The organism is Brevundimonas kwangchunensis (assembly GCF_039523815.1).
GTDB lineage: Bacteria > Pseudomonadota > Alphaproteobacteria > Caulobacterales > Caulobacteraceae > Brevundimonas > Brevundimonas kwangchunensis.
The window spans coordinates 133255-187312 of sequence record NZ_BAAAGA010000006.1 but is presented as its reverse complement, the minus strand read 5'-3'; the positions used below and the strand labels follow the sequence as shown (position 1 = coordinate 187312).

Annotated in this window: 54 protein-coding genes and 1 pseudogene (1 of these 55 cut by a window edge); 21 read left to right on the top strand and 34 right to left on the bottom strand. The window is 67.2% G+C overall.

The window, feature by feature from the left end; all coding sequences use genetic code 11:
- From ileS to tipF, 6 genes and pseudogenes are all read right to left on the bottom strand, one after another.
- Nucleotides 1-2260: pseudogene (gene ileS / locus ABDZ95_RS13410) on the bottom strand (isoleucine--tRNA ligase); its annotated part reaches 504 nt to the left of the window's first position; the annotation flags it as partial.
- Between the two features lie 172 nt (nucleotides 2261-2432).
- Complete coding sequence (locus ABDZ95_RS13405) at nucleotides 2433-3071, bottom strand: hypothetical protein (protein ID WP_343794459.1); 639 nt, start codon at nucleotides 3069-3071, stop codon at nucleotides 2433-2435.
- Between the two features lie 77 nt (nucleotides 3072-3148).
- On the bottom strand, nucleotides 3149-4081 hold the full coding sequence (locus ABDZ95_RS13400) for a bifunctional riboflavin kinase/FAD synthetase (RefSeq protein ID WP_425542998.1): 933 nt from the start codon (nucleotides 4079-4081) through the stop codon (nucleotides 3149-3151).
- Complete coding sequence (locus ABDZ95_RS13395; RefSeq protein ID WP_425542995.1) at nucleotides 4081-4542, bottom strand: MaoC family dehydratase; 462 nt, start codon at nucleotides 4540-4542, stop codon at nucleotides 4081-4083. Before ABDZ95_RS13395 ends, ABDZ95_RS13400 begins: the two co-directional genes overlap by 1 nt.
- A 39-nt stretch (nucleotides 4543-4581) precedes the next feature.
- Nucleotides 4582-5451: a TIGR01459 family HAD-type hydrolase gene (locus ABDZ95_RS13390; RefSeq protein WP_343794457.1), complete on the bottom strand. Its 870-nt coding sequence runs from the start codon at nucleotides 5449-5451 to the stop codon at nucleotides 4582-4584.
- A gap of 38 nt (nucleotides 5452-5489) precedes the next feature.
- Complete coding sequence (gene tipF, locus ABDZ95_RS13385) at nucleotides 5490-6758, bottom strand: flagella assembly cyclic-di-GMP phosphodiesterase TipF (RefSeq protein ID WP_343794456.1); 1269 nt, start codon at nucleotides 6756-6758, stop codon at nucleotides 5490-5492.
- A 108-nt stretch (nucleotides 6759-6866) separates the two neighbouring features.
- Between tipF and ABDZ95_RS13380 the strand changes: the two genes are divergently transcribed.
- Together ABDZ95_RS13380 and ABDZ95_RS13375 are read left to right on the top strand one after the other, a co-directional pair.
- Nucleotides 6867-7637: an SDR family NAD(P)-dependent oxidoreductase gene (locus ABDZ95_RS13380; protein ID WP_343794455.1), complete on the top strand. Its 771-nt coding sequence runs from the start codon at nucleotides 6867-6869 to the stop codon at nucleotides 7635-7637.
- 64 nt (nucleotides 7638-7701) lie between these two features.
- Nucleotides 7702-8562 (top strand): lysophospholipid acyltransferase family protein, encoded by an 861-nt coding sequence (locus tag ABDZ95_RS13375; RefSeq protein WP_343794467.1) that lies wholly within the window; start codon nucleotides 7702-7704, stop codon nucleotides 8560-8562.
- Here the strand turns inward: ABDZ95_RS13375 and ABDZ95_RS13370 are convergent.
- From ABDZ95_RS13370 to ABDZ95_RS13350, 5 genes are all read right to left on the bottom strand, one after another.
- Nucleotides 8529-9044, bottom strand: coding sequence for a response regulator (locus ABDZ95_RS13370; protein ID WP_343794454.1), 516 nt, complete (start codon nucleotides 9042-9044; stop codon nucleotides 8529-8531). The two genes, ABDZ95_RS13375 and ABDZ95_RS13370, sit on opposite strands and share 34 nt — an antisense overlap.
- 126 nt (nucleotides 9045-9170) lie before the next feature.
- Nucleotides 9171-10004 carry a M23 family metallopeptidase gene (locus ABDZ95_RS13365; RefSeq protein WP_343794453.1) on the bottom strand — a complete coding sequence of 278 codons (834 nt, stop codon included), beginning with the start codon at nucleotides 10002-10004 and terminating at the stop codon, nucleotides 9171-9173.
- Nucleotides 10001-10201, bottom strand: a complete 201-nt coding sequence (locus ABDZ95_RS13360; RefSeq protein ID WP_343794452.1) for a DUF2093 domain-containing protein — start codon at nucleotides 10199-10201, stop codon at nucleotides 10001-10003. Before ABDZ95_RS13360 ends, ABDZ95_RS13365 begins: the two co-directional genes overlap by 4 nt.
- A gap of 48 nt (nucleotides 10202-10249) precedes the next feature.
- On the bottom strand, nucleotides 10250-11722 hold the full coding sequence (gene xseA / locus ABDZ95_RS13355; RefSeq protein WP_343794451.1) for an exodeoxyribonuclease VII large subunit: 1473 nt from the start codon (nucleotides 11720-11722) through the stop codon (nucleotides 10250-10252).
- A 146-nt stretch (nucleotides 11723-11868) separates the two neighbouring features.
- On the bottom strand, nucleotides 11869-14496 hold the full coding sequence (locus tag ABDZ95_RS13350) for a TonB-dependent receptor plug domain-containing protein (protein WP_343794450.1): 2628 nt from the start codon (nucleotides 14494-14496) through the stop codon (nucleotides 11869-11871).
- A 93-nt stretch (nucleotides 14497-14589) separates the two neighbouring features.
- Between ABDZ95_RS13350 and ABDZ95_RS13345 the strand changes: the two genes are divergently transcribed.
- From ABDZ95_RS13345 to purD, 3 genes are read left to right on the top strand one after another with little or no spacing between them, the layout of a single operon-like run.
- Nucleotides 14590-14748, top strand: a complete 159-nt coding sequence (locus tag ABDZ95_RS13345; protein ID WP_343794449.1) for a hypothetical protein — start codon at nucleotides 14590-14592, stop codon at nucleotides 14746-14748.
- A 19-nt stretch (nucleotides 14749-14767) separates the two neighbouring features.
- A complete protein-coding gene (locus tag ABDZ95_RS13340) occupies nucleotides 14768-15217 on the top strand; it encodes a hypothetical protein (RefSeq protein WP_343794448.1) in 450 nt (149 codons plus the stop codon).
- A gap of 46 nt (nucleotides 15218-15263) precedes the next feature.
- Nucleotides 15264-16544: a phosphoribosylamine--glycine ligase gene (gene purD / locus ABDZ95_RS13335; RefSeq protein WP_343794447.1), complete on the top strand. Its 1281-nt coding sequence runs from the start codon at nucleotides 15264-15266 to the stop codon at nucleotides 16542-16544.
- A 23-nt stretch (nucleotides 16545-16567) separates the two neighbouring features.
- Here purD and ABDZ95_RS13330 read toward each other — a convergent pair whose 3' ends face one another.
- Nucleotides 16568-17287, bottom strand: coding sequence for a murein L,D-transpeptidase catalytic domain-containing protein (locus ABDZ95_RS13330; protein ID WP_343794446.1), 720 nt, complete (start codon nucleotides 17285-17287; stop codon nucleotides 16568-16570).
- Between the two features lie 144 nt (nucleotides 17288-17431).
- On the opposite strand from ABDZ95_RS13330, the gene ABDZ95_RS13325 reads away from it, so the two are divergent.
- Entirely contained in the window at nucleotides 17432-18730 is a 1299-nt protein-coding gene (locus tag ABDZ95_RS13325) for a metal-dependent hydrolase family protein (RefSeq protein ID WP_343794466.1), read from the top strand.
- Nucleotides 18731-18781: 51 nt separating this feature from the next.
- Here the strand turns inward: ABDZ95_RS13325 and lpxK are convergent, their stop codons facing one another.
- The 4 genes from lpxK to ABDZ95_RS13305 are packed head-to-tail and all read right to left on the bottom strand — an operon-like array spanning nucleotide 18782 to nucleotide 23656.
- Complete coding sequence (gene lpxK, locus ABDZ95_RS13320) at nucleotides 18782-19843, bottom strand: tetraacyldisaccharide 4'-kinase (RefSeq protein ID WP_343794445.1); 1062 nt, start codon at nucleotides 19841-19843, stop codon at nucleotides 18782-18784.
- Nucleotides 19840-21096, bottom strand: a complete 1257-nt coding sequence (locus tag ABDZ95_RS13315) for a 3-deoxy-D-manno-octulosonic acid transferase (RefSeq protein ID WP_425542997.1) — start codon at nucleotides 21094-21096, stop codon at nucleotides 19840-19842. Before ABDZ95_RS13315 ends, lpxK begins: the two co-directional genes overlap by 4 nt.
- 35 nt (nucleotides 21097-21131) lie before the next feature.
- Nucleotides 21132-21821, bottom strand: a complete 690-nt coding sequence (locus tag ABDZ95_RS13310; RefSeq protein WP_343794443.1) for a lysophospholipid acyltransferase family protein — start codon at nucleotides 21819-21821, stop codon at nucleotides 21132-21134.
- Nucleotides 21818-23656: an ABC transporter ATP-binding protein gene (locus ABDZ95_RS13305; protein ID WP_343794442.1), complete on the bottom strand. Its 1839-nt coding sequence runs from the start codon at nucleotides 23654-23656 to the stop codon at nucleotides 21818-21820. Before ABDZ95_RS13305 ends, ABDZ95_RS13310 begins: the two co-directional genes overlap by 4 nt.
- A 113-nt stretch (nucleotides 23657-23769) precedes the next feature.
- On the opposite strand from ABDZ95_RS13305, the gene ABDZ95_RS13300 reads away from it, so the two are divergent.
- A complete protein-coding gene (locus ABDZ95_RS13300; RefSeq protein WP_343794441.1) occupies nucleotides 23770-24108 on the top strand; it encodes a GIY-YIG nuclease family protein in 339 nt (112 codons plus the stop codon).
- Nucleotides 24109-24114: 6 nt separating this feature from the next.
- Here ABDZ95_RS13300 and ABDZ95_RS13295 read toward each other — a convergent pair whose 3' ends face one another.
- The 3 genes from ABDZ95_RS13295 to ABDZ95_RS13285 form a co-directional block, all read right to left on the bottom strand.
- Nucleotides 24115-24498 carry a hypothetical protein gene (locus ABDZ95_RS13295; protein ID WP_343794440.1) on the bottom strand — a complete coding sequence of 128 codons (384 nt, stop codon included), beginning with the start codon at nucleotides 24496-24498 and terminating at the stop codon, nucleotides 24115-24117.
- Nucleotides 24499-24733: 235 nt separating this feature from the next.
- Nucleotides 24734-24949 (bottom strand): type II toxin-antitoxin system RelE/ParE family toxin, encoded by a 216-nt coding sequence (locus ABDZ95_RS13290; protein WP_343794439.1) that lies wholly within the window; start codon nucleotides 24947-24949, stop codon nucleotides 24734-24736.
- Between the two features lie 37 nt (nucleotides 24950-24986).
- On the bottom strand, nucleotides 24987-25256 hold the full coding sequence (locus ABDZ95_RS13285; protein ID WP_343794465.1) for a type II toxin-antitoxin system ParD family antitoxin: 270 nt from the start codon (nucleotides 25254-25256) through the stop codon (nucleotides 24987-24989).
- Nucleotides 25257-25488: 232 nt separating this feature from the next.
- Between ABDZ95_RS13285 and ABDZ95_RS13280 the strand changes: the two genes are divergently transcribed.
- Both ABDZ95_RS13280 and ABDZ95_RS13275 read left to right on the top strand, forming a co-directional pair.
- Nucleotides 25489-25803 carry a hypothetical protein gene (locus tag ABDZ95_RS13280; RefSeq protein ID WP_343794438.1) on the top strand — a complete coding sequence of 105 codons (315 nt, stop codon included), beginning with the start codon at nucleotides 25489-25491 and terminating at the stop codon, nucleotides 25801-25803.
- Nucleotides 25804-25834: 31 nt separating this feature from the next.
- The gene (locus ABDZ95_RS13275; protein WP_343794464.1) at nucleotides 25835-26500 is read left to right on the top strand and encodes a fused DSP-PTPase phosphatase/NAD kinase-like protein; all 666 of its coding nucleotides are present in this window, start codon (nucleotides 25835-25837) and stop codon (nucleotides 26498-26500) included.
- Here ABDZ95_RS13275 and ABDZ95_RS13270 read toward each other — a convergent pair whose 3' ends face one another.
- The 8 genes from ABDZ95_RS13270 to ABDZ95_RS13235 form a co-directional block, all read right to left on the bottom strand.
- Nucleotides 26501-26683 carry a hypothetical protein gene (locus ABDZ95_RS13270; RefSeq protein WP_343794437.1) on the bottom strand — a complete coding sequence of 61 codons (183 nt, stop codon included), beginning with the start codon at nucleotides 26681-26683 and terminating at the stop codon, nucleotides 26501-26503. It lies immediately after the preceding gene.
- Nucleotides 26684-26754: 71 nt separating this feature from the next.
- Nucleotides 26755-26991 (bottom strand): DUF4170 domain-containing protein, encoded by a 237-nt coding sequence (locus ABDZ95_RS13265; RefSeq protein ID WP_343794436.1) that lies wholly within the window; start codon nucleotides 26989-26991, stop codon nucleotides 26755-26757.
- 21 nt (nucleotides 26992-27012) lie between these two features.
- Nucleotides 27013-27810, bottom strand: coding sequence for a 3'(2'),5'-bisphosphate nucleotidase CysQ (locus ABDZ95_RS13260; protein ID WP_343794435.1), 798 nt, complete (start codon nucleotides 27808-27810; stop codon nucleotides 27013-27015).
- Complete coding sequence (locus tag ABDZ95_RS13255) at nucleotides 27807-29159, bottom strand: TldD/PmbA family protein (RefSeq protein ID WP_343794434.1); 1353 nt, start codon at nucleotides 29157-29159, stop codon at nucleotides 27807-27809. Before ABDZ95_RS13255 ends, ABDZ95_RS13260 begins: the two co-directional genes overlap by 4 nt.
- A gap of 43 nt (nucleotides 29160-29202) precedes the next feature.
- A complete protein-coding gene (locus ABDZ95_RS13250; protein ID WP_343794433.1) occupies nucleotides 29203-29622 on the bottom strand; it encodes an MAPEG family protein in 420 nt (139 codons plus the stop codon).
- A gap of 11 nt (nucleotides 29623-29633) precedes the next feature.
- A complete protein-coding gene (locus tag ABDZ95_RS13245; RefSeq protein ID WP_343794432.1) occupies nucleotides 29634-31454 on the bottom strand; it encodes a M14 family metallopeptidase in 1821 nt (606 codons plus the stop codon).
- A gap of 41 nt (nucleotides 31455-31495) precedes the next feature.
- Nucleotides 31496-32122, bottom strand: a complete 627-nt coding sequence (locus ABDZ95_RS13240; protein WP_343794431.1) for a hypothetical protein — start codon at nucleotides 32120-32122, stop codon at nucleotides 31496-31498.
- Nucleotides 32123-32151: 29 nt separating this feature from the next.
- Nucleotides 32152-33681 (bottom strand): UbiD family decarboxylase, encoded by a 1530-nt coding sequence (locus tag ABDZ95_RS13235; protein ID WP_343794430.1) that lies wholly within the window; start codon nucleotides 33679-33681, stop codon nucleotides 32152-32154.
- Nucleotides 33682-33846: 165 nt separating this feature from the next.
- On the opposite strand from ABDZ95_RS13235, the gene ABDZ95_RS13230 reads away from it, so the two are divergent.
- Both ABDZ95_RS13230 and ABDZ95_RS13225 read left to right on the top strand, forming a co-directional pair.
- On the top strand, nucleotides 33847-34092 hold the full coding sequence (locus tag ABDZ95_RS13230) for a hypothetical protein (RefSeq protein WP_343794429.1): 246 nt from the start codon (nucleotides 33847-33849) through the stop codon (nucleotides 34090-34092).
- Between the two features lie 7 nt (nucleotides 34093-34099).
- On the top strand, nucleotides 34100-34546 hold the full coding sequence (locus tag ABDZ95_RS13225; RefSeq protein WP_343794428.1) for a retroviral-like aspartic protease family protein: 447 nt from the start codon (nucleotides 34100-34102) through the stop codon (nucleotides 34544-34546).
- On the opposite strand, the gene ABDZ95_RS13220 is transcribed toward ABDZ95_RS13225, so the two are convergent.
- From ABDZ95_RS13220 to ABDZ95_RS13205, 4 genes are read right to left on the bottom strand one after another with little or no spacing between them, the layout of a single operon-like run.
- Complete coding sequence (locus tag ABDZ95_RS13220) at nucleotides 34529-35173, bottom strand: Pr6Pr family membrane protein (protein ID WP_343794427.1); 645 nt, start codon at nucleotides 35171-35173, stop codon at nucleotides 34529-34531. The genes ABDZ95_RS13225 and ABDZ95_RS13220 overlap by 18 nt on opposite strands.
- Nucleotides 35174-35422: a helix-turn-helix domain-containing protein gene (locus ABDZ95_RS13215; protein ID WP_343794426.1), complete on the bottom strand. Its 249-nt coding sequence runs from the start codon at nucleotides 35420-35422 to the stop codon at nucleotides 35174-35176.
- Between the two features lie 42 nt (nucleotides 35423-35464).
- The gene (locus ABDZ95_RS13210; RefSeq protein WP_343794425.1) at nucleotides 35465-36316 is read right to left on the bottom strand and encodes an aldo/keto reductase; all 852 of its coding nucleotides are present in this window, start codon (nucleotides 36314-36316) and stop codon (nucleotides 35465-35467) included.
- A gap of 27 nt (nucleotides 36317-36343) precedes the next feature.
- Entirely contained in the window at nucleotides 36344-37222 is an 879-nt protein-coding gene (locus ABDZ95_RS13205; RefSeq protein ID WP_343794424.1) for an alpha/beta hydrolase family protein, read from the bottom strand.
- Between the two features lie 117 nt (nucleotides 37223-37339).
- Between ABDZ95_RS13205 and ABDZ95_RS13200 the strand changes: the two genes are divergently transcribed.
- From ABDZ95_RS13200 to ABDZ95_RS13185, 4 genes are all read left to right on the top strand, one after another.
- Nucleotides 37340-37579, top strand: coding sequence for a DUF3297 family protein (locus tag ABDZ95_RS13200; protein ID WP_343794423.1), 240 nt, complete (start codon nucleotides 37340-37342; stop codon nucleotides 37577-37579).
- A gap of 104 nt (nucleotides 37580-37683) precedes the next feature.
- Nucleotides 37684-39117: a M20/M25/M40 family metallo-hydrolase gene (locus ABDZ95_RS13195; protein ID WP_343794422.1), complete on the top strand. Its 1434-nt coding sequence runs from the start codon at nucleotides 37684-37686 to the stop codon at nucleotides 39115-39117.
- Between the two features lie 231 nt (nucleotides 39118-39348).
- Nucleotides 39349-40464, top strand: a complete 1116-nt coding sequence (locus ABDZ95_RS13190; protein ID WP_343794421.1) for a sensor histidine kinase — start codon at nucleotides 39349-39351, stop codon at nucleotides 40462-40464.
- A 1-nt stretch (nucleotide 40465) separates the two neighbouring features.
- Entirely contained in the window at nucleotides 40466-41218 is a 753-nt protein-coding gene (locus tag ABDZ95_RS13185; protein WP_343794420.1) for a LytR/AlgR family response regulator transcription factor, read from the top strand.
- On the opposite strand, the gene ABDZ95_RS13180 is transcribed toward ABDZ95_RS13185, so the two are convergent.
- Nucleotides 41191-42102 (bottom strand): MBL fold metallo-hydrolase, encoded by a 912-nt coding sequence (locus ABDZ95_RS13180; protein ID WP_343794419.1) that lies wholly within the window; start codon nucleotides 42100-42102, stop codon nucleotides 41191-41193. The two genes, ABDZ95_RS13185 and ABDZ95_RS13180, sit on opposite strands and share 28 nt — an antisense overlap.
- Nucleotides 42099-42503, bottom strand: a complete 405-nt coding sequence (locus ABDZ95_RS13175; RefSeq protein WP_343794418.1) for a helix-turn-helix domain-containing protein — start codon at nucleotides 42501-42503, stop codon at nucleotides 42099-42101. Before ABDZ95_RS13175 ends, ABDZ95_RS13180 begins: the two co-directional genes overlap by 4 nt.
- A gap of 219 nt (nucleotides 42504-42722) precedes the next feature.
- Here ABDZ95_RS13175 and ABDZ95_RS13170 point away from each other — a divergent pair, with 219 nt between their 5' ends.
- The 4 genes from ABDZ95_RS13170 (at nucleotide 42723) to ABDZ95_RS13155 (ending at nucleotide 48772) form a co-directional block, all read left to right on the top strand.
- Nucleotides 42723-43508 (top strand): LytR/AlgR family response regulator transcription factor, encoded by a 786-nt coding sequence (locus tag ABDZ95_RS13170; protein ID WP_343794417.1) that lies wholly within the window; start codon nucleotides 42723-42725, stop codon nucleotides 43506-43508.
- A 371-nt stretch (nucleotides 43509-43879) separates the two neighbouring features.
- Complete coding sequence (locus ABDZ95_RS13165; RefSeq protein WP_343794416.1) at nucleotides 43880-47269, top strand: TonB-dependent receptor domain-containing protein; 3390 nt, start codon at nucleotides 43880-43882, stop codon at nucleotides 47267-47269.
- Between the two features lie 84 nt (nucleotides 47270-47353).
- Entirely contained in the window at nucleotides 47354-47581 is a 228-nt protein-coding gene (locus tag ABDZ95_RS13160) for a hypothetical protein (RefSeq protein WP_343794415.1), read from the top strand.
- A 57-nt stretch (nucleotides 47582-47638) separates the two neighbouring features.
- Nucleotides 47639-48772 (top strand): sensor histidine kinase, encoded by a 1134-nt coding sequence (locus ABDZ95_RS13155; RefSeq protein ID WP_343794414.1) that lies wholly within the window; start codon nucleotides 47639-47641, stop codon nucleotides 48770-48772.
- Between the two features lie 9 nt (nucleotides 48773-48781).
- Here ABDZ95_RS13155 and ABDZ95_RS13150 read toward each other — a convergent pair whose 3' ends face one another.
- Entirely contained in the window at nucleotides 48782-49531 is a 750-nt protein-coding gene (locus ABDZ95_RS13150) for a hypothetical protein (protein WP_343794413.1), read from the bottom strand.
- Nucleotides 49532-49947: 416 nt separating this feature from the next.
- Here ABDZ95_RS13150 and ABDZ95_RS13145 point away from each other — a divergent pair, with 416 nt between their 5' ends.
- Both ABDZ95_RS13145 and ABDZ95_RS13140 read left to right on the top strand, forming a co-directional pair.
- On the top strand, nucleotides 49948-53013 hold the full coding sequence (locus ABDZ95_RS13145) for a TonB-dependent receptor plug domain-containing protein (protein WP_343794412.1): 3066 nt from the start codon (nucleotides 49948-49950) through the stop codon (nucleotides 53011-53013).
- 120 nt (nucleotides 53014-53133) lie between these two features.
- A complete protein-coding gene (locus ABDZ95_RS13140) occupies nucleotides 53134-53430 on the top strand; it encodes a hypothetical protein (protein WP_343794411.1) in 297 nt (98 codons plus the stop codon).
- Nucleotides 53431-54058 lie beyond the last annotated feature (628 nt).

The window sequence follows — 54058 nt, the reverse complement described above, 5'->3', positions numbered from 1 at the left end:
CGAGCTCCCACAGGCGGTGCAGGATGAATTGCTCCAGTGGTGGCATCTCGCCTCGGTCGAGGCGTTCGGCTTCGTCGAAGTCGGCAAGCGCGCCCAGCAGGTAGCGCACGGTGTTGCGCAGCTTGCGATAGGCCTCGACCGTGGTCTGCAGGATCTGCTTCCCGATCCGCTGGTCCTCGGCATAGTCCACCAGAGCGACCCACAGGCGCAGGATGTCGGCGCCCGACTCCTTGATGACGGTGGCCGGGTCGGTCGTGTTGCCCAGCGACTTGGACATCTTGCGACCCTGCTCGTCCTGGGTGAAGCCGTGGGTCAGGACGGCATCATAGGGGGCGCGGCCGCGGGTGCCGGAGCCTTCGAGCAGGTTGGACTGGAACCAGCCGCGGTGCTGGTCCGAGCCTTCCAGATACAGGTCCGCGGGCCAGTGCGATGGGCGGTCGCCGGTATAGCCGTGAGCCGGATCGCGGGCTTCCAGCGTGAAGGCGTGGGTGCAGCCGCTGTCGAACCAGACGTCGAGGATGTCCTCGATCTTCTCGAAGCGCGAGGCGTCGTGCTGCCCCAGGAACTCGGCGTCCGAGGTCTCGAACCAGGCGTCGGCGCCGCCGGCGGAGACAGCCGCGAGGATGCGGGCGTCGACCTCGGCGTCGACCAGCGGCTGGCCGGTCTGCTTGTCGACGAACATGGCGAGGGGCGTGCCCCAGGCGCGCTGGCGGCTGATCAGCCAGTCGGGGCGGCTCTCGACCATCGAGCGGATGCGGTTCTTGCCGCCTGCCGGGTGGAAGGCGGTGGCGTCGATGGCGGCCAGCGCCTTCTCGCGAAGGGTCTCGTCGTCCTTCAGCGGCTGGTCCATGCGGATGAACCACTGCGGGGTGTTGCGGAAGATGACGGGGGCCTTGGAGCGCCAGCTGTGCGGGTAGGAGTGCTCCAGCCGGCCCCGGGCCAGCAGGGCGCCGGTCTCGATCAGCTTTTCGGTGACGACCTTGTTGGCCGGGCCGAACTTGCCGATCTTGTCCTTCTTGCCCTCGGTCTCGATGACCTTGAGGCCAGCGAACAGTGGGACGTGTTCGTAGTAGGCGCCGTCCGGATCGACCGTGTCCGGCACCTCGTGATGGCCGTGGGCCTTCCAGACCTCGAAGTCATCCGCGCCGTGTCCGGGGGCGGTGTGGACGAAGCCGGTGCCAGCGTCGTCGGTGACGTGGTCGCCGGCCAGCAGCGGCACGGAGAAGCCGTAGCCGGGCGACAGCGGCGCCAGCGGGTGGGCGCACTCGAGGCCGGACGGGTTCAGGTCGTCGATGCGCGTCCAGGTCGCGATCTTCGCGGCCTTGAAGACCTCCTCTGCCAGCTTGTCGGCGACGATCAGGCGGTCGCCGGCCTTGGCCCAGGGCTCGAACTCGAGGCCTTCCTCCATCGCCGTGACCTCGTAGAGGCCATAGGCGATCTCCGGGCCGTAGCTGATGGCGCGGTTGGCCGGGATGGTCCACGGCGTGGTGGTCCAGATGACGATCGACGGATTGGCGTGACGGAAAGCCAGCAGGTCGTCCGGATGGTCGTCCGTGGCGCCGGTGACGGGGAACTTGACCCAGACCATCGGGCTGACTTGGTCGTGGTACTCGATCTCGGCGTCGGCCAAGGCGGTGCGCTCGACCGGCGACCACATCACCGGCTTGGAGCCGCGGTAGAGCTGGCCCGAGTTCTTGAACTTGTGGAACTCGGCGACGATGGCCGCCTCGGTCGTGAAGTCCATAGTGGCGTAGCGGTTGTCGAAGTCGCCGACGATGCCGAGGCGCTTGAACTGCTCGCGCTGCACGTCGATCCAGCCGGCGGCGTATTCGCGGCAGGCGGCGCGGAACTCGGCCTTGGAGACCTCGTCCTTGCGGCGGCCCCTGGCGCGGAACTGTTCCTCGATCTTCCACTCGATCGGCAGGCCGTGGCAGTCCCAGCCGGGGACGTAATCGACGTCGTGGCCCAGCAGGAAGCGGCTGCGGACGACGAAGTCCTTCAGCGTCTTGTTCAGGGCGTGGCCGATGTGGATGTCGCCGTTGGCGTAGGGCGGGCCGTCGTGCAGGACGTAGAGGGGTGCGCCCTCGGCCTGACGCTGCTTGCGCAGGGCGGCGTAGAGGTCGCCCCACTGCTCGAGGATCACCGGCTCCTTCTGCGGTAGGCCGCCACGCATGGGGAAGGCCGTCTCGGGCAGGAAGACGGTTTCGCGGTAGTCGCGGCCAGCAGGCGTGTCTTCAGCGGAATTGGGGGCGTCAGCCATGTCGTCGGTCTCGTCGTGTGTGATCGTTCGCGTCTGTCTCGATCCCGGCGAGCGCGGGGGCGGCCCCTGCGGCGCTACGCCGGGCGGCTAATCGAAATCGGGCGAAACACGCGGACGGTCATGGTGCTGGCGGTCTAGCAGACCGGACGGGGCGGACGCCAGCCTGCGCGGTCTAGTGGCCGCTGTTTCCCTTGGGGGCGACAGCTTGCGGGTTCTCGCAGGAGATCACCTGCTTCGGCACATCGCCGTTCATGTGAGAAACCCAGCACTCGTCGAAGACCGAGCAGTAGCAGGCGGTAGCCTGAGCCCTGAACCGCGAGCGTTCGACATTGTCCCAGGCTGCCAGTTCGGCCTCGGCGCCCTGCCGTGGCCACCGCATTATGGGACGCTCGTCTCCCGCCGACAGGACGGCGGGAGCCAGTGGGGCGTTCTGAAGAGGAAGACGAGGCAGGTCGGGCCCTGCGGCCAGCGCGTAGTCCGACCAGGTGTCGTAGGTCTTGCCGTCGACCTCAAGTCGAGCCCACGCGACGCGAGCAGGGCCGGTGCCGACGTTCCTGACCTCGAAGTGGAGCACCTTCTCACCATCGGCGTTGTTGCCATGGGTGTACTGAAGGATCGGCGTCGACTGGGCGCGGACGAGGCGCTGGTTCTGCTCGACCAGCCCTTCCATCGTGTGGCCGGTGTGCAGGGCGACGTAGAGGGAGCCGAACGAGACGATCAGCACGGCCACGGCCATGGCGACGTCGAACCATCTGCGGGCCTTGCCGTGATGCTCGACGACGTGGTGTGGCGCTTCAGGCGGCTCGATCATCCCATCCCCCGATGTGTGGTCGGGGAGCATTCTGGCGAGCAGAGCGGGGCTTCAAAGCGGTTTGCGACGAACCGCGTCTATGCTGCGGCGAGCACCTTTCGGGCCGCGACGGAGTCGGCGTCGATCTGGACTTTGAGGGCGTCCAGACCGTCGAAGGCCATTTCTCCGCGCAGGAAAGCGACCAGTTCGGTCTTGATCGTCTGGCCGTAGAGATCGCCCGAGAAGTCGAGCAGCCAGACCTCCAGCAGCGGATCGTCGGTCGGATACATCGGCCGGACGCCGAGGTTGGCGACGCCGTCGATGATGCGGCCATCCGGCAGGCGCGTGCGCGTCGCATAGACCCCGTAGGCCGGGCGCATGTAGTCGCCCATGGCGACATTGGCCGTCGGCACGCCGATGGTGCGGCCGCGCTTGTCGCCATGGATCACCTCGCCGGCGATGGCGAAGGGGCGGCCGAGGATGGCGGCGGCGCGCTTCATGTCGCCGGCTTTCAAGGCCTCGCGCACGGCCGATGAGGACAGCTTCAGCCCGTCGGCGTCATCGATCCGCTCGACGACCGAGACGGTGAAGCCGGCGCTCTCACCATAGGCTCGCAGAGCTTCGGGAGAGCCGGTGCGGCCCTTGCCGAAGGTGAAGTCGAAGCCGACAGCGGCGTGTCTGATGCCCAGACCGGCGCCCAGCACGTCGCTGGCGAACTGTTCGTCTGTCATACCCGCCATCTCGCCGTCGAAGGGCAGGAGGTAGAGGCGGTCGACGCCGAGCCCCCCAAGCGCGCAGGCCATCTGGTCGGGCGTCATCAGGCGGAAAGGCGCCGCATCTGGCTGGAACCAGCGGCGCGGGTGCGGATCAAAGCTGACCACGGCCAAAGGGACGCCCAGCCTGTGGGCGGCCTCGCGTGCGCCTGCGATGACGGCCTGATGTCCGCGGTGGACGCCGTCAAAGGCGCCGATGGCGACCGCCGCGCCCTTCAGCGCGTCCGGCAGGCCGCGCCAGTCGCGGACGAGCTGGATCAACGGGCCGACGGCTTGCGGCGGCGCGGGACGCGCACGGTGGCGATGCCGTCCATGATCAGCTTGCCGTCGACGAAGCCCTCGCAGTTCAGCTCGACCCGGGCGCTCTCCGCGTCGACCGAGACGACCGTGACGCGGATGGTGACCACGTCGTCGATGCGGACTGGCAGATGGAACTGCAGTTGCTGCGAAATATAGATGGCGCCGGCGCCGGGCAGGATGGTGCCGACGACGGCCGAACCGAATGAGGCCGAGAGCAGGCCATGGGCGATGCGGCCGCGATAGGCGGTCTTCGACGCGAAGGCCTCATCCATGTGTACGGGATTGAAGTCGTCAGACGCCTCTGCGAACAGCTGGATCCGCTGTTCGGTCGCCGTGATGACCTTCTCGGCGGTCATGCCGACGTGGAGTTCCTCCAGGATGTAGCCGCCGGAGGGATGCTTATCGACCAATTCAACCATGACGGCGGTGTTACATCCGGTGCGACGGAATGACCATCCTCACCAGGCGAGATCGAGCGTGGCGTAGCGGGCATATGTCGTTTCCGCCTTCAGCAGATCGGCCGCGCGGGCGGGATCGATCCGGCCGTCTTCGCCGCGCGCCTTGTCGCCGTGGATGCCCTGGGCGATGAACAGGCAGTCGAGGTTCTGCCTGTTGGCGCCCAGCACGTCGGTGACGACGCCATCGCCGATGCAGAGCACGCGGGACCGGTCGACCGGCTTGCCCAGCAGGGCCTCCGCCTCCTTCAACGCCAGATCGTAGATCGGGCCGAACGGCTTGCCGGCCATGGTCACGCGACCGCCGAGGGTCTCGTACAGGTCGGCCAGCGAGCCGCCGCAATAGATCAGCTTGTCGCCGCGCTGAACCACCCGATCGGGGTTGGCGCAGATCAGCTCCAGATCGCGGGCAGCGCCTTCGGCCAGACGCTCGCGATAGTCCTCGGGCGTTTCGACATTGTCGTCCACCGGGCCGGTGACGGAGATGAAGGCGGCGTCGGCGGCGCCCTTGGCCACATCGAGCCCCAGCCCGTCGTACAGAGGCCAGTCGCGATCCGGTCCGATGATCCAGGCCGGCCCCGGCGCACGTTTGGCCAGTTCGGCGCGGGTCGCGTCGCCCGAGGTCACAAAGGCGCGCCAGCTCTCGCGGGGCACGTTCAGGCCGTCCAGTTGCGCCACCACATCATGCGACGGGCGCGGCGAGTTGGAGATCAGGACTACATGACCGGCCTCGCGGTTGAAACGGGCCAGCGCCTCGCAGGCGTCCGGCCAGCTTTCGCGTCCGTTGTGGATCACGCCCCAGACGTCGCAGAGCAGGATATCGTAATCCCCGGCGATCTCGCCGAGGCCGGGAAGGGCGAGGGGGAGGGTCATACCCGGGAGATAGCGGGTTCGGCGCCCGGATTGAAGGACTAGCCGAACCGGCGCTTCTGTTCAGCGCTGCGCAGCGTAGAGCGCAGGAAGTCGGCGGGCGGGTCGGTTTCGGCCAGCACGTCTTCCTTGATGGCGCGGGGCTCGCCGAACAGGTGGCCCTGGCCCATCGAAACGTCGAGTTCGAGGATATCGACGATCTGGCGCTCGGTCTCGCACTTCTCGGCGATCAGCTCGATGCCGTAGCGGCGCGTCAGGCCGGCGAAGTCGGCGGCGGAGATGTCGCGCAGCGATGGCAGGGCCGAGGCGCCGTCCATGTCGAGCAGTTGTTCGATCAGCAGGTCGGCCGAGACCTTGATGAACTTGACGTCCGAACGCTGCAGGTCGGCGAAGTCGAGATCCAGCGTCTGAACCTTGTCGATCGAGAAGCGGAAGCCGAGGTCGGCCAGCTTGGCCATGTTGCGGGCCTCGACAGCGCCGCGGGCGTCGAAGGTGGCCTGTCCCAGCTCGAAGATCAGGGCCTGGTTCAGGTCGCGGTTCTCGGAAAGGAAGTCGAGGAACTGCGGGAAGAAGGTCTCGTCGCCCAGCGAGGTCAGGGCGACGTTGCAGAAGACGCCGACCTTGCGATCCTGACGGGCCAGACGGCGCACGATCTGGGCGCAGCGGAACAGCAGCAGGTTGTCGATGGCCGGGACCAGACCCTCGCCCTCGGCGACGGACAGGTATTCGGCCGGCATCATCACCCGGTCGTCGGCGGCGCGCAGGCGGGTGAAGCTCTCGTAGAAGATGGTCCGGCGCTGGGGCAACGAGACGACCGGCTGCAGGTAGAGGTCGACGCGGTTCTCGGCCAGGGCTTCATGAATGGTGGCCAGCAGAACATTGGACTGCTGCTGATGACGGGCCTCGAAGGCGCTGGCGGGCGCCGGTCGCGCCATGCGCTCGTCGATCGACTCGCTCATCTGCTGGATCAAGGTTTCCAGCATCCGCACCTCGCCGGTCAGGGCCTCGGTCGAGGTGAGTGCGCCGCTCTCGATCGCCTGGGCCAGTTCGGTCAGGGCGCCTTGGGTCGACTCCATCGCATCGGCCAGCAGGCGGTGAGCCTCGCGGACCTGATCGATCTCCTTCTTGAGCGCGGCGCGCTGGGCGCGACCGACGAACATGGCGTGGGCGGCGGCCAGCAGCCCGGCCGTGCCGATGCCGGCCGCGACACCGCCACCGGCGCCGAGACCGGCGCGCCAGATGAAGGCGCCGGCGGTCATCGCCAGGAACAGGTAGCCGAAGAAGAGAAAGCCGTTGGTAAGGGCGCGCATGGAAACGGTTGAACCGCCTTCCCGGATGGAATCGCCCGAGTATCGGGGTATCAGGACAATACGAATAGGGTCTGCAAGCAGATTCCCCCAGCCATTCGAGGTTAATGCATGGAATTGTTCGATCTGACCGGGAAGGTCGCCATCATCACCGGCTCCTCGAAGGGCATCGGCAAGGCGATCGCCGAGCGGATGGCCGAGCACGGCGCCCGCGTGGTCATCTCGTCCCGCAAGGCCGGCCCTTGTGACGAGGTCGCCCAGGCGATCAATGCGAAATACGGCGAAGGTCGCGCCATCGCCGTCCCGGCCAACATCGCCTCGAAGGAAGAGCTGCAGCGTCTGGTCGACGAGACCAACGCCGCCTTCGGCCAGATCGACATCCTGGTCTGCAACGCCGCGTCCAACCCTTACGCCGGGCCGATGGGCGGCATCTCGGACGAGCAGTTCGAGAAAATCTTCCACAACAACGTGCTGGCCAACCACTGGCTGATCCAGATGGTCGCGCCGCAGATGGTCGAGCGGAAGGACGGCGCGATCCTGGTCATCTCGTCGGTCGGCGGACTGCGCGGCAACGCCCTGATCGGCGCCTACAACGTCTCCAAGGCGGCGGACATGCAGCTGGTGCGCAATCTGGCCGTGGAGTTCGGATCGTCGAACGTGCGGGTCAACTGCATCGCGCCGGGCCTCATCCAGACCGACTTCGCCCGCTACCTCTGGGAAAACGAGGAGGTGCTGAAGGTGACTGTCGAGCCGAACCCCATGAAGCGCATCGGCCAGCCGGACGAGATCGCCGGCACGGCCGTCTATCTATGCTCGAAGGCCGCGGCCTATGTGACCGGCCAGACCCTGGTCGTGGACGGCGGGCTGACGATTGCCTGGTGACGGCCACAAGGCGGGCTTCGTCCGCGACCTCGCCTGGCGGCTGGAGGCGGCGGCGTTCGCCGGGATGACAGCCTTCCTGCGCCTGCTGGGCGCAGAGGGCGCGTCGAACCTCGGCGGCTGGCTGCTGAAGACGCTGGGGCCGAGGACCGGCACGCACAAGACGGTGACGCGGAACATCCGCATCGCCTTTCCCGAGCTTTCAGCGACCGAGCGTGAGGCTCTGGCGCTCGACGCCTGGGAGCGTGTGGGCCGCACCTTCGCCGAGACGCCCGTCGCGGATCGGATCACGATCGACAATGGGCGGATCGAGGTCACCGGCATGGAACGCCTGCACGCCATCCGCGACAGCGGTAGGCCTGTGGTGTTCGTCTCGGGCCACATCGCCAATTTCGAACTGATGGCCGCGGTGATCCTGGCCTCTGGCGTGCCGTGCCAGATCACCTATCGGGCGGCCAACAATCCCTATGTCGATGAGCAGATCCGCACGGCGCGAGCGCGCTACGGCGTGAAGCTGTTCGCGCCCAAAGGGGGAGATGGCGCGCGGGAGCTGTTGGCCGGCATGCAGCGTGGCGAGTCCGTCGCCCTGATGAACGATCAGAAGTTCTCGGAGGGGCCAGAGGTGCAGTTCTTCGGACAGCCGGTGAACGCCGCGCCGGGGCCGAGCCGTCTGGCGCTGCGCTTCGGGACGGTGGTCGTGCCGATGTCGGTGGTGCGCCTGCCGGGCGTGCGCTTCCGCGTGACCGCGCATGAGCCGATCGAGCTGAAGCAGACGGGCGACCGCTCGGCCGACATCGCCGCGGGCGTTCAGGCGATCACGAGCTTCGTTGAGGATCGGGTGCGCGAGCATCCCGCAGACTGGTTCTGGGTCCACAAGCGGTGGCCCGACAAGGTCTATGCGGCGCTGGAGCCCTTGGAGTCGGCCTGATCGGTCGAGCGGCGGCGCGGACCCTTGTAGTCCTCGGCCTGCAGGCGACGACGGTCCGGGCCGAAATAGCCGTCGGTCTTCACGAACGGGCGCGGCTTGAAGATCACGGCCTGGATACGGCTGAGAATGGTCTTGGCCGTGATCGGCTTGACCACGAACTCGGTCACGCCGGCGTCGCGCGCGCCGTACACCCGGTTCTTCTCGGAGTGGCCGGTCATCATGATGATCGGCAGATAAGGATCGACGCTGTCCGGGCTGTTGCGCACCAGACGAGTGAACTCGATGCCGTCGATCGGGAACATGTTGAAATCGACGATGGCCAGATCGACCTGATGCTCGCGCAGCATCTTCAGCGCGGCGCCCCCGTCCGAGGCTTCCAGAACCTTGGCTATACCGGCCGATTGCAGGACTGCGGAGGTGATCGCCCGCATGTGCTGGTTGTCGTCGACCAGAAGGATCTGGAGGGCTGCGAGGGAGGCCATTGGGTAGGGTCGAAGTCCGGCTATCGAATCACGAAGGTAGGGGGGGACGGACGCGGCGTCCATCGAAGAAGTGCGACGAATTTTCGCGTAAACGGTTACTCTGTCAGGGTTTTCCGAAATACACGCTCAGGTTCGGACAAGCAGCGACGGATCGAGGTTGCGATCCCGCCATTTCATGCGCCAGCAAAGATGGGGGCCTGTCGCGCGGCCGGTCATGCCGACGCGGCCGATCAGGTCGCCGCGCATGAGGTCCTGCCCCTGACGCACGTCCAGCCGGGATTGATGCAGATAGGCCGTGATCAGGCCTTGTCCGTGATCGATCAGAACCAGCCCGCCCTCGAAATGCAGATTGGGCTGGGCGAGGACGACGCGGCCGGCGGCGGGCGCCCGGATGGGCGAGCCGGCGGGGACGGCGAGATCAATGCCGTAGTGCGGCCGGGCCGGCGTGCCGTTCAGGATGCGCTGGGCGCCCCAGCGGCTTGAAACACGGAAGTTCTCGACCGGCCAGACGAAGCCGTCGCGGAAGCCGTCACCGTCGATACGGCTGGCGAAGCCCTCGGTCTTCAACGCGACCTCGTGCTGGATGCGGGCCTGAAGGACCGGGTCAGCGGGGACCTCGACCGTGGACGGCGGCAGGCCGTCGATGCGCGACATCGGGAAGGTCCCCGGCGCGATCTCGAGCGTACGCCAGGCCGAGCGACGGCCGTCCTGCACGCGGATCTCGACACTGCCAGGCGCCTCGCGATCTAGGCCGACGATGAACAGACCGGCGGCCGAGGCGGTGGTCAGACCTTCGCCGTCGACGAAGACGAGGGCGCGCGGCCAGGTCCGGCCGATGATGTGGCCGCCCTGGACGAAGCGGCCGGACAGGTCGAGGTCGCCTTCGGACTGCGCGCGAGCCCGGCCGGCGGCGAGGAAGGCGCCCGCGCCGAGCAGCAGGGCGCGGCGGTCGGCGATCACGGCTGCTGGGCCAGTCGCTGGAAGGCCTCGGCGGGACCGGCGTAGGCCTCCTGCAGACTGGACGACCAGTAGCGCAGGGTCTCCAGCGGGATCGGCTTTCCGGTGACGGCGCAGGTGACGAAACGGCCGGGCTTCAGGACAGCGTACTCGCCGTCGCCATAGTGAAGGGCGGCCTGTTCGGGAGCTTCAGTAACCATGGCGCGAGCCTAGCGTGGCGACGTGCGGGCCGCCACGGGTTTCCCGCGTCAGAAGAGGTTCCCCTGATCCGGGGCGGCGGGCTTTGGACGGGGCGGAGGGGTGGGCTTCGGCTTCGGCGCAGGCGGCGGTGCGCCCTCGCCGTCGATCCGGGCGCCCTTCGAGCCGTCGGCGAAGACCAGCCGGACGGCCTGCCCGTCATGCAGGGCGGCGGCCGAGGCGATCATGGCGCCGTCCTCGTTCTCAATGCGGGCGAAGCCGGGCTTGGGTCGCTTCGGATCCAGCGTGGCCAGCGCGCGCGACAGGGCGGCGAGGCGGGTCTGGTCGCGATCCAGCTGACGCGGCAGGGTCGGGGAGAAGCGCGCGGCGACGGCCGACAGCCGATCCTGACGACGCTCCAGCGATCGATCCAGCAGGCCGCGTGACAGGCGGGCCGAGAGGGCGGCGTATTGGCGCTCGTGTACGGCGACATTCCGGTGCAGGGCCGAGCCCAGCTTGCTGCCGGCGAGGTCGAGGCGTTGCTGGGGCAATGCCAGCAGGTCCTCCGGACGCGCGGGCAGGCCACGCGCAGCTGCGCGCAGACGGGTGCGGCGGTCCTCGAGGATGCGGCCGCCGGCGCGGGCGAGGCGGCGCGCGTAGTCGGCGACGGCGTACTGCAGGTCCGCCAGCACCGGTGTGGCGATCTCGGCGGCGCCGGTCGGCGTCGGCGCGCGGCGGTCCGAGACGAAGTCGATCAGGGTGGTGTCGGTCTCGTGCCCGACGGCCGAGATGATCGGGATGGTAGCGGCGGAGACCGTGCGAGCCAGCCCCTCGTCGTTGAAGCACCAGAGGTCCTCGACCGAGCCGCCGCCGCGCGCGACGATCAGCAGGTCGGGGCGGGGGATCGGCCCGCCGGCCGACAGGGCATCAAAGCCCCGAATGGCGTTGGACACCTGCCCCGAGGCGGCCTCGCCCTGCACGATCACCGGCCAGACGATGACGCGGCACGGCCAGCGCTCGGCGATGCGGTGCAGGATGTCCCGGATCACCGCGCCGGTGGGGCTGGTGATCACGCCGATGGTCGCCGGGAAGGTCGGGATCGGTTTCTTGCGTGAGGGCTCGAACAGGCCCTCGCCCGCCAGCTTGCCTTTGAGACGCTCCAGTTGGGCCAGCAGTGCCCCTGCGCCGGCGGCCTCCATCGTCTCGATGACGATCTGATATGAGGACCGGGCGGGGTAGCTGGTGATCTTCCCGGTGACGATGACCTCAAGACCGCTCTCGGGGCGGACGCCGAGGCCGCGGACAGAGCCCTTCCAGACCACGCCGTCGATGGCGGACTTGTCGTCCTTCAGCGTCAGATAGACGTGGCCCGAGGCGTGGTGGTTCACCTTCGAGATCTCACCGCGCAGCCGGACATGGCCGAAGCGATCCTCGAGCGTCCGCTTCAGGGCGAAGGACAGCTCGGTGATCGACAGTGGCGGGTTGTTGTCCCGTGGCGGGGGCGGCGCTTCGGCCGGTCCTTCGAAGACGTAGTCATCGCTCATGGGGCCAGCTTAGAGCCTGATCGGTCGAAGTGGAATCGCTTCGCGATTCCGCTGAGGCCGTGAATCAGGCTCTCGCATAATGCTGGACCGAAATCTGAGCCCAGTTGGACTGCGCCCAACTGAACCGATTTCGGTCTGGCCGCAGATCAGAAACGCGTCACGAGGCCGAGGCTGATCACACGCCCGCGCGGATCGGCGGCGACCGGATCGTAGCCGAGCGCGAACTGGGCCAGCGGCGGATCGGAATCGCCAACGTTGATCACCCCGACCGACAGCTCCAGCGCGTCGGACAGGGCGCGGGCGTAGCGCAGATCGACGGTGGTCCAGGCGTCGATGGAGGGGTCCGTGATGCCGCTGCGGTCGTTGCGATAGCTGTCGGTGTGATGGACGGTCGCCGCGAAGGTGTCTGTCGCGCCAGTCCACGCCAAGGAGAACTCGCCCCGATTGCGGGGCAGGGAGCGGCCCAAGGTGTTCAGATTGGTCGAGCCGACACCCGAGGTCGCCGCCGCGCCGCGTGACAGGCCGATGTCGTAGCGGTCGACATAGGTCCACGCCGCCTCGGCGGTCAGGCGGCCCTCGAACAGGTCGCGGTCGTAGCGGGCGGACAGGTCGACTCCCTCGGTCTGGATCGACGAGGCGTTGACGAAGCGCAGGTCCACGAAGGTCAGGGCGCCGGAAGGCGCGCGGGTGACACGCTGCTGGGCCGGCGTGCCGGTGCGGCCCGCGAGATCATCGGCGGCGGCCTGATCGATGATCGCCTGCGCCGACTCCTTCACGATCAGGTTCGTGTAGTCGATCCGCCAGGCGTCGATCTGAAGCCGGAGGCCGGCGAAGGGCGTGAAGACGAGGCCGGCCGACAGGTTCTCCGACTCCTCCGGTTTCAGGTCCGGATCGCCGGTGGTCAGGGTGTTCACGAAGACGAAGGCGCCGCGGTCGAAGACCGAGGGCTGGGACGCCTGGGCGCCGGCCAGGGTGTAGACGGACGGGGCCCGGAAGCCTTCGCCCCAGGAGGCGCGCAGGACGAGGCTGTCGGTCAGGTCCCAGCGGGCGGCGAGGCGAGGGCTGAGTGCGCGCTCGCCGCCGTCATGGCCTTCCTCGCGCAGGGCGGCCTGCAGTTCGAATGTGTCGGCGACCTGAAGCCGGGCTTCGGCGAAGGCGGCCCAGACCTGCTGGTCGCCCGAGAAGTCGGGGGAGTAGCCGGCGGTCAGCAGTTCGCCCGCATTGACCAGTTCGCTCCAGTCGTGGCGGAAGCCGCTGTCGCGGTACTGGGCGCCGATGGCGGCATCGAGCGTGGTGCTCCCGCGCTCCCACAGCCGGCCGTCGCTCTCGATCTCGACGGTGGTCAGGGTCGAGGCCCCGCGCAGGCCGACCGAGCCGGTGAGACTGGCGATCAGGTCGGCGTCGTTGCGCGTGCCGGTACCGAGGTGGGCGCTGCCGAACGGGTTGAACCAGCGGCAGCCGCCGACGCCCGCCGTGCCTGTCGCCGGATTGCAGCCCGCGCCGCCGAAGCCGTTCAGGGCGTTCTGAAGCGCCGTGCCGATGGCGTCGGGCTTGTCGTAGGCGACGTGCTGGCGGCTGGAGGTCGCCGAGGCGCGCCAGTCCCAGCCATTGGCGAAGGTCCCCGACAGATCGCCCGCGATCCGCCAGGTGCGATAGTCGAACTCGGCCAGCGAAGCCCCGGCCTCGGCGCCCAGCGTCCGGCCGCGGAACAGCACCGCCTCGCCGAACGGGTTGTCCGGATGATTGACCGGCACGGTCAGGCTGCGGGCCAGGATGGGCAGGGACGGCGACTGGCGGGCGACGGTTTCTGTCGACGACCAGGCCGCCTGCAACCGCACATCGACCCCGCCAACGGTGCGGCGCCAGTCGGCGAACAGCTGGGTGCGGGTCTCTTCGGGCGAGAGGTCGAAGAAGTCGGAGTAGTCCAGCCGGCAGAAGGCATCGGTCGGGCTGTTGCGGAAGGCCTCGGTGAAGGCCGGATTGGTGCAGTCCGGGTCCGGCGAGAAGGCGTTGCGGCTGGGTCGGAAGTAGGAGCCCGGCTGGCCGTAGCTGGTGACGGCGGTCCAGGCGGCGCGACCATAGGTCCGGGCCTGGGTAAACTCCCGCTCACCCGAGCCGAGGACGGAGCGGTCCAGATGAGACGCGGCCAGCAGAAGCCGGCCGTCAAGCAGGTCCAGACCGCCCGCGGCCTCGATCAGGGTTTCGTCTGCGCCGTCGAGGATACTATGCGTGGCACGGATCTCGGGTCGGCCGATGTCGGTGCGGGTGACGAAGTTGACCACGCCCGCGACGGCGTCCGAGCCATACACAGCCGAAGCGCCATCCTTGAAGGCCTCGACCCGGTCCAGCGCGATCAGGGGGACGAGGCTGTTGATGTCGACAAAGGCGGAGCCGTCGGTCGCGACGACTGCGCTGGATGTCCAGCGCAAACCGTCAACCAGCACCAGCGTCGAGCCGAGGCCGAGGTTGCGCAAGTTCAGTTGGGCCGTGCCCGAGCTCTGGGGCTGGTTCAGTTGATCGACGCGGGCTTCCGAGCCCGAGTTCGAAGGCAGCATCTGCAGAATGGCCGCCGGGTCGGTCACGCCGGCCTGCTCCAGCGACTCGCGACCGAGCACATCGACCGGCGCAATGCGACCCGCGCCGTTCAGGCGGGAACCGGTGACCACGACCTGATCTAGCGTGTCGACCTGCTGCGCCATCGCCAGCGTCGGTGCGAGCGCCGCGGCGGTGGTCAGCAGAATGAAGCGGGCGGGCGGAATCGAACGAAGGCTCATCCGCGCGCCTATAGCGCTGCCGTGGCGGGCGCGACAGTTCGTCGTCAGACCGGTGATCGGGGAACGCGGGCTGAAAGCGGTCGTTGGTTCCGCATGGCCGCCGATCCTCCCGACACCGATCCCGCCGACAGGGACCCGCGCGAGCGGGGACTGGAGCGTCGCAGCAATGCGCCGGCGGTGAGCCCGTGGCTGCTGATCGGCTGCATCCTGCTGCTGGGCGCCGTGATCTACGTCGTTTCGGCGCTTTTCTAGACACGAAGAAGGACACCTCATGCTTCGCAACACCCTGATGATCTCGCTTGCCGCCTCTGGTCTGCTGGCCGTCGCCGCCTGCTCGGACAACACCGATGACGACGTGGTCCAGCCGCCGGTGGCCGGCGCGGCCGCGGAGCCGGTGAGCGAGCAGCGCGCGGAGACGGCGCAGACCTCGGCGGCCCTGGCCTTCGGCATGACCCGGCAGCAACTGGAAGACGCAGATCTGATGTCGGCCCAGATGACCGATCTCGGGGATGTGGACACGCTGGTGCTCGACGCCAGCGGGCAACTGACCCACGTCGTGATCGAGCTGGAAGGTCCCGGCGACCGCAAGGTGGCGCTGCCGATCGCGGATGTCAGCTCCGTTGCGCGCGGCAATGGCGACATCAAGGATCTGAGCACCACCCTGACCGCGTCCGAACTGGCGGCAATGCCGCAGTGGACGCGGGAATCCGCCGCCCGTTAACCCTCGGTGTCTTGACCCGCCCGGTTCAGGCCTGCATTGCGCGAGCATGAACATCCTGCTGGTCGGATCGGGTGGGCGCGAGCACGCCCTGGCGTGGAAGATCGCGCAATCGCCGCTGCTGAAGCGGCTGGTCATCGCGCCGGGCAATCCGGGCATGGAGAAGCTGGGCGAGCTGGCGCCGATCAAGGCGACGGACGTCGACCAACTGGCCGCTCTCGCGCGTGAGATGAAGGCGGACCTGGTCGTCGTCGGCCCGGAAAGCGCGCTGGAAAAGGGCCTCGCCGACCGGCTGGCCGCCGCAGGCATTCCCTGCTTCGGCCCGACCGCGAAAGCGGCGCAACTGGAAACCTCCAAGGCCTTCTCCAAGGCCTTCATGGAGAGGCACGAAATCCCGACCGCCGGCTTCGGCGTCTATGAGCGGCTGCACGACGCGCGTCAGGCGCTGTCGGTGTTCAGGCCGCCGTATGTGATCAAGGCCGACGGTCTGGCTGCGGGCAAGGGCGTGGTCATCGTCGAGAACGCGCGTCAGGCCGAGACCGAGATCGAGTGGATGCTGGGCGGCCGTTTCGGTCAGGCCGGCGCTCGCGTCGTCATCGAAGAGTTCATGGACGGCGAGGAAGGCTCGCTGTTCGCCCTGTGCGATGGCAAGACGGCCGTTCTGCTGGGCGGGGCTCAAGACCACAAGCGCGCCTATGATGGCGATCTCGGCCCCAACACCGGGGGTATGGGCAGTTATTCGCCGGCTCCGGTCTTCACGCCCGAGCTGGTCGAGGCCGCCGAGCGTCTTGTGGTCAAGCCGGTGGTCGAGGGCATGGCCGCCGAGGGCGCGCCCTACCGCGGCGTCCTGTACGCCGGGCTGATGGCCACCAGCGAAGGCCCCAAGGTCGTCGAGTTCAACGCCCGCTTCGGCGATCCGGAATGCCAGGTGCTGATGATGCGTCTGGGCGGCGACATCGTGCCGATGCTGCTGGCCTGCGCGCGTGGCGACCTGAGCCGTGCGACCATGCCCGAGTTCCGCAACGAGACGGTGATCTGCGTGGTCATGGCCGCGCAGGGCTATCCCGACAGTCCGGTGGAGGGCTCGATCATCCGCGGCGCCGAGCAGGACTTCGGGCCGGATGTGCAGGTCTTCCACGCCGGCACCAAGCGCCGCAACGATGGTCAGCTGGTCGCCGCCGGCGGCCGGGTGCTGAACATCTGCGCGCGCGGCAAGGATATCGCCGAGGCCCGCGACCGCGCCTATGCCGCCATCCGCAAGATCGACTGGCCGGGCGGCTTCTGCCGCACCGACATCGGCTGGCGGGCGCTGGAGCGGGAACAGGCGTAGGCCAAAGCCGCCGAAGCTTTAACCTAGGCCCAGGCGAACAGCAGGCGGCCTTCGCCCATGCGCTCGCGCAGGCGGGGCAGGTCGGTGTGGGCGACCGAGAAGCAGCCGTAGGAGCGACCCAGCTTGCCTTCGCGGGCGAGGAAGTCCGGGTCGGCGTAGTCCGCGCCGTGGACGATGATGGCGCGCTCGCGGGCCAGGTTGTTGGTGTATTCCAGCCCGTCCAGCAGGACGTTCGGGCCCTGTTGCGAACCCCAGCCCGCGCCGGCGGTGGCATAGGCGCCGACCGAGGACTTGTAGCTGTCCGGCACGTTCGAGAAGCTGCGGGCGTAGCCGGAGTGATCCGGATCCGAGCCGCGGCCGTGGCTGGTGCGGATCAGGACGATCTCGCCGCCTTCGAGGTCGACCTCGTACAGGCGCTCGTCGCCGGAGAATTTGGTGAAGTCGACCAGATACATGCGGTCGCGCTTGGTGATCTTGTGGCTGTGGATGTCGAGCGCGGCAAGGGCGCGCTCCATCAGTTCGGGACGCACCTGACCGCGCGGATCGAGCACGCGGGTGGAGTTCAGGTGGGCGGTGATCGCCTCGGGCTCGATCGGCTGCGCGACGGTGATGTGCGGGGGCTGAGTCGCCGCCTGCTGGCCGATCGGGGCGAAGGTCGCCGTCGGCCGCGTGGCTGCGGTCGAAGCGCAGCCCGAGAGCAGGGCGGCGCCGCCCAGGATGAATCCGCGTCTGGCAAGCCGCATGCGACGCCCCTCGCATGTTTCACAGGAAGTGACGGGTTGTTTCAAAAGCCGGAGGGCATGGCAACCTGCGCCTTGGCGGATGTCCGACAACCGCTATGGTGATGCCCGGGTTTCGAGGAGGGTTTCGTGAAGTCGATCACAGCGATGCTGGCGGCGGTTGCCGCATGTGTGGCCACAAGCGTTGCGGCGCAAACGCCCGCGGTAACGTCGGATTCTCCCGATACGGGAACGACGTTCGTGCAAGTGGGGCGACTTCTTGCCGACCCGTCGAACGGCGTTGTGCAGCGCGATAAAACTCTTGTGATCCGCGGGAACCAGGTTGCGGAAATCCGCGACGGCTTCGTCGGCGAGGGTGAAATCGTCGATCTGCGCACCGCCTTCGTCCTGCCCGGACTGATCGACAGCCACGTCCATCTGACCGGCGAGCAGAACCCGAACTCGCGTCTGGAAGGCGTAACAGAGTCCAATGCGGATCAGGCCTTCACCGGTGCACGGTTCGCCCGGCGCACCCTGATGGCGGGCTTTACCACGGTGGCGGATCTGGGAGCCACGAACGAGTCGATCTTCGCCCTGCGCGACGCGGTGCGCCGCGGCGACGTGCCGGGGCCGCGGATCATCGCCTCGGGCGAGGCCGTGTCGATCCACGGCGGACATGGCGACGTGAACGGCTATCGCGACGACATCATGCACCTGTTCACCGGCGAGAGCATCTGCTCGGGTCCGGAGGACTGCATGCGGGCCGTGCGGCTGCAGGTGCGGGCCGGCGCCGATATCATCAAGATCACGGCCACGGGCGGCGTGCTGTCCAACACCGCCGCTGGTCTGGGCCAGCAGTTCTCGGACGCCGAGCTCGCGGCCATCGTCGATGCGGCGCACCGCATGGGGCGTCAGGTGACCGCCCACGCCCACGGCGCTGACGGGATCAACAGCTTCCTGCGCGCGGGCGGGGACTCGATCGAGCACGGCACCTATCTGGACGCCGAGTCGATCCGGCTGATGCGCCGCGACGGCGTCTATCTGGTGCCGACCCTGATGGCCGGGGACTTCGTCGCCCGCATCGCCTCCGGCCCGAACAATTTCTTCACTCCGGCCCAGACGACCAAGGCGCTGGAGGCCGGGCCGAAGATGCTGGACATGGCGCGGCGGGCGCATGAGGGCGGCGTGCGCATCGCCTTCGGCACCGACAGCGGCGTTTCGGCCCACGGGGACAATGCCGGAGAGTTCGCCCTGCTGGTCCGCGCCGGCCTGACCCCTCTGGAGGCGATCCAGACCGCTACGGTCAATGCGGCGGCGCACCTGAAAATTTCGGGCGAGGCCGGAAAGATCGCGGTCGGGATGCCGGCGGATCTGATCGCCGTCGGCGGCGACCCGCTGAACGACGTGACCGAACTGGAGCGGGTGCGGTTCGTGATGCGGGGCGGAGAGGTTTTCAGGAGCGAGTGAAGTTCCTCCCCCTTGGGGGAGTGGGACCATCCGAAGGATGGTGGAGGGGCGTCAGAGCGAGCGCGTTGCCGCTGCCCCTCCACCGCTTCGCGGTTCCCCTCCCCCGAGGGGGGAGGGACGCGCCAGCATCTCCGCAAACCCCGCCTCGTCCTCGAACGTGGCCTTCACGGGCCAGCTGACCACCTTCGCACGCCATTCCGGCGGCAGGCGCGACCAGTCCTTTTCGGTGGTGACCAGTTTCGCGCCGAACAGCTCCGCGCGGTCGGCGAGAAAGCGCAGGTCGGCCTCGCGGTAGGGCGCGTGGTCGGGGAAGGGGGCGAAGTCGGCCAGTTCGGCGCCGGCCGCCTTCAGCGAGCGCTCGACCTTCCAGGGCTTGGCGATGCCCGCGAAGCCGACGATGGGGCCGGCCGGCGGTGGGCCGGCGGGCTCGAGCCGGGCGATAAAGACGGGCAGGGCGCCGAAGGTCTCGACCAGCTCCGGATCGGGTGCTGCGAGGTCGGATGGCATCAGGATGACGACGGCGTCGGCGCGGGCGAGGCCGGACTTCAGCGGCTCGCGCATGGGGCCGGACGGAAAGACCGAGCCGTCGCCGAAGGGCCATTCGCCGTCGCGGGTCTCACCATCGACGACGATCAGGCCAAGCGTCTTCTTCAGCGCCGGGTTCTGGTGGCCGTCGTCCAGCACCAGCGCCTGCGCGCCATCAGCGGCGGCGGCTCTGGCCCCGGCGACGCGGTCGCGGGCGATCCAGGCGGGGCTGTCCAGCGCCAGCATCAGGGGCTCGTCCCCGACCTCGGCGGCGGTGTGAGTGTTCAGATCAACCCGGACCGGTCCCTGAAGGCTGCCGCCATACCCCCGCGACAGGGCGTGGGCGTCGACGCCGGAGGCGCGAAGCAGGCGCAGGACCTCGCGGGCGATGGGCGTCTTGCCTGAGCCGCCGACGGTCAGATTGCCGATGGAGACGACCGAAACGCCGGGATCGACGGGCACGGCGCGGGCGATGCGATTGGCGGTGACGCCGGCCCAGATCCACGAGGCGGGCTTGAGTAGCATGCGGGCCATGGCGGCCGACTTGCGGTCGCGCTGGTACCACCACTGCGGCGTGGTCAGGCTCATCGACGGCCTCGCGGCGGCGCGGGCGGCAGCAGCGGGTGCAGGACCTCCAGCAGGCGGTCGAGACCCGAGCCGGCCTCGGCTGCTGCGCGGCGGGCGCGTTCGCCCATGGCCTTTGCAGCCTTGGGATCGTCCAGCAGGGGAGCGACGACGGCGGGCAGGTCCCACGGCGCCTCGACGATAGCGAGGCCGCCAGCCTGAACCAGATGTTCGGTGACCGCCGCCCAGTTGGTCATGTCGGGGCCGGTGACCGCGGGCTTGCCGAGGCGGGCGGGCTCCAGCGGATTGTGGCCGCCGACCGGAGGCTTCTCCAGCGCGGCGGAGAAACTGCCGCCCATGACGACGACATCGGCCACGCGCAGGAACAGCCCCATCTCGCCGAGGGTGTCGGCGACATAGAGGTCGGTGTCGCGATCCAGCTCGCGCCCTTCCGAGCGCAGGGCGAAGCGATAGCCGTCGCGCGTCAGGGCCGCGGCGATGGCCGGGCTGCGGTCCGGATGGCGGGGGACGAGGATCAGGCAGAGCCGGTCAGATAGCTTGTCCATCGCGCGGACGATGGCGATCTCCTCGCCGTCGTGGGTGCTGGCGGCCACGACCACGGCACGGTCGCCGATGGCGGCGCTGAGGCGGGTGAAGGCGGCCGGGTCGTGCGGCGGAGCGTCGCCGGCCAGCTTCAGGTTCACATGGCCGTCGATGCGGGCGCCGAGGCTTTCGAGGCGAACGCCGGACAGGTGATCCTGCGGCAGGACGCGGTCGAAGGCGGCGAGGATGCGCCGCGCCGCGCCGGGGAAGCGTCGCCAGCCGTCGGCGGTCTTCTGGGTAATCCGGGCGCTGGCCAGCACCAGCTTCACACCGCGCGCCTTCGCTGCAAGGATCAGGTTTGGCCACAGCTCGCTCTCGACGAAGACGGCGGCGGTCGGCCGCCAGTGATCGAGGAAGGCGGCGACAGCGCCGGGTGCATCGACCGGGGCGTACTGGTGGATGACGCCCGACGGCAGGCGGCGACACAACAGGGTCGCCGAGGTCACGGTGCCTGAGGTGACCAGCACGGTCAGGTCTGGCCGGGCCTTCCGCAGCCGTTCCACGACGGGCAGCAGTGACAGGCTCTCGCCGACGCTGACGCCGTGCAGCCAGATCAGGTCGCCATCGGGACGAGGGATGCGGGTGACGCCGAGGCGTTCGTCGACGCGGACCGGGTCTTCCTTGCCCTTGCGCGCGCGGGCGTCGAGCAGGCGCGGGGCCAGCGGCTCCAGCATGCGGGTCAGCAGTCGGTAGGCGATCAGGGCGGGGCTCAAGCGGTGGGCTCCAGTCCCGTGATGACGTCGGCGCGCGCCTCGACCGCGTTCAGGCGCGCGGTCCAGTCGGCGACGACCTCGGCCAGTTCGGCGCCTTCCGGATAGTCGGCGATATCCCAGACGATGGCGCCCTTGCCGAAGGGCAGGGGCAGGACGGCCTTGTCCCAGCTGTTCAGTCGGATCGCCGGTTTGCAGGACAGGCCGATGAACAGGGTCGGCGCGCCCGACAGTTTCGCCAGCACGGGCAGGCCCTCGGCCATCTGTCGCGCCGGGCCACGAGGGCCGTCGGGGGTGATGGCAAGGGCGCCGACCTTGAGCTGTTTCAGCCCGTCGCGCAGGGCCTGGGTCCCGCCCTTGGCCTTCTCGGCCTTGTCCTTGTTGGCGGAGGAACCACGCACGGCGGGGAAGCCCTGTCGGGCGACGGCGCGGGCGATGAACTCGCCATCGGCGGACAGCGAGATCAGGGCCTTGGCCGGGGTAGCGCGATCCAGTGGCCAACAGGCCGGGGCCAATGCGATCCGCGAATGCCAGAAGGCGCAGACGACGCCGCCGCCTTTCGCCCAGACAGCCTCGGCGGCTGGCTGGTTCTCACGGGTCCAGCGGATGGTGGCGAAGCAGAACTGCATCCACTGCGCCAGCGTCCAGGACAGAAGGCCTTGGATAACAGGATTGCGCAGCGGCCTCATGCGCCCGCCGTCACGACAGGATCGCCGTCCAGCGATTGCTGCTTCGCCAGCCGGGCGTAGAGGCCGCCCTTGCGGACGAGAGAGGCGTGCGAGCCCTGCTCGACCACCTTGCCGGACTGGATGACGTAGATGCGGTCGGCGTTGCGCACCGTAGATAGACGGTGGGCGATCATCAGGGTGGCGCGGCCCTCCATCAGCCGGTCCAGCGCGGCCTGCACCAAGGCCTCGCTCTCGGTATCGAGCGCGCTGGTGGCCTCGTCCAGCAGCAGGATCGGCGCGTCCTTCAGGAAGGCGCGGGCGATGGCGATGCGCTGCCGTTGGCCGCCGGACAGGCGCAGGCCGGCCTCGCCGGCGCGGGTCTGGTACCCCTCGGGCAGGTCGGTGATGAAGTCGTGAGCGGCGGCGCTGGCGGCGGCCGCCTCGATATCGACCTGCGAGGCGCCGGGGCGGCCGTAGGCGATGTTGGCGGCGATGGTGTCGTCGAACAGGAAGGGCTCCTGCGTCACCAAAGCGATATGTGCGCGCAGGTCCTGCAGCTTCAGTTCGCGGATGTCCGTCCCGTTCAGCGTCACTCGGCCGGCGGTCACGTCGTAGAAGCGCGGCAACAGGCTGAGGATGGTCGACTTGCCGCCGCCCGATGGGCCGACCAGCGCGACGGTCTCGCCGGGCGCGACGGTCAGGGAGACGTCGGACAGGGTCGGTGCTCCACCTTGGGCCGCCGGGGCGTAGGCGAAGCTGACATGCTCCAGCGCTACGGTGACCGGGCCGGCGGGCAGGGCCGCGGCATCCACCGCCTCGCGGATCTCGGGCTGGATGTCGAGGGAGGCGAACAGGCGGCGAGCGGCCGTCAGGCCCTCGGCCATGACAGTCTGCAGATTGGTGACCTGACGCAGCGACTGGCCGGCCGACATCAGCAGGCCGATGTAGGCGGCGAAGGCGCCTACGCTCATCTCGCCCTGCCGCGCCTGCCATCCGGCATAGGCCATGACGGCGGCGACCACGATCATGGCGACGAGGTTGGAGAAGGGGCCGGCGAAGGCACGGCTGTCGGCGGACTTGATGACGTGACGCTGGCGGCGGGCGACGACCTCTCCCACGCGAGCCTCCTCGGCCGCCTCGCGGTTCTCGATCTTGATCAGGCGGACGCCGTCCAGGTTCTCCATCAGGGCGGTCGAGAGGTTGCCGGTCTCGACCATCGCGCCGGTGGTGGCCTTGCGCATCCGCTTGCCGAAGCGGCGCAGGACGTACGCAATGACCGGCGCGCCGAGGAAGACGATCGCCGTCAGCTTCCAGTCGGTCCAGGCCATGTAGCTGAGGACCGCGACCAGGGTCAGGCCATGCTGGGTGTAGTTGACGACGCCGTTGGTGAAAGCCTCGCGCACAAGGTTCGCGTCGAACAGCACCGAGGCGACGAAGCCGCCCGAGTGCTGGCTGCGCAATCGGGCGAGGTCGGCGCGGATCATGGAGCCGAACAGCTTCACCTGGATGTCGCCGACGATGCCGTGGCCCAGCCGGTTGACCAGCGCAGCCTGACCGAGCGCGGCGGCGGTCCAGATCAGACCCGCGCCGACAATGATCAGCGGGATGCTGAGCAGGGCCTGCTCCGGCGGAATGGTGATGATGCGCCAGATGGTGACCGGCTTGCCCAGGAACAGGCCGTCGATGGCCGGTTGCAACAACTGCAGCACCGTGGCGGCCATGACGCCCACGATGGCCGCGCAGAAGATCGACAGGATCAGCGGCGTCCGGTGATGCGAGAGGTAGTCGCGCCAGATGCGGCCCATCAGGGGGCGCAGGGCTTCCTTCTCGTCCTCGGCGGGGGCGGGCGTCGTCATCGGTCCGAGGTCGGACGACGGCGGGTCGAAGTCAAGCGGCCGCTTCGCCTCGAATATTTACCCGGATAAAAATATGCGATAATAACGTCCGGTTAATTTGGAGCTGAGGTTTGATGTCCCGGATCGATCGCAAGGCGCTGGTCGCCGCCTACAAGGAAGAGCAGACTCCCGTCGCTGGCGTCTACGCCGTCATCTGCGGCGCGACAGGCGAGGCCTGGGTCGGGCGCAGCCTGAACATCGACCGCCAGCAGAACAGCCTTTGGTTCACGCTGAAGAGCGGGACCTTCGCCTATCGCGCGCTCCAATCGGCATGGACCGAGCACGGAGAGGGCGCATTCCGGTTCGAGCAACTGGACCGCCTTTGCGACGACCTGTCGCCGATGGCGCGGGATACGGAGCTGAAGGAACGGTCGACGCGCTGGCGGGACCGGCTTGGGGCGGAGGGGATCTGAAACTCGCTACTTCAGTGAGGTTCTCGGATCGTCGTCGGTGATCAGCGTAATGCCCTCGGCGCCGTCGACACGCTCGGCCGGCGCGACGGTCGGGTTCGAGGGGTAGCGGGTCCCGTCGAACGCCAGTTTGGCCTCATACCCGTCGGTCACGCCCCCGCCACGCACATGGACGCCGATGTCCGGCAGGCCGTTCGTGCGGGTCGAGAGCGCGCGGATCGGCGCCTGGGTGACGGTCGTCTCTCCCAGCACGTCGTAGCCGTCCGTTGTCCGACGCAGGATCAGCAGGTTGCAGCCGCCCGAGCCGCAATACTCAGGGCCGACCAGATAGACGAGCGTAAGCGCCTCGACGCCTTCGCCGGTGCTTCGCGCGACATAGCCGAGCGGCGCCATGGCCTCCCGGGTGCGATCCTGGAGGAAGGCGGTCAGGGCAGGATCCAGGGATGGGGCCGGCGCCGCTGCGGCTTCGGTTGGGACGTCGGGGGACGGAGCAGGGGCGGCTGGCTCTGATGGCTGACCGCAAGCTGCGAGGGCCAAGGCTATGGCGGTGAGCAGGGGCGTGTGGCGCATGTCGGATGTTCCTGGGGGTTGTCTCTCAACGGCCGCTGACGAGCTTGGCTCCGATCGATCAATCCTGCCAGTCTTCACTGCCATGGCGAACGCGCAACACATCAATCTGCCGCCCGCCGAAGATGTAGATGATGATGTGGGACAGATAGAGATGAACACGCACCGGCGGATTGATCTCGAACCGCTCGCGCGCCGCCAGCGGGTTGTCGCCAATGAACGACAGGGCCTGCTCGAAGCCGTCGAAATAGCGCTCGGTCCGAGAGAGTCCGAACATGCGAGCGCTGTCCGCATAGATGCGGATCAGGTCTTCCTCAGCAGCCCGGCTCAGCCTCGGTTTGGGCATCCTGTTCCAAGCGGCGGCGGGCCTCGGCCCTGATATCCGCCATCGAGCGATCACCCATGGGACCCGTCAAGGCTTCGTCGACGAACTGCTGCATGGTCTGGATGCGTTCGAGGCGTTCCTGATCCTTCCGGATGAGGTCACGGACATAGTCGCTGGAGTTGCTGTACCGGCCGGTTTCGGCACGACCCTCGACCCATTCCTTCATGGCGTCGGGGAGAGAGACATTCATGGTGGCCATGACAACACCGTACCGGCATCCGATATGTTTGGCAAAGTTTGCCATTGCACCGGCGGCGATGTGGTGATCAGGCTGAGCTATGCGCACGCCCTTATTGATCGCAGCTTCCGGCCTGTTCGCCCTGCTCGGCAGCTGCTCCCAGGTGTTCGAGATCACCCCGAGAATGATCGACGGGCGTCTGACCTTCGTCGACGAGCGCGTTCCTGATCGCTGCGTGAGTTCTGTGACGGTCATGAAGATGGACTCCGCGCAGGCGCCGGACGAGCCTGACGATCGGTGGCGCGAGCGGACCACGGCTTGGGTCGATCATGGCGGCTACGGCTGCGATGACCGGCTGCCGTTGGTGTACGGCCAGCCGCTGAAAGGGACTGGAAGCGGCAATCCCGATAACGCGTTCGGGCCACGCCCTCTCGAGACAGGCGTGATCTATCTGGCGGCGATCGGATCCGGAGCCGACGCCGAAGCCGGCGTCACTTTCCGCCTTCTGTCCGATGGTCGGGTGGAGAACCTCGGGCCTGTCGATCCGGGAGCAGGCGCCGCCCCGTGACGTCGGGCGCGTGAACCTCTATCTCCCGCGCATGACGTCCTACGACCTCTCCACCCCCCTCGGCCGGTTCAAGGCGCGCTGGGACTATGTCTGGAAGGATCACGCCTTCCTGCGGCGGTGGTTCATGAACGCCCATTGGCTGGGGCCGGATCTGGTGCGGACGAACCAGCCGTCGCCGCGGCAGCTGGCGTACTGGAAGTCACAAGGCATCAAGACGGTCATCAACCTGCGCGGTGCGCGGGACGAGGCCTACTATGCGCTGGAGAAGGACGCCTGCGAGCGGCTCGGCCTGACCCTGATCGACGCGCCGCTGGACAGCCGGGACCCGCCGCAGAAGGATCGGGTGCACCGGGCGAAGCGCTTGTTCGAGACGATCGAATATCCGGTGCTGATCCACTGCAAGTCCGGCGCGGACCGGGCAGGGATGATGGCGGTCTTCTATCGCCACTTCCATCTGGGCGAGCCGATCAGCGAAGCGATCAAACAGCTCGACAAGAAATACCTGCACCACCGCGAAGGCCTTACCGGGGTGCTGGACTATACGCTGGAGAAGTATCTGAACGAGGTCGAGCCGACCGGCGTCGGCTTCCTCGAATGGATCGACAGCGACGCCTATGATCCCAGGGCGATCCGCGCCGAGTTCAAGACCCAGTGGTGGGGTACTCTGCTGACCGAGAAACTGCTTCGGCGGGAGTGATCAGGGGCGCGGGAACGGGTCGTTCGGGCGCTGCTCGTCACCGGCAGGCGTGATCGGATCGTTCCAGGCGGTGTCGGACTCGCCCGGCGCATTGGTCGGCGCGGACGGCTTCTTCCGCGTCGCCCAGAAGACGATGCCCACGGCGATGGCCAGAAGAACCAGAACGATCAGGATGGTGTTCACGGCGAAACCTCCGGCCAGCGGGACTGTCCGAAGGAAAGCGTCTCAGCGTGGCCGGTGGTTCCGGAAGAGCCTCAGGCGTCGCCGCGCGGGTCGATCATGCGGTGGGCGTGCAGGATGAAGAACCGCATGTGGGCGTTGTCGACGGTGGCCTGGGCGCGGGCCTTCCAGGCCTTCTTGGCTTCGTCATAGCTGCCGTAGGCGCCGACGAACTCGATCTTCGACAGGTCGCGGAAGACCGGAGCGTCGAGGTGGCGCAGTTCACCGCCGATGACGAGGTGAAGCAGCTGGGGATCGGTTTCGGCGGTCATGGGAGGCCTTCGGGGAGAAAGTCAGCGGGGCGCGAGCGGAATAGGCCCTGTGCGCCTGACGATCAACGGGTGAAGGCCCGGAGCGCTGCAGATGAGGCTGTTCTGTCGCGGATCAGACTGATTGAACCGCCACTCGTGGCCGTGGTGGTCGCTGACCTTCGCTCCGGCCTCGGTGGCGATCAGGGCTCCGGCGCAAACGTCCCAGTCCCATTTGGGCGTCAGGGCGATGGCGGCGTCGAAGGCGCCGGCGGCGACCAGAGCCATGCGATAGGCGATGGCGTTGCGCTTCTCGAACCGCATCTCGGGCCATGGCTCGTCCCATTGGGGACCTTCCATCAGCCGGGCGTCGGCGAGGACCGAGGCGTCGTCCAGATCGGTGGTGTCGGATGCGGTGATCGGCCGGCCGTTCAGCAGGGCGCCGCGGCCCAGCGTCGCCTCGAAGGTCTCGCCCAGCGCCGGGGCGTGGATGACCGCGGCGACCGGGCGGCCGTCCTCGACCACGGCGATCGGGATGCACCACCACGGCTTGCCCTTCATGTAGGCGACCGTGCCATCGATGGGGTCGACCACGAAGATGCGGCGGCGGGACAGGCGGTCCTCGCCATCGGTCGTTTCCTCCGACAGCCAGCCGTAGTCGGGGCGGGCGGTCAGCAGGGTGTCGCGCAGGGCCTTGTCCACGGCCATGTCGGCCGAGGTGACGGGCGATCCGCCGGACTTGGACCAGATCTTCAGCCCGGCCTCGCGCTCGGCCAGCGCCAGTTCGCCGGCGGTCAGCACGGCGGCGCGGATCAGCTCCAGATCGGAGGCGTAATCCGTCATTTGCCCGCGATGGCGACGGCGTCGAACAGCAGGGACGGGCTGTTGAAGCCGCCCCGGAACTCCAGATCCGAGCCCGGAACCATGCGCGCCCACAGGTCGGTCAGCTTGCCGGCGACGGTGATCTCGCTGACGGGGTAGGCGACCTTGCCGTTCTCGAACCAGAAGCCGGACACCCCGGCGGACCAGTCGCCGGTGTTGCCGTTCAGCGAGGGGCCGAACATCGAGGTGATCAGCAGGCCGGAGTCGGCCTGACCCATCAGGCCGTTCAGATCCCGGTCGCCCGGGTCGAGGTGCAGATTGTGGGTCGAAACGCCGGGCGGGCCGGCGAGGCCGCGCGAGGCGTGGCCGGTCGAGGCGAGGCCCAGCTGGGCGGCGGCCGAGCTGTTCAGCAGCCAGGTGGTCAGGACGCCGTCCTCGACGATGGCCTTGCGCTCGACTTCCACGCCCTCGTCGTCGAACGGGGTGGAGCCAAGGCCGCGCGGGCGGAACGGGTCGTCGATCAGGTTGGCGCCCTTCGGCAGCACCTGCTGACCCAGCCTGTCCTTCAGGAAGCTGGTGCCGCGAGCGATCGACGGGCCGGAGATGGCGCCCAGCAGGGGCGACAGGATCTGGGTCGCGACGCGGTTCTCGAAGATGACCGGGGCGGTGGTCGAGGCGATCTTGCGGGCGCCGACGCGGGCGATGGCCCGGCGGCCGGCATAGTCGCCGATGGATGCGGCCGAGGGCAAGTCGGACAGGTGGCGCACGGCGCGATGCTCGCCCCCGCGTTCCTTGACCCCGTCCTTCTCGGCGATGACGCCCACGCCCAGCGAGAAGGCCGAGCCGTGATAGGCGCCGTCGAAGCCGTGCGAGGTGACAAGACGCCAGCGGCTGGACGACGCGGCGGCATGCCCGCCCTCGGACAGGGAGACGCCTTCGACGGCCAGGGCGACAGCCTCGGCCTCGGCGGCGGCGGCCTGAAGCTCATCGGCCGAGCGCTCGGTCGGGTCGTAGAGGTCGAGGTCGGGGAAGGGACCTTTCGCCAGACGATCCTGCGGCGCGAGACCGGCATACGGATCCTCGGGGGCCAGCTTCGCCATGGCGACGGCGCGCTCAACGAGGCGGGCGCGGGTCTTGTCCGACAGGTCCGAGGCGGAGACGGTGGCCTGACGCCGGCCGATGAAGACCCGCAGGCCCAGATCGCGGCTTTCCTCGCGCTCGACATCCTCCAGCGCGCCATTGCGGACGCCGATGGACAGGGAGGCCCGCTCGGAGGTCACGGCCTCGGCGGCGTCGGCGCCGGCCTTCAGCGCGGCGGCGACCAGTTCGGGCAGGATGTCGGGGGAGGCGGCGTCACGCGGGGAGGTCATGCCCCGATATGGCCGGGGGTCCGCTGCGGCGCAACCGTCGTCGTCAGGAGACGGCGGCGAAGATCAGCAGGCCGGCCATGGCGATGAAGGGAATGTAGGTCAGCAGCATGCCCAGCATCCGGCCGATCGCTGGCTGTTTCGCCTGCGCCATGCCCCAGGCGTGCAGCACCCGGCCGAGGAAGAAGGATCCGCCCAGCGCATGGATGATCGGCGCGCTGTAGAAGACCGCCGTGACCGCCAGAGCGACCAGCGCCAGCGGGATGTATTCGATCGCATTGCCGAAGGTGCGGGTGGTGACGGTCAGGGCGTCGTGACCGCCATCGCCCACCGACACTTTCAGCTTGCGCCGCCCCGCGCTGATGCGCGCCGACAGGAACAGGACCAGCAGCAGGGACAGGCCTGTCCAGAGCGCCACGGCCATGAAGGCTTCGGTGCGGAAGGCCAGATGTTCGGCTGCGGTCATGACGGGTCCCCTCAGTTCTCGCGCGCCACCGGATAGAGGCGGTAGTGGTCATCATAGAACGGGGTTCGCTCGTAGAACCACTGCAGACGCGCATCGCCGTTGGCGGCGAAGTCGGGCTCGGCGGCCAGCTTGGCCTCGAACTCTGCCTTCAGTGCCGGATCGGCAGCCATCATGCGCTCGGCCAGCGGGGCGATGGCATAGCCCTCGATGTATTCGACGCGGCTCAGCACCTCGGGGAACAGGCCCCAGGCGAACAGGCTCTCGGACGACTGCGGCTCCAGCATAAGGACGACGACGTCGCCCAGCACCTGATCGGTGGGCACGCGGACCGAGCCGGGCTGGAAGGTCCAGTCGCGGCGCTCGGGCGTGACCGAGGTGACGTTGACGCCCACGTGGCCTTCATTGGCGCGGGTGGCCAGCTTCGGATCGTCGAGGCGCAGCATCTCCACGCTGACGGTGCGCGGGGCCTCCAGAGTCTCCATCTGGATGCCGTGGGCGCGCAGGCGTTCGATGACGTCGGCGCGGTGGGCCGGGACCCAGTAGGCTTCGGGGCGCTGCAGCGTCAGGGTCGGGCGCGAGCCAAAGAAGGGCACCTGCCAGAGTTCCGGATCCGGCTGGCCCAGCCAGCGAATCTCGCGACGGCCCGAGGCGGGGCTGTCATACGTCTCGTAGGTGATGCCCTTGAAGGCGCGGGTGTAGGTTGGCGTATCGACCGCGACGAAGTTGGTCGGGATTTGCGCGGGGCGCAGGGCGCTGTCCTCGGCGACGGCGGCACGCAGGGCGGCGCCGTCGGTCGCCAGATGGCGCAGGGCCTGTTCGATAAAGACGTATGTGCCCAGCACGCGCTGCTCGTGCGGTTTCAGGCTGTGGTTCTCGATCAGGATGGTCGGGACGTGGGCCGCCGAGCCCCAGCCGTTCGAGAACCGCTCGCCCAGCCCGCCGTCCGACAGGCCGGCGCGCGGGTTCTCGTCATCGACGCCGAAGACCAGCTCGCCGGGAATATGGCCCTGGGCCTCCAGCGCGGCGTTCATGGCGGGCTTGAAGGCGTCGTCCAGCCAGCGGGCGGTCGCCGGAGAGCGCGACCAGACGCCGTTCTCGCCGTTGTAGCCGTAGGTGACGTCGTACTGGTAATCCATGCCGTCGGTGACGTGGACGTCAACATAGAGGTCCGGCCGGTACTTCAGGATCAGACCGCGCACCGCCCGCATCTCGGGCTGGTCCATCTTCAGATAGTCGCGGTTCAGGTTCTGGTTGGTCGCCGTGTTGCGCCAGCCCTGGATGCGTGGTCCGCGCTGGTTGGGCCGGCTGTACACGCCCGAGCGCTCATGGCCGTCGACCGACAGGATCGGGATCAGGATCAGGTTGACCCGGTCCAGCAGGTCGTCCTTGCCGTAGAAGGCGATGTCGCGCAGCAGCATCATGCCCGCGTCCTTGCCGTCGATCTCGCCGGGATGGATGCCGGCCTGGATCATCAGCACCGGCTTGGCCGGATCAAAGGCGGCGCCGTCCTTCGAGGCGATGACGGCGTAGATCGGCCGGTTCTCGGGCGAGACGCCGAACTGCTCGATGCGGATCAGGTCCGAGGCGGCGTCCAGACGATCGAACCAGGCGCGGGTGTCGGCATAGGTCGGGCTGAAGTCATGCTCGGCGTCGGCCTCGAAGGCGGTGACCCAAGGGTCCGAGGCGTCGCGCAGCAGGTTGCGGCTGGCCCCGTTCCACTCCGGCGCCGGCGGCAGGAAGGGCTGGTCCCACGGGGCGACATTCGAAACGGACTGAGACATGGCGGGACTCGCGATCAGGAGGGCGGCGGCGATCATCAGGGACGTGCGCATGGGCGTCTTCCTCGACCAATTGGAAGTCGTCGGCAAGCGGATCAACCGCCGGCCATCGGGGGTGACCAGCCGCCTGCGGTCATCAGGTTGATGGCGGACATGGCGACGGTCCAGAGGCTGTAGGCCAGCACGATCAGCAGGCTGCCGATCACCGCCGGCCGCCATGGCGCGAAGGCGGCGGTCGCCGTCGTGAAGAAGAAGATGCCGAAGCCGACCCACAGCCGGGTCGTCGACAGGGCGGCGAACCCGGCGTCGGCGCTCATCAGCGCCATGAACATCAGGCCGACGATCAGATTGGCGGTCATGATGCAGCCGAACACCAGCCGCCGGTGCTTCCAGAAATGATCGTCCAGATCGATGCGGTCGTGGACGCCCTCGGCCGATACGCGCGGGAAGGTGACGCTGGCGGCGGTGTAGAAGACCGCGGCGATGATCAGTCCGGCGATCAGCAGGGCGTGATTGAACGGCGCGCCGCGGAAGATGACCCAGGCCTGGTTCCAGAAGGTGGCGACATCCAGCGCCACGAAAGCCGCCAACATGGGCGTCAGCCAGCCGAAGCGGACCCGCTCCCGCTCATGCAGCACACGGGCGAACCCCCCGACGAGCTCGGCCACCGACAGGCCGAGGAGCAGCCCGTAGAAGCTGAAGAAGAATTCGAACGCGCTCATCCGCCCCCCGGCGCCGGTGATCGTTCAGCCTATTTCCAGATCGGCGTGCCGTCACCCGGCAATCCGAGGCGGTCCCACATCTCGGAAACGCGGTCGACGACGTCGGATTCCATGCGGATCTCCTCGCCCCACTCGCGCTTCGTCTCGGGTTCCCACTTGTCTGTGGCGTCCAGACCGATCTTGGAACCCAGGCCGCTTTCGGGGCTGGCGAAGTCCAGATAGTCGATCGGGGTGTTCTCGATCAGGGTGATGTCGCGGGCCGGGTCCATCTTCGTGGAGATGGCCCACATGACGTCCTTCCAGTCGCGGGCGTCGATGTCGTCGTCCACGACGATGACCCATTTGGTGTACATGAACTGGCGCAGATAGCTCCACACACCCAGCATCACGCGCTTGGCATGGCCGGGGTAGGCCTTCTTCATCGACACCACGGCGATGCGGTAGCTGCAGCCCTCGGGCGGCAGCCAGAAGTCGGTGATCTCGGGGAACTGCTGGCGCAGCAGGGGAATGAAGACCTCGTTCAGCGCCTCGCCCAGCACCGACGGCTCGTCCGGCGGACGGCCGGTGAAGGTGGTCAGATAGATCGGGTCCTTCCGCATGGTGATGGCTGTCACCTGGAAGACCGGGAAGGTCTCGACCGAGTTGTAGTAGCCGGTGTGATCGCCGTACGGCCCCTCTGCCGCATGCTCGTCCAGCAGGACGTGGCCTTCCAGCACGATCTCGGCATGGGCCGGGACCATCAGCGGCACGGTCTTGCAGGGAACGAGCTCGGCCTTCTGACCGCGCAGCAGGCCCGCGAACTGATACTCCGACAGAGTGTCCGGCACGGGCGTCACGGCGGCGAGGATGGTGCCCGGATCGGCGCCGAGCACGATGGCGGCGGGCAGGGGCTCGCGGTTCCCGGCCTTCTTGTGCCGGGCAAGGTGCTGGGCCCCGCCGCGGTGGGCCAGCCAGCGCATGATGGCCTTGTCCTTGCCCAGCACCTGCATGCGGTAGATGCCAAGGTTGAAGTCGTCCTCGCGGGCGTCCGACGGCCCCCTGGTCACGACCAGCCCCCAGGTGATAAGCGGCGCCGGCTCGCCGGGCCAGCAGCCCTGAATGGGCAGCGAGGTCAGGTCGATCTGGTCGCCTTTGAGCACGATCTGCTGAACCGGGGCGGTCTTCACCACCTTGGGCCGCATCGACATGACGGTCTGGGCCAGCGGCAGCATCTCCATCGCATCGCCCAGGCCGCGCGGCGGCGTCGGGTTGCGCAGGAAGGCCAGCAGTTCGCCGACCTCGCGCAGTTCCGCGGCGGTGGTGCGTTGCTTCTTCTCCAGCGTCACGCCCATGGCGACGCGCTTCACCGTGCCGAACAGGTTGGCCAGGCAGGGGATGGGACTGATCGAGCCGTCCGGCATGACCGGCTTCTCGAAGATCACCGCCGGGCCGCCGTTGCGCAGCAGACGTGTCTGGATCTCGGTCATCTCCAGATGGGTCGAGACCGGCTCGGATACCCGGACGAGCTCGCCCTCCGCTTCGAGGATTTCGATGAAGTCGCGCAGCGATTTGTAGGCCATGCGGCGAGGCTTAGGCGGACGCGGGTGGGAGCTCAACAGGTTTGAGTTGTTCACAAGTGTTAATGCGACTTAACCCGATTTTTGACGACTCGGGCATGCTTCGCGTTGTCTCTTTAACCGATAGAATCGTTGAGGTGAGACCGTGACAAAATCGGAGGAGTTCCGATGAACGGTTTGAACGCTGACATCGCCAGCTTCGAGCGCATGCGAACTGAACTCGAAGAGCGCCATCTTCTGGAGTGGGTCGTCTTCCACCATGGGCAGTTCGTGAACGTGTATCCGGACTTTGACGCCGCCGCATCCGACGCGATTGATCGTTTCGATACGGGCCCGTTCCTCATCCGTCAGGTCGGAGCCCCGCCGAAGATCCACCTGACCGGCGGGATGGTTTTCACGAGGGCGAATGCCTAAGGAGTCGGTGGGTTTCAAGAGCGGGTTTGGTGGGCTCTCTGCTGCCGATCTGCTCGTTCAGATCGGACCCACCGTCCACGTAGATATCGGGCGAAAATCGCGTTCGAAACCCGGAGAACCGCCCGACCTCATCGGTAAGCGGATCAAGGCGCTGATTGATACTGGCGCTGGCGGCGATTGCATTGATGAGGTCTTAGCTCAGGAACTGGGGCTTCCTGCGACTGAGAAGGGTGAGATCAGCGGTGTCGGTGGCCGGCACAAGGCGACAATCTATACAGCAAGGCTATATGTCCCGGCATTGGACAAGCTGCTGTTTCAGGAATTCACCGGTGTGAAGTTGGCCGAAGGGGCGCAGCCGCATCGCGTGCTTCTTGGTCGAACATTTCTGCGCCACTACCGCATGTCCTACAATGGCGCTTCGGGGCAGGTCGAACTCTCAACCGGCGACGACTGATCGCCGTTCCAGCATGCGGTCGATCGCCACGACGATCAGGCCGACCAGTGTGAAGAACACCAGTAGCCCGGCGAAGTACGCGCCGGCCTTGCCCCAGCCGAGGGTCGAGGCGTCCACGAACCAGTAGGGCCACCAGTCGGCGGCGAGACCGTGGATTGCGGTCCAGGCGCCGTAGATCAACGGGAAGGCCAGCCATTTAACGGGCGCGCTCCAGCGCAGGGCGCCTTTCGGAACGAACATCAGCCAGTCCAGCAGCATGGCGATCGGCATGACGTAGTGCAGGCCGATATTGGCCACGAGCGCCCAGCCCTGTGGGTTCCAGGTGGCGTGCAGCATGAAGTGGTACACCAGCCCGACCACGACCGCGTACATGGTCACGCTCGCGCGCACGCCCGGCGCGGCGGCCCAGCGCCCGATGGAATGGCCGCCGGCGACGACCGGCAGGGTCATCGCCAGCACCACCAGCACATTGGTCAGGATGGTGAAGTAGCTGAAGAAGTTCAGCGTCAGCTCGACCGGGCCGCGATCCGGCGTCGCCAGCATCAGGGCGTACTGGAGCGTCAGGATGGTCCAGCCGAGAAGGGCGAAGACCGCGCGCCAGATCAGGGCCGTGCGCGGTCCGTGCATTCAGTACGCCCTTGTGTCCGAGACCAGCGCCCAGATCGGCAGGCGCAGGGCGGTGGTGGCGGCGCCGATCTGGAGGCTGTCCAGATGGGCGCGGCCCGCCTCGGCGCGGCGTTCCTCCTCGGGCGTCATGTCGAGCAGGCGGGCCATGTCCTCCACGCTCCAGCCGCGCTCCTCGCGCCATCGCCTCAGTCTTGCGCCGACCGCCGCGTCCGACGGATCGACGCCCGGAAATCCGAGCACCGTACCCATAGGCTTCAACTCCCTGCCGGGCGTCAGTTCAGGCGAGACGCCTCACGCCCATTCTTCATCCCATTTGAACGCCGGATCAATCCAGTCGCCCAGACGGCCGTCCGGACGGGCCAGCGAATGGATGCGATCCATCTCCTCGGCGGACAGTTCGAAGTCGAAGATGTCGAAGCTCTCTTCCGCGCGGCTGACCTTGGTCGTGCGCGGAATGGCGATGATGTTTTGCTGGATCAGCCAGCGCAGGGTGACCTGCCCGGGCGTCTTGCCGTGAGCCTTGCCGATTTCGATCAGGGTGGCGTCGTCGGCGATCTTGCCCTGGGCCAGCGGCGACCAGGCGGTGATCGACGAGCCGAGCTCGCCCGCGGCGGCGATCAACTTCGAGAGCTTCAGATAGGGGTGATACTCGACCTGGTTGGTGACCAGCTTCGCCTTCGACAGCGCCTGCGCCTGTTTCCACTCGATCGAGGGGAAGTTGGACAGGCCGATGGTGCGGGTCAGGCCCTGATCCTTCGCCTCGTTCAGGGCGTCGATCGTCTCCTTCATGTCCGGGTCCGGCTTGGGCCAGTGGAGCAGCAGCAGGTCCGGCGTGAAGCCCAGCGCCTCGGCGGACTCCTTCGCCTGGTTCAGCAGGGCGTCGCGGGTGAAGTGGGCGACCCAGATCTTGGTCGTCAGCCAGATGTCATCGCGCTTCACATGGCCCGCAGCGATAGCGTCGCGGATGCCGTCGCCGACGGCGGCCTCGTTCTGGTAGATCCAGGCGGTGTCGATGTGGCGGTAGCCGATGCGCAGGGCCTCTGCGACCATGCGGCGGGCGTCCTCGGGCGTCAGGTTCCAGGTGCCGAAGCCCAGAAGCGGGATTGTTGCGCCGTCGACGGTGATGGCGGGCTGGTCGGTCATGGGAAGGCTCCGGGGAAGGGGAGGCGCTTACCTATGCCGCGTCGGCGACGGTTCAAGCAGCCAGTCGAACATCTGATCCCACAGGACCTCCATCCCGCGCCGGAACGCGCCCTCGTGGCCGATGCGCTTCACGCCGAAGTCGGCCGGCGAATGCACGGTCATCTCGGTCGGGGCGTTCGGATAGACCTGCAGCAGGATGGGCGAGGTCTTCGGCGTGGCGATGGGATCGTCGGTGAAGATCCACGAGCGGATCGGCGCGGTGACGGCGTCGAATTGGTGTGGCTTCAGGCGGTCCTTCAGCTCGTCGAGGAAATAGGGCTCCTTCAGGCACCAGCGCCGCCAGGTCTCCCAGACGCCGCGCGGGAGGTCGGTTCCGGCCCACAGGCCGCCGCCCCGGATGTAGCCGCGCCGGGCCAGGCTGTAGGGGCCGTAGAGCAGCCAGAAGGTCAGCTCGAGCGGATTGTACCAGCGGTGGTGCCGGCCCCAGTAGCCGCTGCCGACCGAGACGAAAGCGTGTTTCGCGATCCTGTCGTGGTTGGCCATGAAACCCAAGAAATGTCCGCCGACGCTGTGGCCGACATGAACGACCGGCAGGCCCGGCGCCGCCTCGATCAGTGCATCCAGCGCGGCGGGCATGTCCAGCCGGCCCCAGTCGACATAGTCCATCTTCATCGCCGCCAGATCTTCGGGCCGGGACCCGGCGATGCCGCGGAAGTCGTAGGTCAGCACCGCCGCGCCCTTGCCGGCGAGATGTTTCGCGAACCGGTCATAGAAGCCCTTGGGGAAGCCGGTGCCGGAGCTCACCAGCACGGCGACGGTCGGCTGCTGCGCCGAGACCAGCCGCATCGACAGCGGGTAGCCGTCGCTCGCCGGGGCGGTGAAATCGCGGATGACGGGAGCGGTCATTGCAGGTCCGTAGCTATTCGAAACGAACCTAGCCGATTGCCCTCGCGTCAGGTCAAGTCTTGGAGCGCGGGTCCGGGTCGGCTAAAGCCGCACGCTGATTTGCCGAAGAGCTCTGCCATGACCGACGTCATCCCCGACCGCCTTTCCGTCGACCCCGACAGCCCGTTCCACGACGCCGACCTGCTGGCGAAGGGCATCGGCGTCCGCTTCAAGGGCGAGGAAAAGACCAACGTCGAGGAATATTGCATCTCGGAAGGCTGGGTCCGCCTCGCCGTCGGCAACCGCGTCGACCGCCGCGGCAAGGCCCTGACCGTCAAGCTGCAGGGTCCGGTCGAAGCGTGGATCAAGGGCGAGTAAGCCGCCTTATGGCAGCATCGTGAAAACTGCTGCCGCGACCGCTTCCCGCTCCGGAAACGCGAGTCTAGGGTCCCGGCCTCATCGCTGAGTCCCCCGGAGCCGTCATGCGTTTGTCCGTTCGCCTTCTCGCCGCCAGCGCCCTGGCGCTGAGTCTCGCCACGCCGGTTCTGGCGCAGGACGCCGCGACCATCCAGCGGGCCGAGCGCATCCGTGACGCGGCGCTGCGGGAGAACATCGCACTCGACTACGTCACCCAGCTGACGACCCGCTTCGGCGCGCGTCCGGCCGGATCGAAGGCCGAGCAGGACGCCTCGGCCTGGGCTGCCGACTACATGCGCCAGCACGGCTTCCGGAATGTGCGGATCGAGCAGTTCCCGCTGGTCGGCTGGGAGCGGGGCGTCGAGAGCGCCAGCATCGTCGGCCCGCGTCCGCAGGGGCTGGTCGTCGCCGCCCTCGGCCATTCGCCCGGCACCAACGGCGTGATCGAGGCGGATGTCGTGCGTTTCGACAGCCTTGAGGCGCTGAACGCCGCGCCCGCGAGCTCGCTGACCGGGAAGATTGCTTTCATCGACGCCGGTCAGATGGTGCGGATGCAGGACGGCTCGGGCTATGGCCCCCTGTCGCGCATCCGTGGCGCGGGACCGGCCGCGGCCGCCGGCAAGGGCGCGGTGGCGTTCATCATGCGCTCGGCCGGCTCGGACGAGCACCGCATGCCGCACACCGGCACCACCCGCTATGTCGAGGGCCGCGTGCCCCTGCCGGCCTTCTCGCTGGCCGCGCCGGACGCCGACCAGCTGTCGCGCCTGATCGGTCTGGGCGAGACGGTGCGGATCAGCCTGTCCTCGACCGCCCACACCTATGAGACCGTGTCCCAGAACGTCATCGGCGACATCGTCGGCGCCAGCCGTCCGAACGAGGTGATCGTGCTGGGCTCGCACATGGACAGCTGGGATCTGGGCACCGGCGCGATCGACGACGGCGCGGGCGGGGCGATCACTCTGGCTGCGGCCAAGGTCATCGCCGAGAGCGGCCGTCGCCCGGCGCGCACGATCCGTGTGGTCCTGTACGGCTCCGAAGAGGTCGCCCAGCCAACCAACACGGGCAATGGCGGCGGCGCCTATCTGCGCAATGTGCAGGCGGCGGGCCAGCTGGAGAACCACATCGTGGCCGGCGAGAGCGACTTCGGCGCCGACCGCATCTACGCCCTGCGTCTGTCCCCGGGCGCCCAGAACAGCGACTTCCAGCGTGCGGCCACGCAGGTGCTGTACCCGATCGGCGTGCTGGCCTCGGGCGAGCCCGAACTGCACGGCGGCGTCGATATCGGCCCGCTGGCGGAGGCGGGCGTGCCGGTGTTCGGCCTGGCGCAGGACGGGACCCGCTATTTCGACCTGCACCACACGGCGGACGACACCCTGGACAAGATCGATCCGGAGCAACTGACCCAGAACGTCGCCGCCTGGGCGGGCCTGGTCTGGCTGATCGCCGATTCCGACGTGAACTTCCGCACCATGCGCCCGGGGGAGACGCCCGCGCACTGACGCGAGCCGGAGCGCGCAAGGCCTGTCCTGACGCGACGAGCGTCTCGGGCCTTGCGATCAACTCCGCGTCTGCCGTGACGGCCCTGTCACCATCCGCCGCATAGGCGGACGCGGGAGGGAGCCGTGCGCGGGATCGCGCCGTCTTCGCCGTCGGGATGGAGGTCCCGCGGCGAGCCGACGGTCGCGTGAACTCAAGCGCATCTGGAGAACGGATCCCCGGGAGCCGTGGCCTTGAGAGATGCGCATATCGAGTCGGAGAAGGCCCGGCTGCGTTCGGCCACGATCTGGCTGACGCTGGGGCTCTGGGCCTTCGCAGGCGTGACCTTCGCCGGTTCGATCCAGCTGGGCGGCCGGATGGCGCTATCCGCTCCCGTCGTCGTCTGGCTGGGTCTGGGCACCTTGTCCGGCATGAGCCTGTCGCTGGTCCTGCACCAGCTGGTCAGGCGGGTGCAGCTCCGGTGCGCCCGTGCGCGCTGGACCCTTCTGATCTGCGCCGCGGTGGTTCTGGCCGGCGCGCAGGCAGTGGTCGATGGCGCGCTTCACACGGTGGTCAACCGCGCTTTCGGCCTGCCGACCGACGGCTGGTTCAACCCCGCCCATTTCGGAATGAACAGCCTGATCTACATGGGGCTATTCGGTTTCTATGCGGCGACTCTCGAACTGATCGCCATGACCGAGCGGGCTGCGGCGCACGCCCGAGAGTCGGCGCTGTACGCAGCCCAAGCCGCCGAGGCGCGGGAACTGGCGCGAGAGGCGCAGGTCCGGCTGCTGCAGCTGCAGATGAACCCGCATTTCCTGTTCAACACCCTGAACAGCATCTCCTCGCTCGTCGGCGCCGGGCGGTTCGCGGACGCCGACCGGATGATCGCGCGCCTGTCCGACTTCCTGCGGGTGTCGCTGCAATCGACGGCCGAGGGCGTGTCGCCGCTGGGGCGCGAGCTTGAGGCTCTCGAGGCCTATCTCGAGATCGAGTCGGTTCGCTTCTCCGATACCCTGAACCTCCAGATCGACTGCCCGGAGGCCCTCCACGCCGCCCCGACGCCGACGCTGATCCTCCAGCCGTTGCTCGAGGCCGCGATCCATCATGCGCATGCGTCGCCGGACGGCAGCCGGAAGATGCGACTGATCATCCGGCAGGACGACGACAGGCTGGTGATCCGCGCCATCGATACCAGCCTGACCGCCACCCGGGCTCCCGGTGTCGAGAGCGACGGGCTGGAGACGGTTCGGCGCCGGCTCGAGGTGATCTACGGCCCTGCCGCCTCAATGCACGTCGCCGCGCCGGCGGACGGCTTCCGCATCGAAATCTCGCTTCCCATCGCGCGCGACCCGCGCCCCCGGACCTGAAATGCGTATCGTTGTCGCCGATGAGGATGCCCGGGCGCTCGCCGGACTGAAATCCGTCCTGGAAACGGATCGGACCGTGCAGGTCGTCGGGGCGGCGACCGATGTGGCCGAGGCGGTCAGCCTGATCGAACGCCTGCGCCCGAACCTGGTGTTTCTCGATGTGCATATTCCGGTGCGCAGCGGCCTTCCGCTCGCGCGCGCGCTGACCACCACTCCGAATGTCGAGGTGGTTTTCACGGCGTCTCCCGAAGACCTGTCACGGCTCCGGGGGCTGACGGACGGCGAGACCGTTCTGCTGAAGCCCTTCGATCCGGACCAGCTGGAGCGCCTTCTCGCCGATGCGCGCAAGAAGACGGCGGCTGGCTCAACCGAGGTCGGTGGCCCGATTCAGGCGACGCCGGCCGCCTATGTCGACGCCTTCTGGGCGCCGGGGATACGGGGGCTGAATCGGGTCGATGTCTCGGCCATCGAGTGGATCGAGGCGGCGCGGGACTATGTTCTGCTGCACACCGAGGCGCGCTCTCACATCCTGCGGGCGACCATGTCGGGCCTCGAACGACAGCTGGATCCGTCGCAGATGGTCAGGGTGAGCCGCTCCGCCTTCGTTCGGCGGGATCGCATAGTGGGCGTCGCGCGCCAGGGCGGCTGCCATCTCGTCCTCTTGGCCGGCGGGCGCTCCGTGCGGATCGGCGCGACCTACGGGCGCCTCGCCGAGGAACTGGGCGCTCAGTTCGCCGACGGCACGCTGTCGTAGACCGCGGCGACAAATCGGGCCGCGTCGCCACCCAGTGCGAAGGGTCCGGTGAGGTCAGCCGCGGTGATCTCGTCGACCGATTGTCCCGCGGCCTTGCGCGCCGCGACCTCGTTCCGGACCGTGGCCAGCATCCCGCGCCAGGCGACCAGATCGTCGCGCCGTGCAGGTTCGCCGTGCGCCGGAATCACCTGTGTCCGCGGCCCCGCGATGGCGAGCGCGACATCGATCGCGGCGATCAGGCCGTCGATGGTCCCGCCGCTGCTCCGGTCGATGAACGGGAACAGTCCGTTGAAATAGAGGTCGCCCATGTGGAGGACATCCGCACGCTCCAGATGGACGAGGGCGTCGCCGTCCGTATGGGCCGCCGGCGTGTGAACGATCCGGACCACCTCGTCGCCATGATGGAGGGTGAGCCTCTCGTCGAACACCACGGACGGCCATGCGATGGCGGGAGAGGCGGGGACCGTGCGGTTGTAGGCGGTCATGAACTGGTCGACGCTCAGGCGTTCGCGAACGTTGCGGTGCGCCACGATGATCGCGCCCGCCCCGGCCAGCACGGCGTTGCCGCCGGAGTGATCCAGATGCCAATGGGTGTTGATCGCGTGGGTGATCCCGCCCGACGCCAGACCCGCTGCGGCCGCCACGACGGCCGGAACGGAGCGCGCGCGCTGGTCGTCGACGACCAGCACTCCGCCCGGCCCGGGAACCAGCACGACATTGCCGTCCTGACCGGTCAGCAGCCACGCCGTCTGGCCCAGAGGAATCAGTCCCTCGCCCGCCTGAATGGCGCCGGCAAGCGGATGCGGCGTCACGGACCGGGCTTCCGTTGCTCCGGCCGGCAAGGCGATGGCCGTGACCGCGGCGAGGATCAGGGTTCGGTTCATCCTGCGCTCCAGCGTCCCTGCAAGGTGGCTTCGATCCAGACCAGCAGCCGGTGACCCGCTTCGCTGAGCGCGGCGCGCCGCCCGCGGCCGTCGTCGCGGTCCCTCAAGAGCACCAGAAGACCGTAACCCTGCTTCTGCGAACCGCGAAGCCCCGTTTCGGTCAGGGCGCTGACGCTGCGCGAAACTGTGGCCTGGCTCTCGTTGATGCGCGCGCCCAGATCGTTCAGGCGGATGCCTTCCTCCGCCGCCACGGTCAGGAAGATGACCAGCTGGGTCAGGGTCATCCCCGGCGCGCGGACCTGCGCGGCCTTGATGGCGGCGACCATGTTGATCGACGTGCGCGGCCGTGAGGCGCGATCAATTTCGCTCGACGGGCTGGGTATCAAGGCGACGTTCTGCATTCCGCGTCCTGCACGCAGGCGCGATTCCGCAACCGCATCCTGTTCCCCGACGAAGGCAAGGTCGGCTTCGGACCGTTCGGTTTGTCGCTGCAGATCGGGCGTTGGCCGCAAATGTAATGCGTATGTCGCGGTTCGGCGGCGCTCCATGGATTTCCGCTCGGACTTTCCAATCGCGACGCTATCTGGGCTAACTTGCAAATGTCGCAAGGAGGTAATGCGATGCGGGTGATCGTTGCGGATGACGAACCCTTGGCCTTGGGCAAGATGCAGTCGTCACTGGCCTGCATCCCGTCGGTAGAGGTCGTCGGAACGGCGCGGAACGGCGTCGAGGCTCTGGCCATGATCCGGAGCCTGAAGCCGGATCTGGTGATCTTGGATATCGAGATGCCGGGGCGCACGGGCCTGTCGGTGATCGAGAACCTGCGCATTGGCGACGCGATCCCCGAGGTGATCTTCTCGACGGCCTTCTCGCATTATGCGGTCAAGGCGTTCGAGGTGAATGCGGTCGACTATCTGACCAAGCCGGTCTCGTTCGAGCGTTTGCGCGATGCAATTCGCAACGCCGAGGAAAAGCTGGCCGCGCGCACCGCCAACCAGCGGTTCGCCGAGCTTCAGGCCCTGATCGCCACGCTTCAGGCCGAGATCGGCAGCGACGGCCACGTCTATGAGCAGGAGCTGTGGATCCGCCGCAAGGACGGGCTGGAGCGTCTGCCGGTCAAGTCGATCGATCTGATCGAGGCCCAGGGCGACTATGTGAACCTGCATGTCGGCGACGAGATGCACCTGATCCGCGGCACCGTCAGCTCGCTCGAGACCCGGCTGGACCCGTCGATGTTCGTCCGCAGCCATCGCTCGTTTCTGGTCAACACCAGTCGGGTGCGGGGGATCCGTCGCAAGACCGGCGGTCGGATGGAGCTCACGCTCAGCACCGGCCGTCTCGTCGCAGTGGGCCCGACCTACGTCGAGAACACGCTCAAGGTCGTGAACGCCAAACGCTGGCGATAGGCGACGAACGCTGATCGTGTCGCGACGGGCATGCGCCAGTTAGCGCCGGACCTTCGATCCGGCGCGATGGCCTGCAGCCGAAGTCACCAAACTGAGCATTGAAGAACCGTCTCGCGGCAACGCTTTCTGAGGCACTGCTCGCGAGGCGGTTTTCGTCGATCTGATGTATTCGAACCCGCATTTTCTTTTGGTGATACGGCCCGAACACGGATCAAATCTGTCCATATATGAGTGTGACAATTTGTTTGTCTGAATAAGTCCGAATGTAGTCTGAAACGATCTGGACCGTGACTGACTCTCGTCGGGACCGTCGTTCGTCACAACAGGCCGTTCGCCGCGTGAGTATCGCCGCGGCGGATCGAGGAGGGGTTATGAATACCAGGCTTTCCATGCGTCAACGTCTGCTGCTGGGCACCATCATCGGCGGGTCGCTGCTGGCCGTTGCGGGGGGCGCGAGCGCCCAGACGACAACCCAACAGGATCAGGCGACCGATATCGGCGAGGTCGTGGTGACCGGCTCGCGTATCCGCCGTGATCCGACGACGGCGCCGACGCCGCTTATTCAGGTTCAGCAGGAACAACTGCTGGAAACCGGCATGCCGACGATGATCGACTATCTGGCGACGATCCCGGCGCTGTCGAACTCCATCGTTCCGTCCGACACGACGGGCGGTCTGAACGGTGCAGGCGTCTCGGCGGCTAACCTGCGGAGCTTGGGCACTTCGCGCGTGCTGACCCTGATCGATGGTCGCCGTCAGGTGGGCCATCAGGTTGGGCAGTTGCTTGTGGACGTGGACTCCATCCCGCGTCTCCTGATCCAGAACATCGAGATCATCACGGGCGGCGCTTCATCCGTGTATGGCGCGGACGCCGTCGCGGGCGTCTTGAACTACGTGTTGCGCAAGGATTTCGAAGGGCTCGAGATCGACGCCAACGTGGGCCAATTGGCCGGCAGTGATGCCGACGCTCCGCTGACCAAGCGTGTGTCGGTGCTCGCCGGCGCAAACCTGCTCGATGATCGGCTGAACGTTTATGCGTTCGGCGAATGGGAACAGATCGACGAAATCCGCCGTGACGATGTCGCGTGGCTTCGGGATGGCCGGACGTTCATCACGGCCACGCCCTTCTTCGATGACGATCCGACTTCTGCCGCGGTCGGACCGGTCAGCGACGGCGTGTACGACAACGACGTCGCCTACGGTCTGCGCCGGGTCGACCGGCCGCGGTGGGGGCAAACCACAATTGCCAACTCGCAGCGGCCCAGCGCCCTTACCGATCCCGACGTGCCGCTGACCGCCTGCACCAGCGTCACCAGCGCAAACTGCTATGCCGTCGATCCGACCAAGACATACTGGTACGAAGGCGGGCAGGCCCGTCTGATCAACTTCGGCGAACGGGTCGGTAGCGCAGGTAATAACCGTGTCTATGGACGCGGTGGCGACGGTGACAACGCCAACACCTCGTTCGGCGGCTTCTCCCTCACGCCGCGTAACGAGTCTCAACGATACCAACTCGGCGCCAACTTCCGCGTCAACGACAACGTGACCGCCTATGCGGAAGCGAAGTTCATCGAGGAAGATTCGGTTCTTCAGAGCCAGTCGAGCTTCTTCGATGTCATCATCACTGACAGCCTCGCCGGTGTGAACGAGGTGCAGCGGGTGGTGAACTCGAGCACATTCAGCACCCGTCTCGACAACGCCTACCTGCCGGCCATGATCCGGACGGCGATGATCTCGAACATGGTCTCGACCTGGACCGCCAATCAGAACGCGCCGGGAACCGAGACAGGGACCACGAACCGGCAATGGGCGCGTCACTCGGCCTTTGGTATTGACCGTACCCAGGAGAACCAGCGTCGACTGTCTCGCTACGTTGCGGCGCTTCGTGGCGACTATGACCGCCTCGGTTTCATCGACAACTTCAGCTGGGACCTCTCCTACGTTCGCGGCGAGATGAACAACCTGAACCTTGAGCATGGCATGGACATCATCCGTACCGCCCATGCCCAGGATGCCGTCGTGGACACGGCGGGTCTGGTCAATGGCAAACCCGGCGAGATTGTCTGCCGTGTCAGATTGCTGGCGGCGCAGGGGCTGCCGCTGACCAACTACAATGAGCTGACCAACAAGCCGGCCTTCGGCGGCTCGCTGACGATCTCTCCGAACGATCCGACCGTGCGCGATTGCAAGCCCTTGAACGTCTTCGGCGCCGGCAACCAGAGCCAGGAGGCTCTGGACTTCATCAGCGCGACGATCTTCGTCGATGAGAAGAACATTCAGGATGATTTCGTTGGCTCGGTCTCGGGCCAGCTCTGGGATCCCTGGGGCGCCGGGCCGATCGGCTTCTCGCTGGGCTACGAGTATCGTCGCGAGATGGCCGAAGGGCTGGGCCGTTCCAACTCCACCCGGAATCGTTACCTCCAGCTCAATACTGGCGCGGATTTCCCGACGACCGAGTACGACTCGAACGAGATCTTTGGTGAGCTCTCACTGCCGCTGTTCCGGGATACCTGGATGGGCGAGTATGCCGAGTTGAGCGGCAGCTATCGCTCGTTCGACTATTCGAACGCCGGCAAGGGCGACGTCTACGGCATCAACCTCGTTTATCGCCCGATCCCTGACATCACCTTCAAGTCGAGTTACAACACCTCGTTCCGCACGCCGCTGATGTCGGAAACGAACGCGCCGTTCACCCAGACATTTGCGAACGGCTTTATCGATCCCTGCGACACACGGCAGATCAACTCCGCATCGCGCGTCGGGAATGAGCGGATAAATCGTATCGCCAACTGCACCATTCTGGCCACGCGGGAGGGAGTGACCTACGATTTCGCTCAGGCGACGACTGACACTGCGGATGACTATCGCCCCACTTACGCCTCGGGCATCGCAGGTGTGAACGGGGGCAACAGTGCTCTGACACCGGAGACGTCAAGCTCGTTCACGATCTCTGCTGTGGTGCAACCACGGTTCATGCCGAACGCGACGCTGGTCCTCGACTACTATGAGATCAAGATCGACGACATCATTCAGAGTCTTACCGCAGCCCAACTGGCTGCGCAGTGTGTGGATGGCGCGCAACTGGATGAGTTCGCCTGCAGCAGGATTTTCCGAAACAACCCGGTGACCGGAGAGAGCTTCGACAACTTCAAGGTCGGCGCTGCGAACGGCGATCCCCTTGGCGGCTTCATTCAGGTTCCGGTCAACTTCGCCGCGCGCGAGGTGCGGGGGCTGGACTTCGACTTCCGCTATCGGTTCGACACCGAGGAGATGGCTGGTCGAAACTGGGGCGTATTCAACTACTCCGTGTCGGGTTCCTGGCTGATCGACCAGAAGAACTTCAACAATCGATCTGCCCCGGGGGCATTCGTTCAACAGGACACCACGCAGTACTTCCCGCGGGTTCGCCTGACGAGCCGACTGACATGGGTCCCGACGGATGCGCTTTCGGTTTCCTGGATTGCCGATTTCCAGACGGCACAGGACTGGACCAATGCGACCAGTCTTGCCGGCCTCAACATTCGTGATCTTGTAGCCTCAGGCAATCTCGACGCCCGCCCGCTCGCGTCTCTCTCGACAGGCAGCTTCGTTCGGCACGATCTGACGATGCGCTACCACGTCAACGAGGAACTGACTGTGCGCGCGGGCGTGACGAACGTGCTCAACGAGGAGCAGAGCCAATGGCTGGGTTCCGCGATCTCCAGCAACTTCGACTCCTATGGCCGACGCTTCAACATCGGCCTGAACTGGCGGCCCTACTGATCGGGGACCGTGACTGAAAGACCCGGGGCGGCCTGTTCGGGCCGCCCCGTTTTTCTGTTTTTACGTCGCTGCTGACGGACCGGAATGAAGTACCGCGCCATCTTCTCCATAGACTTCGATGCCTTCGATCAGCCGGAGCTGCGTCAGCGGAAGCAGGAGTTCGCCGAGTGGCTGGTGGCCCTGGAGCGGGGGTTCGGGCCCACGGTGCTGACGGTCAAGGAGCGACGGCCGCGGCTTGGGCCCCGTGCCCGCGCGCCGCTGGACGTCTGGGACGGGCAGGTCCGATCCGGCGAACCGGTGGAAGACGTGTGACGGCTTCGATTGTGGGATAGGCTGGCGTCGGACGGACGGCGCCACGGGACGGGTGGAATGTTCAATCGATCTTCTGACGAACGCACGGAGGAGCAGCGCGGGCTGGATCGCGACGCGTATCTGTTCGCGGCCGGCGTCTGGTTCGCCGAGTTCGTGCAGTGGTTTCTGCGTTCCTGGTCCAACGGCTCGCTGGAGGCGCCGATCCAGGTGCTGGAGAAGGCCGCCTACAACATCGTGACCTTCCTGCTGACCTGCGGGATCTGGCTGATCCTGCGCGGTCGCGGACCCTATTCCGCATGGGGCTTCATCCGGGCGTCGGCGCCCCTGGTGATCCTCGCCTCGGGCCTCAACACCCTGATCGGCTGGGTGCTGTTCTATCGCTTCTTCATGAGCCCGGCCGAGCTTCAGGATCCGGCGAACTTCAACTGGCTGGTGCTTGCGCCGCAGCCGCTGTCCTACCTCTGGGTCTTCTTCTGCTGGGCCTGCTTTGTCGCGACGGTCGTCGGCGCTGCCGAGGCACGGGCGCGTGAGCGTGCGCTCGCTGAAAGCCATCGCGAACTGCAGGACGCCCGTCTTCGGGCGTTGCGCTACCAGATCCATCCGCATCTGGTGTTCAACAGCCTGAACGCGATCCAGGCGCTTCTGGAAGCCCGGCAGACCGGGGCGGCGAAGCAGACGCTCGAGCTGCTGTCGCGCTTCCTGCGCAACACCCTGGCGTCGTCGACGGACAGCCTGACGCCGTTATCCCGCGAACTGGAAACCCAGCGCGTCTATCTGGACATCGAGAAGGTGCGGTTCGCCGACCGACTGCAGGTCCGCCTGATGGTGGAGCCTGACACCCGCGAGGCGCTGGTGCCGGCGTTGATCCTTCAGCCGCTGGTCGAGAACGCGATCAAGCACGGTCTGGGGCAGTCGATCGACGGCGCTGAAATCCGGATCGGCGCCCGAAGGGATGGCGACCGGCTGCATTTGTGGGTCGAGGATGACGCGGCTGTTTCGGGCCCTTCTCGCCCGGGCGGATTCGGCATCGGGCTCGAGAATACGCAGTCCCGCCTGCAGACTCTTTACGGCGAGGCGGGGCGGCTGGAGGCCGGGCCGACCGGTGAGGGATGGCGCTCGGAGCTGATCCTGCCGTTCGAGGTTGAGGTCGGCTCCGGCGATGCGACGGCGACCGAGGCGGCCGCCGCCTGAACGCCTTCGTCAGGACCGGGCGCTGACCCGGCGCAGCGGGGCGTCGAACGAATAGCCCAGGCCCCAGATGTTGCGGATCGGCAGATCCTCGGCGCTCACCTTGCGGAAGCGCCGGCGCAGGCGGCTGATGGACACGCGCAGGCTGTTCACCTGGGCGGGATCCTTCTGGGCCGACAGGATGTCGATGTCTTCCTCGGCCAGGGCGCCGATCAGTTTCACGTCGCCCTTGGACAGTTCGCAGACCGTGCCCGAGGGCGAGCGCAGGACCCGGCTGACGTCGTTCAGCACCCAGGCGCCGTCATCGTTCGCTGCATCCATCGCCCCGCCGCCGCGGCGCTGGGCGCCCCGACGCATCAGGGAGTTGGCGCGCGCCAGGATCTCGCGCGGATCGGTGTCGCGACGCAGGAAGTCGTCGGCGCCGAGCTCGAGCGCCCGGATGCGGTCGATGAAGTCGCCGGTCTCGGACAGGACGATCACGAACGGCGACGCCTTGGCGCTGACCGTCTCGATCAGGGCGGAAATCCGCGCGTCCAGCAGGCGGGCCGTCACCAGCAGGACATCGGCGTCCAGCCAAGGGGCGTCCGCCGGCACCTCCGAAGAGGGCAGGGCGGGAATGAAGTCCGCGCCGCGCGCCTCGAGCGACTGGCGCAGGGTCTGGGCGTCGCCCGGCGCATCGCCAAAGTCCATCATCGCCATCGTCAGGGACGGGCGCGCCGGAGCGGGGCGGGTGTCGTTTGCGGTCATCAGGGAAAAGGTCACGGCGGAGCTCGTCCGAATGGTGAGGGAGTGTCGTCGAGCGTAATCGTGAGGAGAGTTTTCGGTCGCGGTTGAACGCCCCGTGACGGCAACGATCCGGCCTTTCATCGCGCCTCGGACCACGTTGAGCGCGGCGTTCGGGCTTCGCCGGCGAATTCGCTCCTCGCGGGAAGCATTACGAATCGAGAGTCCGCGCGCGGCCCCGCATGCAGGCCGCCCGGTCGCCAATCTGTCACGGTGATTGCTGGCGGCGCGATGAACGCTGGGGTTGTTACGACGAATGGTGCAGTTTTGGTTCGAACGCCTTGCCAGCCGCGCTGAACCTTTGCCCCGGGCTGGAGGATGGAATTCTCTCTCAACTCTGTTCGGGGCTTCTCTTGAAAACCGTATCAATTCGAAGGGCGTTGCTGTCGACGACCATGATCGCAGGCGTTGCGATGGCCATGGCGTCGCCCGCGCTGGCGCAGGACGCCGGCCAGGAGGCCCAGCTGGATGAAGTCGTCGTCACCGGCTCGCGCATTCCGCAGGCCAACCTGGTGACCACCAGCCCGGTGACCCAGGTCACGGGCGAAGACATCGACGTCGCCGGCGTGACCCGCGTCGAGGACCTGGTCAGCCAGCTGCCACAGGCCTTCGCCGCGCAGAACTCGACGGTGTCGAACGGCGCGACCGGCACGGCGACGGTGTCGCTGCGTAACCTGGGCGCCTCGCGCACCCTGGTCCTGATCGATGGTCGCCGCATGGGCTATGGCTCGCCGACCGCCGTCGCCGCCGACCTGAACCAGATCCCGGAACAGCTGGTCGAGCGCGTTGAGGTCCTGACCGGCGGCGCCTCGGCCGTCTACGGTTCGGACGCCATCGCCGGCGTCGTCAACTTCATCATGAAGAAGGACTTCGAGGGCATCCAGATCGACAGCCAGTATGGCTTCTATCAGCACACCAACGACTATGACGGCGTCGGCAACCTGCGGGCCGAAATCGCGCGTCGCGCTGCGCTCAATCCGTCGGAATACGCCCTGCCCGAAGACGACGTGATGGACGGCGAGAGCCGGTCGTTCAACATCGTGATGGGTGTGGGATCGGGCGACGGAAAAGGCCACCTGACGGCCTATGCCGGCTATCGCTCCAACAACCCGATCCTGCAGCGAGACCGCGACTATTCGGCCTGCGCGATCGGCAACCCGGCGGGATCTGCGCCGAATACCTATACCTGTGGCGGTTCGCCGACTTCCGCCGGCGGATACTTCCGCGACGACGGGGTGAACAATAACGGCAATGCGGGGCCGGATAATGAAGACGGTACCGACGATGATGTGCCGGATACCAACCCGCTGCCGAGCTTCGACTTCACGCGGGGGGCGGGTGGTTCATTTGTGGACTTTGACCCGGACCTCAACTTCTTTAACTTCGCGCCACTGAACTATTACCAGCGTCCGGACGAACGTTACACCTTCGGGGCGATGGGCGACTATCAGGTCAACGACAAGGTCGAGGCCTTCGCCCAGCTGATGTTCTCCGACTACCGGTCGATCGCCCAGATCGCGCCGTCGGGCGTCTTCGGACAGGTGAACACGATCAACTGCGACAACCCGCTGCTGAGCGCGGCGCAAGCTGCGGCGATCGGCTGCGGCGCGCTCGCGCAGCAAGCGTTCGAAGAGGGCTTCATCGACGATCCTAACATCGTGCCGTTCACCATCGGCCGTCGTAACGTCGAGGGCGGCCCGCGTCAGAGCGATCTGCGGTACACTTCATACCGTGGCACGGTCGGCCTCCGCGGCGAGATCATGACGGGCTGGAACTACGACGTCGCCGCCCAGTTCTCGCGGGTCACCACGACCCAGATTTCGCGGAACGACTTCTCGGTCACCCGTCTGAAACGCGCGCTCGACGTGATCAGCGTCGGCGGCGTGGCCACCTGCCGATCGGCCGCCACGGTCGCACAGGGCGGCACGGGCCTGGATCCGGCTTGTGTGCCGTACAACATCTTCACGCCCGGCGGGGTGACCCAGGCAGCGCTGGACTACATGCAGGTGCCGCTGATCCTGACCGGCGAAACCACCCAGCAGATCGTGACGGCGGCCGTCACCGGCGACACCGGTTTCTCGCTGCCGACAACCTCACGCACGCTGCAGGTCGCATTCGGCGCCGAGTATCGCCGGGACTTCCTGTCGCTCGAGCCGGACACCAATTTCTCGACCAACGACGGCGCCGGTCTGGGTGGTCCGACCATCGCCGTCGCCGGCGACACCGACGTGGCCGAAGTCTTCGCCGAATTCCAGCTGCCGCTGGCCGACGACCAGTCGTGGGCCTACTCGGCGTCCATCGACGGCGCCTATCGCCGATCGGAGTACGCAAAATTCGGTGCGGACACCTGGAAGGTCGGCGCCGACTATGCTCCGGTCGAGGACATCCGCTTCCGCGCCAGCTATTCCCGCGCTGTGCGGGCGCCCGACGTTCTGGAGCTGTTCACCGCCCAGGGACCGGCCCTGTTTGGCATGGACTTCGACCCGTGCTCACTCCCGGGTCGCGAAGAACCAGTGCCAGCCGCCTGCATCGGCACCAACCCGTGGCAGGTTTCGCTGGGCCAGTCGCAAAGCGGTAACCTCGACAATAGCGCGGGCCAGTACAACTTCCTGGCAGGCGGAAACCCGGACCTGAATCCGGAAGAGGCCGACACCGTCACCCTCGGCGCAGTCTGGACGCCGTCATTCCTGCCGCGGTTCAATCTGTCGATCGACTACTTCAGCGTGAAGATCGACGGCGCCATTCAGACGATCGGCGCGCAGAACACGCTCGACCTCTGCTACAACGCCAATGACGCTGCAGCCTGCTCACGCATCAAGCGCAACGCATCGACTGGTTCGCTCTGGGGGCCAAACGGCGGCCTGATCGAGGACTTGAACATCAATATCGGCGGGTTCGAGACCTCGGGTGTCGACTTCAACGCCAACTACGGTGTCGATCTCGAGGACTGGGGTGTGAACGGCGCCGGTTCGTTGCGGTTCTCTTTCGTCGGCACTCTGCTCAATGAGCTGATCACCGATACGGGGGCCGGACAGGCCAACTCGGTCTATGACTGCACCGGCTTCTACGGAAACCAGTGCGGCACCCCGAACCCGGAATGGCGTCACCGCGCGCGTCTGACCTGGTCGACGCCGTGGAACATTGATGTGTCGGGCACCTGGCGTCACTTTAGTGAGGTCGAGTTCGCAGTCCTCAAAGCGGATGGCTCTCTGAACAACGGCGTGCGTGGCGATGGTTCAGACAGGCTCGACCGCTACTTCGATGCCAAGAACTATCTGGATCTGGCCGCAACCTGGCAGGTTCGGGACACCGTTACCCTGCGCGCCGGGGTGAACAACGTTCTGGACAGCGATCCGCCGCTCACTCCGTCGGCCGGCAACGCCGGTAACGGCAACACCTTCCCGCAGGTCTATGACGCCATGGGTCGGTTCGTCTTCTTCGGGGTGACCGCCAACTTCTGATCCTGTCCCAACCGGGATCGGAAACCGCGTCCGCCGTCGGCGAAAGCCGGCGGCGGATTGCGTTTCACCGCTCCGACTTCGGGGGCGCATTGCCGCCCCGCGCGCAAGACCCATTCTCCCATGTGTATAGATATCGCTCACGAGGCCCTGCGGTCCGGCCGCGTTCTGGACCTGCATTTCGAGGCCCTGAGCCAGTGCGTCGAGGTGCACGCGATCGGCTGGGATCTCCATGGCCAGCCCACGGTGCTGGGCTGGGTGGTCGCCGACAGCTCCATTCCCAAACAGCGCGACGGCTGGAAGCTGATCCGCCTCGACCGGGCGCTGTCCGCCTCGGTCTCGGGTGCGCGCTCGATCGCGCCGCGCCCCGGCTACGCCAGCGGCGCAGAGGCGCTGGCCGAGGTTCTCTTCAAACTCTGATCCATCGGCTGTCGCCGTGGTGGGCTTCCGGCGAAGATCGCAGGCACTCCGACGCCGCGGCTCGAACCGAGTAGACGCTAAGTCGTGCCGAAGCGTGCGACGGCCTGCCTGACAGCCGGTGGGGACCCTGTCGCTACAATCCCCATCATCCCGACGAGCGCGGACCGCGCGGGGCGCGGAGGTCGGCTGCCGGCGGCATGATTCAGCCGACCTCCTGAAGGCATCGACCGATGGGCCGGGCCGGGCAGGCTTGCGCCCGGCTGCGTTTCGGCCACTGCTTCGGGGCCTGTCCCGATCGGGCATCCGGGCTGCTGTTATTCTGTGCTCCTTGCCGCCCGCTGATCCGGCGACGCCGGACGGGATTGCGGCAGGTCGCCTGTCTGACCTGTACGATCCTTCGCGACCACGATGGCGGCTCTGGCTGGGCGCCGCCCGGTTCTGCCTGTCGCTGACCGGCGAAGATGGACGGTCATCTCTCATGTCTGGAGCGGCGGGGAAGAAAAAGGCGGCGAGGCGCGGGTCTGCCTGACAGAACGCTCGTCAAGGCAGGGCATTGGATCCGGTCGCCCGTCGCCTCGAACGCTGCCGGTGTGCCTGCGCTCCTGCTCACCGCCCATGAAAAAAGCCC

What these genes read in the sequence shown, in the direction of transcription:
- ABDZ95_RS13280 (WP_343794438.1), top strand. Translation starts at nt 25,489, where the DNA reads ATGAAGATGGACTCCGCGCAGGCGCCGGACGAGCCTGACGATCGGTGG.
- ABDZ95_RS13215 (WP_343794426.1), bottom strand. Translation starts at nt 35,422, where the DNA reads ATGGGTACGGTGCTCGGATTTCCGGGCGTCGATCCGTCGGACGCGGCG.
- ABDZ95_RS13345 (WP_343794449.1), top strand. Translation starts at nt 14,590, where the DNA reads ATGGCCGCCGATCCTCCCGACACCGATCCCGCCGACAGGGACCCGCGC.
- ABDZ95_RS13145 (WP_343794412.1), top strand. Translation starts at nt 49,948, where the DNA reads ATGATCGCAGGCGTTGCGATGGCCATGGCGTCGCCCGCGCTGGCGCAG.
- ABDZ95_RS13195 (WP_343794422.1), top strand. Translation starts at nt 37,684, where the DNA reads ATGCGTTTGTCCGTTCGCCTTCTCGCCGCCAGCGCCCTGGCGCTGAGT.
- ABDZ95_RS13235 (WP_343794430.1), bottom strand. Translation starts at nt 33,681, where the DNA reads ATGGCCTACAAATCGCTGCGCGACTTCATCGAAATCCTCGAAGCGGAG.
- ABDZ95_RS13360 (WP_343794452.1), bottom strand. Translation starts at nt 10,201, where the DNA reads ATGGTTACTGAAGCTCCCGAACAGGCCGCCCTTCACTATGGCGACGGC.
- ABDZ95_RS13265 (WP_343794436.1), bottom strand. Translation starts at nt 26,991, where the DNA reads ATGACCGCCGAAACCGATCCCCAGCTGCTTCACCTCGTCATCGGCGGT.
- ABDZ95_RS13350 (WP_343794450.1), bottom strand. Translation starts at nt 14,496, where the DNA reads ATGAGCCTTCGTTCGATTCCGCCCGCCCGCTTCATTCTGCTGACCACC.
- ABDZ95_RS13250 (WP_343794433.1), bottom strand. Translation starts at nt 29,622, where the DNA reads ATGACCGCAGCCGAACATCTGGCCTTCCGCACCGAAGCCTTCATGGCC.
- ABDZ95_RS13210 (WP_343794425.1), bottom strand. Translation starts at nt 36,316, where the DNA reads ATGACCGACCAGCCCGCCATCACCGTCGACGGCGCAACAATCCCGCTT.
- ABDZ95_RS13220 (WP_343794427.1), bottom strand. Translation starts at nt 35,173, where the DNA reads ATGCACGGACCGCGCACGGCCCTGATCTGGCGCGCGGTCTTCGCCCTT.
- ABDZ95_RS13170 (WP_343794417.1), top strand. Translation starts at nt 42,723, where the DNA reads ATGCGGGTGATCGTTGCGGATGACGAACCCTTGGCCTTGGGCAAGATG.
- lpxK (WP_343794445.1), bottom strand. Translation starts at nt 19,843, where the DNA reads ATGAGCCTGACCACGCCGCAGTGGTGGTACCAGCGCGACCGCAAGTCG.
- ABDZ95_RS13375 (WP_343794467.1), top strand. Translation starts at nt 7,702, where the DNA reads ATGACAGCCTTCCTGCGCCTGCTGGGCGCAGAGGGCGCGTCGAACCTC.
- ABDZ95_RS13155 (WP_343794414.1), top strand. Translation starts at nt 47,639, where the DNA reads ATGTTCAATCGATCTTCTGACGAACGCACGGAGGAGCAGCGCGGGCTG.
- ABDZ95_RS13180 (WP_343794419.1), bottom strand. Translation starts at nt 42,102, where the DNA reads ATGAACCGAACCCTGATCCTCGCCGCGGTCACGGCCATCGCCTTGCCG.
- ABDZ95_RS13295 (WP_343794440.1), bottom strand. Translation starts at nt 24,498, where the DNA reads ATGGCGCCGCTCGGCTATGTCGCGCGAAGCACCGGCGAAGGCGTCGAG.
- ABDZ95_RS13285 (WP_343794465.1), bottom strand. Translation starts at nt 25,256, where the DNA reads ATGGCCACCATGAATGTCTCTCTCCCCGACGCCATGAAGGAATGGGTC.
- ABDZ95_RS13275 (WP_343794464.1), top strand. Translation starts at nt 25,835, where the DNA reads ATGACGTCCTACGACCTCTCCACCCCCCTCGGCCGGTTCAAGGCGCGC.
- ABDZ95_RS13395 (WP_425542995.1), bottom strand. Translation starts at nt 4,542, where the DNA reads ATGGTTGAATTGGTCGATAAGCATCCCTCCGGCGGCTACATCCTGGAG.
- ABDZ95_RS13185 (WP_343794420.1), top strand. Translation starts at nt 40,466, where the DNA reads ATGCGTATCGTTGTCGCCGATGAGGATGCCCGGGCGCTCGCCGGACTG.
- ABDZ95_RS13245 (WP_343794432.1), bottom strand. Translation starts at nt 31,454, where the DNA reads ATGCGCACGTCCCTGATGATCGCCGCCGCCCTCCTGATCGCGAGTCCC.
- ABDZ95_RS13255 (WP_343794434.1), bottom strand. Translation starts at nt 29,159, where the DNA reads ATGACCTCCCCGCGTGACGCCGCCTCCCCCGACATCCTGCCCGAACTG.
- ABDZ95_RS13300 (WP_343794441.1), top strand. Translation starts at nt 23,770, where the DNA reads ATGTCCCGGATCGATCGCAAGGCGCTGGTCGCCGCCTACAAGGAAGAG.
- ABDZ95_RS13380 (WP_343794455.1), top strand. Translation starts at nt 6,867, where the DNA reads ATGGAATTGTTCGATCTGACCGGGAAGGTCGCCATCATCACCGGCTCC.
- ABDZ95_RS13260 (WP_343794435.1), bottom strand. Translation starts at nt 27,810, where the DNA reads ATGACGGATTACGCCTCCGATCTGGAGCTGATCCGCGCCGCCGTGCTG.
- ABDZ95_RS13405 (WP_343794459.1), bottom strand. Translation starts at nt 3,071, where the DNA reads ATGATCGAGCCGCCTGAAGCGCCACACCACGTCGTCGAGCATCACGGC.
- ABDZ95_RS13230 (WP_343794429.1), top strand. Translation starts at nt 33,847, where the DNA reads ATGAACGGTTTGAACGCTGACATCGCCAGCTTCGAGCGCATGCGAACT.
- ABDZ95_RS13290 (WP_343794439.1), bottom strand. Translation starts at nt 24,949, where the DNA reads ATGTTCGGACTCTCTCGGACCGAGCGCTATTTCGACGGCTTCGAGCAG.
- ABDZ95_RS13200 (WP_343794423.1), top strand. Translation starts at nt 37,340, where the DNA reads ATGACCGACGTCATCCCCGACCGCCTTTCCGTCGACCCCGACAGCCCG.
- purD (WP_343794447.1), top strand. Translation starts at nt 15,264, where the DNA reads ATGAACATCCTGCTGGTCGGATCGGGTGGGCGCGAGCACGCCCTGGCG.
- ABDZ95_RS13165 (WP_343794416.1), top strand. Translation starts at nt 43,880, where the DNA reads ATGAATACCAGGCTTTCCATGCGTCAACGTCTGCTGCTGGGCACCATC.
- ABDZ95_RS13340 (WP_343794448.1), top strand. Translation starts at nt 14,768, where the DNA reads ATGCTTCGCAACACCCTGATGATCTCGCTTGCCGCCTCTGGTCTGCTG.
- ABDZ95_RS13140 (WP_343794411.1), top strand. Translation starts at nt 53,134, where the DNA reads ATGTGTATAGATATCGCTCACGAGGCCCTGCGGTCCGGCCGCGTTCTG.
- ABDZ95_RS13315 (WP_425542997.1), bottom strand. Translation starts at nt 21,096, where the DNA reads ATGCTGGAGCCGCTGGCCCCGCGCCTGCTCGACGCCCGCGCGCGCAAG.
- ABDZ95_RS13160 (WP_343794415.1), top strand. Translation starts at nt 47,354, where the DNA reads ATGAAGTACCGCGCCATCTTCTCCATAGACTTCGATGCCTTCGATCAG.
- ABDZ95_RS13240 (WP_343794431.1), bottom strand. Translation starts at nt 32,122, where the DNA reads ATGAGCGCGTTCGAATTCTTCTTCAGCTTCTACGGGCTGCTCCTCGGC.
- ABDZ95_RS13390 (WP_343794457.1), bottom strand. Translation starts at nt 5,451, where the DNA reads ATGACCCTCCCCCTCGCCCTTCCCGGCCTCGGCGAGATCGCCGGGGAT.
- ABDZ95_RS13205 (WP_343794424.1), bottom strand. Translation starts at nt 37,222, where the DNA reads ATGACCGCTCCCGTCATCCGCGATTTCACCGCCCCGGCGAGCGACGGC.
- xseA (WP_343794451.1), bottom strand. Translation starts at nt 11,722, where the DNA reads ATGAGCGATGACTACGTCTTCGAAGGACCGGCCGAAGCGCCGCCCCCG.
- tipF (WP_343794456.1), bottom strand. Translation starts at nt 6,758, where the DNA reads ATGCGCGCCCTTACCAACGGCTTTCTCTTCTTCGGCTACCTGTTCCTG.
- ABDZ95_RS13305 (WP_343794442.1), bottom strand. Translation starts at nt 23,656, where the DNA reads ATGACGACGCCCGCCCCCGCCGAGGACGAGAAGGAAGCCCTGCGCCCC.
- ABDZ95_RS13310 (WP_343794443.1), bottom strand. Translation starts at nt 21,821, where the DNA reads ATGAGGCCGCTGCGCAATCCTGTTATCCAAGGCCTTCTGTCCTGGACG.
- ABDZ95_RS13330 (WP_343794446.1), bottom strand. Translation starts at nt 17,287, where the DNA reads ATGCGGCTTGCCAGACGCGGATTCATCCTGGGCGGCGCCGCCCTGCTC.
- ABDZ95_RS13325 (WP_343794466.1), top strand. Translation starts at nt 17,432, where the DNA reads ATGCTGGCGGCGGTTGCCGCATGTGTGGCCACAAGCGTTGCGGCGCAA.
- ABDZ95_RS13370 (WP_343794454.1), bottom strand. Translation starts at nt 9,044, where the DNA reads ATGGCCTCCCTCGCAGCCCTCCAGATCCTTCTGGTCGACGACAACCAG.
- ABDZ95_RS13175 (WP_343794418.1), bottom strand. Translation starts at nt 42,503, where the DNA reads ATGCAGAACGTCGCCTTGATACCCAGCCCGTCGAGCGAAATTGATCGC.